The 55,005-nt window shown below is 56.6% G+C and carries 50 protein-coding genes (1 of these 50 only partly in view); 43 read left to right on the forward strand and 7 right to left on the reverse strand.

The genetic code is table 11. The annotated features are described in order from the left end of the window. The 11 genes from AC13CN_RS09140 to lpxC form a co-directional block, all read left to right on the forward strand. A protein-coding gene (locus tag AC13CN_RS09140; RefSeq protein WP_273681945.1) for a UDP-N-acetylmuramoyl-tripeptide--D-alanyl-D-alanine ligase crosses the window boundary here: on the forward strand, nucleotides 1-1,319 show its 3' portion. Its footprint begins 37 nt before the window's first position; 1,319 of the gene's 1,356 nt are visible here — the last part of the coding sequence; its start codon lies beyond the left edge, outside the window; the stop codon is at nucleotides 1,317-1,319. 9 nt (nucleotides 1,320-1,328) lie between these two features. Next, a complete protein-coding gene (mraY, locus tag AC13CN_RS09145; protein ID WP_044629186.1) occupies nucleotides 1,329-2,411 on the forward strand; it encodes a phospho-N-acetylmuramoyl-pentapeptide-transferase in 1,083 nt (360 codons plus the stop codon). Between the two features lie 57 nt (nucleotides 2,412-2,468). After that, a complete protein-coding gene (gene murD, locus AC13CN_RS09150) occupies nucleotides 2,469-3,848 on the forward strand; it encodes a UDP-N-acetylmuramoyl-L-alanine--D-glutamate ligase (RefSeq protein ID WP_062360036.1) in 1,380 nt (459 codons plus the stop codon). Continuing rightward, entirely contained in the window at nucleotides 3,845-5,041 is a 1,197-nt protein-coding gene (ftsW, locus tag AC13CN_RS09155) for a putative lipid II flippase FtsW (RefSeq protein WP_058577882.1), read from the forward strand. Before murD ends, ftsW begins: the two co-directional genes overlap by 4 nt. Before the next feature lie 18 nt (nucleotides 5,042-5,059). Further along, nucleotides 5,060-6,157, forward strand: coding sequence for an undecaprenyldiphospho-muramoylpentapeptide beta-N-acetylglucosaminyltransferase (gene murG / locus AC13CN_RS09160; protein WP_084354551.1), 1,098 nt, complete (start codon nucleotides 5,060-5,062; stop codon nucleotides 6,155-6,157). A 17-nt stretch (nucleotides 6,158-6,174) separates the two neighbouring features. Further along, the gene (murC, locus tag AC13CN_RS09165; RefSeq protein WP_153016728.1) at nucleotides 6,175-7,623 is read left to right on the forward strand and encodes a UDP-N-acetylmuramate--L-alanine ligase; all 1,449 of its coding nucleotides are present in this window, start codon (nucleotides 6,175-6,177) and stop codon (nucleotides 7,621-7,623) included. Beyond that, on the forward strand, nucleotides 7,620-8,555 hold the full coding sequence (locus AC13CN_RS09170) for a D-alanine--D-alanine ligase (RefSeq protein WP_062360040.1): 936 nt from the start codon (nucleotides 7,620-7,622) through the stop codon (nucleotides 8,553-8,555). Before murC ends, AC13CN_RS09170 begins: the two co-directional genes overlap by 4 nt. Nucleotides 8,556-8,580: 25 nt before the next feature. After that, nucleotides 8,581-9,309, forward strand: coding sequence for a cell division protein FtsQ/DivIB (locus AC13CN_RS09175; protein ID WP_062360042.1), 729 nt, complete (start codon nucleotides 8,581-8,583; stop codon nucleotides 9,307-9,309). 310 nt (nucleotides 9,310-9,619) lie between these two features. Beyond that, nucleotides 9,620-10,909, forward strand: coding sequence for a cell division protein FtsA (gene ftsA / locus AC13CN_RS09180; RefSeq protein WP_062360043.1), 1,290 nt, complete (start codon nucleotides 9,620-9,622; stop codon nucleotides 10,907-10,909). Between the two features lie 34 nt (nucleotides 10,910-10,943). Beyond that, entirely contained in the window at nucleotides 10,944-12,125 is a 1,182-nt protein-coding gene (ftsZ, locus tag AC13CN_RS09185; RefSeq protein WP_044629193.1) for a cell division protein FtsZ, read from the forward strand. Nucleotides 12,126-12,283: 158 nt separating this feature from the next. Continuing rightward, a complete protein-coding gene (gene lpxC, locus AC13CN_RS09190; RefSeq protein ID WP_054641053.1) occupies nucleotides 12,284-13,195 on the forward strand; it encodes a UDP-3-O-acyl-N-acetylglucosamine deacetylase in 912 nt (303 codons plus the stop codon). 109 nt (nucleotides 13,196-13,304) lie between these two features. Here the strand turns inward: lpxC and AC13CN_RS09195 are convergent, their stop codons facing one another. Beyond that, nucleotides 13,305-13,775 carry a DUF721 domain-containing protein gene (locus AC13CN_RS09195; protein WP_062360045.1) on the reverse strand — a complete coding sequence of 157 codons (471 nt, stop codon included), beginning with the start codon at nucleotides 13,773-13,775 and terminating at the stop codon, nucleotides 13,305-13,307. A 288-nt stretch (nucleotides 13,776-14,063) separates the two neighbouring features. Here AC13CN_RS09195 and AC13CN_RS09200 point away from each other — a divergent pair, with 288 nt between their 5' ends. The 4 genes from AC13CN_RS09200 (at nucleotide 14,064) to AC13CN_RS09215 (ending at nucleotide 19,346) form a co-directional block, all read left to right on the forward strand. Further along, a complete protein-coding gene (locus AC13CN_RS09200; protein WP_232068247.1) occupies nucleotides 14,064-14,255 on the forward strand; it encodes a hypothetical protein in 192 nt (63 codons plus the stop codon). Between the two features lie 67 nt (nucleotides 14,256-14,322). Beyond that, nucleotides 14,323-17,046, forward strand: coding sequence for a preprotein translocase subunit SecA (gene secA, locus AC13CN_RS09205; protein WP_058577885.1), 2,724 nt, complete (start codon nucleotides 14,323-14,325; stop codon nucleotides 17,044-17,046). Nucleotides 17,047-17,082: 36 nt separating this feature from the next. Beyond that, entirely contained in the window at nucleotides 17,083-18,312 is a 1,230-nt protein-coding gene (gene argJ / locus AC13CN_RS09210; RefSeq protein WP_062360046.1) for a bifunctional glutamate N-acetyltransferase/amino-acid acetyltransferase ArgJ, read from the forward strand. A 77-nt stretch (nucleotides 18,313-18,389) separates the two neighbouring features. After that, nucleotides 18,390-19,346: a Nudix family hydrolase gene (locus AC13CN_RS09215; protein ID WP_174524459.1), complete on the forward strand. Its 957-nt coding sequence runs from the start codon at nucleotides 18,390-18,392 to the stop codon at nucleotides 19,344-19,346. Nucleotides 19,347-19,457: 111 nt separating this feature from the next. On the opposite strand, the gene AC13CN_RS09220 is transcribed toward AC13CN_RS09215, so the two are convergent. Together AC13CN_RS09220 and AC13CN_RS09225 are read right to left on the reverse strand one after the other, a co-directional pair. After that, nucleotides 19,458-20,360 (reverse strand): carbon-nitrogen hydrolase, encoded by a 903-nt coding sequence (locus tag AC13CN_RS09220; RefSeq protein WP_044629199.1) that lies wholly within the window; start codon nucleotides 20,358-20,360, stop codon nucleotides 19,458-19,460. Nucleotides 20,361-20,370: 10 nt separating this feature from the next. Beyond that, nucleotides 20,371-21,435 carry an agmatine deiminase family protein gene (locus AC13CN_RS09225; RefSeq protein ID WP_153016727.1) on the reverse strand — a complete coding sequence of 355 codons (1,065 nt, stop codon included), beginning with the start codon at nucleotides 21,433-21,435 and terminating at the stop codon, nucleotides 20,371-20,373. Nucleotides 21,436-21,639: 204 nt separating this feature from the next. Between AC13CN_RS09225 and AC13CN_RS09230 the strand changes: the two genes are divergently transcribed. Continuing rightward, nucleotides 21,640-22,881 (forward strand): lipoprotein-releasing ABC transporter permease subunit, encoded by a 1,242-nt coding sequence (locus AC13CN_RS09230; RefSeq protein ID WP_062360052.1) that lies wholly within the window; start codon nucleotides 21,640-21,642, stop codon nucleotides 22,879-22,881. Nucleotides 22,882-22,891: 10 nt separating this feature from the next. Continuing rightward, the gene (locus AC13CN_RS09235) at nucleotides 22,892-23,590 is read left to right on the forward strand and encodes an ABC transporter ATP-binding protein (RefSeq protein WP_044629202.1); all 699 of its coding nucleotides are present in this window, start codon (nucleotides 22,892-22,894) and stop codon (nucleotides 23,588-23,590) included. A gap of 12 nt (nucleotides 23,591-23,602) precedes the next feature. Here the strand turns inward: AC13CN_RS09235 and AC13CN_RS09240 are convergent, their stop codons facing one another. Next, nucleotides 23,603-24,154 (reverse strand): DUF2062 domain-containing protein, encoded by a 552-nt coding sequence (locus tag AC13CN_RS09240; RefSeq protein WP_058577888.1) that lies wholly within the window; start codon nucleotides 24,152-24,154, stop codon nucleotides 23,603-23,605. A gap of 97 nt (nucleotides 24,155-24,251) precedes the next feature. Here AC13CN_RS09240 and AC13CN_RS09245 point away from each other — a divergent pair, with 97 nt between their 5' ends. The 7 genes from AC13CN_RS09245 to murB are packed head-to-tail and all read left to right on the forward strand — an operon-like array spanning nucleotide 24,252 to nucleotide 31,794. After that, nucleotides 24,252-26,522 (forward strand): DNA internalization-related competence protein ComEC/Rec2, encoded by a 2,271-nt coding sequence (locus tag AC13CN_RS09245; RefSeq protein WP_253557287.1) that lies wholly within the window; start codon nucleotides 24,252-24,254, stop codon nucleotides 26,520-26,522. A gap of 56 nt (nucleotides 26,523-26,578) precedes the next feature. Then, on the forward strand, nucleotides 26,579-28,315 hold the full coding sequence (gene msbA / locus AC13CN_RS09250; protein ID WP_089674964.1) for a lipid A export permease/ATP-binding protein MsbA: 1,737 nt from the start codon (nucleotides 26,579-26,581) through the stop codon (nucleotides 28,313-28,315). Next, nucleotides 28,312-29,328, forward strand: a complete 1,017-nt coding sequence (lpxK, locus tag AC13CN_RS09255; RefSeq protein WP_253557285.1) for a tetraacyldisaccharide 4'-kinase — start codon at nucleotides 28,312-28,314, stop codon at nucleotides 29,326-29,328. The genes msbA and lpxK overlap by 4 nt, the downstream gene beginning before the upstream one ends. Further along, nucleotides 29,321-29,530, forward strand: coding sequence for a Trm112 family protein (locus AC13CN_RS09260; protein ID WP_044629207.1), 210 nt, complete (start codon nucleotides 29,321-29,323; stop codon nucleotides 29,528-29,530). The genes lpxK and AC13CN_RS09260 overlap by 8 nt, the downstream gene beginning before the upstream one ends. After that, complete coding sequence (gene kdsB / locus AC13CN_RS09265; RefSeq protein ID WP_044629208.1) at nucleotides 29,530-30,321, forward strand: 3-deoxy-manno-octulosonate cytidylyltransferase; 792 nt, start codon at nucleotides 29,530-29,532, stop codon at nucleotides 30,319-30,321. The genes AC13CN_RS09260 and kdsB overlap by 1 nt, the downstream gene beginning before the upstream one ends. Continuing rightward, the gene (locus AC13CN_RS09270) at nucleotides 30,318-30,785 is read left to right on the forward strand and encodes a low molecular weight protein-tyrosine-phosphatase (RefSeq protein WP_044629209.1); all 468 of its coding nucleotides are present in this window, start codon (nucleotides 30,318-30,320) and stop codon (nucleotides 30,783-30,785) included. The genes kdsB and AC13CN_RS09270 overlap by 4 nt, the downstream gene beginning before the upstream one ends. Before the next feature lie 25 nt (nucleotides 30,786-30,810). Beyond that, the gene (murB, locus tag AC13CN_RS09275; protein WP_228219230.1) at nucleotides 30,811-31,794 is read left to right on the forward strand and encodes a UDP-N-acetylmuramate dehydrogenase; all 984 of its coding nucleotides are present in this window, start codon (nucleotides 30,811-30,813) and stop codon (nucleotides 31,792-31,794) included. A gap of 63 nt (nucleotides 31,795-31,857) precedes the next feature. Here the strand turns inward: murB and rne are convergent, their stop codons facing one another. Continuing rightward, the gene (gene rne, locus AC13CN_RS09280; protein ID WP_253557284.1) at nucleotides 31,858-35,109 is read right to left on the reverse strand and encodes a ribonuclease E; all 3,252 of its coding nucleotides are present in this window, start codon (nucleotides 35,107-35,109) and stop codon (nucleotides 31,858-31,860) included. A gap of 690 nt (nucleotides 35,110-35,799) precedes the next feature. Here rne and AC13CN_RS09285 point away from each other — a divergent pair. Genes AC13CN_RS09285 through sppA form a run of 3 tightly spaced genes read left to right on the forward strand, consistent with a single transcriptional unit; the run spans nucleotide 35,800 to nucleotide 38,555 of the window. Continuing rightward, nucleotides 35,800-36,741, forward strand: a complete 942-nt coding sequence (locus AC13CN_RS09285; protein WP_044629211.1) for an RluA family pseudouridine synthase — start codon at nucleotides 35,800-35,802, stop codon at nucleotides 36,739-36,741. 12 nt (nucleotides 36,742-36,753) lie between these two features. Further along, nucleotides 36,754-37,407 (forward strand): HAD family hydrolase, encoded by a 654-nt coding sequence (locus tag AC13CN_RS09290; protein ID WP_044629212.1) that lies wholly within the window; start codon nucleotides 36,754-36,756, stop codon nucleotides 37,405-37,407. Between the two features lie 32 nt (nucleotides 37,408-37,439). After that, the gene (sppA, locus tag AC13CN_RS09295; protein WP_044629213.1) at nucleotides 37,440-38,555 is read left to right on the forward strand and encodes a signal peptide peptidase SppA; all 1,116 of its coding nucleotides are present in this window, start codon (nucleotides 37,440-37,442) and stop codon (nucleotides 38,553-38,555) included. Nucleotides 38,556-38,557: 2 nt separating this feature from the next. On the opposite strand, the gene AC13CN_RS09300 is transcribed toward sppA, so the two are convergent. Further along, entirely contained in the window at nucleotides 38,558-39,160 is a 603-nt protein-coding gene (locus AC13CN_RS09300; RefSeq protein ID WP_074210477.1) for a Maf family protein, read from the reverse strand. A gap of 159 nt (nucleotides 39,161-39,319) precedes the next feature. Between AC13CN_RS09300 and AC13CN_RS09305 the strand changes: the two genes are divergently transcribed. The 15 genes from AC13CN_RS09305 (at nucleotide 39,320) to AC13CN_RS09375 (ending at nucleotide 52,389) form a co-directional block, all read left to right on the forward strand. Beyond that, on the forward strand, nucleotides 39,320-39,868 hold the full coding sequence (locus AC13CN_RS09305; protein WP_044629215.1) for a YceD family protein: 549 nt from the start codon (nucleotides 39,320-39,322) through the stop codon (nucleotides 39,866-39,868). Nucleotides 39,869-39,904: 36 nt separating this feature from the next. Next, nucleotides 39,905-40,075: a 50S ribosomal protein L32 gene (gene rpmF / locus AC13CN_RS09310; RefSeq protein ID WP_009099300.1), complete on the forward strand. Its 171-nt coding sequence runs from the start codon at nucleotides 39,905-39,907 to the stop codon at nucleotides 40,073-40,075. 40 nt (nucleotides 40,076-40,115) lie between these two features. Continuing rightward, nucleotides 40,116-41,129 carry a phosphate acyltransferase PlsX gene (gene plsX, locus AC13CN_RS09315; protein ID WP_172515675.1) on the forward strand — a complete coding sequence of 338 codons (1,014 nt, stop codon included), beginning with the start codon at nucleotides 40,116-40,118 and terminating at the stop codon, nucleotides 41,127-41,129. A 156-nt stretch (nucleotides 41,130-41,285) separates the two neighbouring features. Next, nucleotides 41,286-42,245 (forward strand): ACP S-malonyltransferase, encoded by a 960-nt coding sequence (gene fabD / locus AC13CN_RS09320; RefSeq protein ID WP_044629216.1) that lies wholly within the window; start codon nucleotides 41,286-41,288, stop codon nucleotides 42,243-42,245. Nucleotides 42,246-42,297: 52 nt separating this feature from the next. Continuing rightward, a complete protein-coding gene (gene fabG / locus AC13CN_RS09325; protein ID WP_058577892.1) occupies nucleotides 42,298-43,041 on the forward strand; it encodes a 3-oxoacyl-ACP reductase FabG in 744 nt (247 codons plus the stop codon). 124 nt (nucleotides 43,042-43,165) lie between these two features. Next, entirely contained in the window at nucleotides 43,166-43,399 is a 234-nt protein-coding gene (acpP, locus tag AC13CN_RS09330) for an acyl carrier protein (RefSeq protein WP_008956801.1), read from the forward strand. A gap of 194 nt (nucleotides 43,400-43,593) precedes the next feature. Next, a complete protein-coding gene (gene fabF, locus AC13CN_RS09335) occupies nucleotides 43,594-44,832 on the forward strand; it encodes a beta-ketoacyl-ACP synthase II (RefSeq protein ID WP_044629218.1) in 1,239 nt (412 codons plus the stop codon). A gap of 6 nt (nucleotides 44,833-44,838) precedes the next feature. Then, complete coding sequence (gene pabC / locus AC13CN_RS09340) at nucleotides 44,839-45,663, forward strand: aminodeoxychorismate lyase (RefSeq protein WP_062360069.1); 825 nt, start codon at nucleotides 44,839-44,841, stop codon at nucleotides 45,661-45,663. An 18-nt stretch (nucleotides 45,664-45,681) separates the two neighbouring features. Further along, entirely contained in the window at nucleotides 45,682-46,686 is a 1,005-nt protein-coding gene (gene mltG, locus AC13CN_RS09345) for an endolytic transglycosylase MltG (protein WP_062360071.1), read from the forward strand. Between the two features lie 52 nt (nucleotides 46,687-46,738). Next, nucleotides 46,739-47,392 (forward strand): dTMP kinase, encoded by a 654-nt coding sequence (tmk, locus tag AC13CN_RS09350; RefSeq protein ID WP_044629221.1) that lies wholly within the window; start codon nucleotides 46,739-46,741, stop codon nucleotides 47,390-47,392. Then, nucleotides 47,383-48,366: a DNA polymerase III subunit delta' gene (locus AC13CN_RS09355; RefSeq protein ID WP_044629222.1), complete on the forward strand. Its 984-nt coding sequence runs from the start codon at nucleotides 47,383-47,385 to the stop codon at nucleotides 48,364-48,366. Before tmk ends, AC13CN_RS09355 begins: the two co-directional genes overlap by 10 nt. A gap of 23 nt (nucleotides 48,367-48,389) precedes the next feature. Beyond that, complete coding sequence (locus AC13CN_RS09360) at nucleotides 48,390-48,725, forward strand: PilZ domain-containing protein (RefSeq protein ID WP_054645063.1); 336 nt, start codon at nucleotides 48,390-48,392, stop codon at nucleotides 48,723-48,725. A gap of 36 nt (nucleotides 48,726-48,761) precedes the next feature. Next, nucleotides 48,762-49,595, forward strand: a complete 834-nt coding sequence (locus AC13CN_RS09365; RefSeq protein ID WP_475312070.1) for a TatD family hydrolase — start codon at nucleotides 48,762-48,764, stop codon at nucleotides 49,593-49,595. A 29-nt stretch (nucleotides 49,596-49,624) separates the two neighbouring features. Further along, the gene (locus AC13CN_RS09370; protein ID WP_044629225.1) at nucleotides 49,625-50,185 is read left to right on the forward strand and encodes a DUF1285 domain-containing protein; all 561 of its coding nucleotides are present in this window, start codon (nucleotides 49,625-49,627) and stop codon (nucleotides 50,183-50,185) included. Then, nucleotides 50,182-52,389, forward strand: coding sequence for an ATP-dependent helicase (locus tag AC13CN_RS09375; protein ID WP_062360075.1), 2,208 nt, complete (start codon nucleotides 50,182-50,184; stop codon nucleotides 52,387-52,389). Before AC13CN_RS09370 ends, AC13CN_RS09375 begins: the two co-directional genes overlap by 4 nt. A 40-nt stretch (nucleotides 52,390-52,429) precedes the next feature. Here AC13CN_RS09375 and AC13CN_RS09380 read toward each other — a convergent pair whose 3' ends face one another. Beyond that, nucleotides 52,430-54,094 (reverse strand): electron transfer flavoprotein-ubiquinone oxidoreductase, encoded by a 1,665-nt coding sequence (locus tag AC13CN_RS09380; protein WP_044629227.1) that lies wholly within the window; start codon nucleotides 54,092-54,094, stop codon nucleotides 52,430-52,432. Nucleotides 54,095-54,468: 374 nt separating this feature from the next. On the opposite strand from AC13CN_RS09380, the gene AC13CN_RS09385 reads away from it, so the two are divergent. Further along, the coding region (locus AC13CN_RS09385) for an electron transfer flavoprotein subunit beta/FixA family protein (protein ID WP_483052665.1) at nucleotides 54,469-55,005 on the forward strand (537 nt) is incomplete at its 3' end.

Raw genomic sequence — 55,005 nt, forward strand, 5'->3', positions numbered from 1 at the left:
GCGATATCTCGGCTGAGAGCGCCAACTTGCCCATTTCAGCGGTAGTGACTGACACGCGTAAAATTGTGCCGGGCTGTCTATTTATCGCGCTAAAAGGGCCGCGCTTTGATGGCCATGAGTTTGTAGAGCATGCCAAAGAGCAAGGGGCCGCAGCAGCCCTGGTAGAGCGTGAGGTGGATAGCGCTCTACCTCAGTTGGTGTGCGCCGATACGCGGTTAGGACTTGGGCTGGTCGCGCGGGCTTGGCGTCAGCGCTTTATCCTGCCGCTGGTGGCGGTGACGGGTAATAGCGGTAAAACCACGGTAAAAGAGATGACTGCTGCGCTGTTAGCACCGCTAGGTTGCGTGCTGGCGACAGCAGGCAACTTGAATAACGATATTGGTGCGCCGTTAACCCTGCTGCGCTTATCGAGCGAACATCAAGCGGGCGTTATTGAGCTAGGCGCTAATCATTTAGGCGAGATCGCCTGGACTAGCCAGCTCACTGCACCGCAGGTCGCTATTATCACTAACGTGACTGGCGCTCATGTGGGCGAGTTTGGCGGCATGGGCCAAATTGCTCAGGCGAAGAGTGAAATTTTCTCGGGTCTTAGCGGTCATGGTACTGCCGTCATTAATAGGGATGACCGCTACTACGCTTTATGGGCAGCCTGTGCTGCCCCTCGGCAAATTGTAAGTTATGGCTTACATGACGATGCGGACGTTCACGCGAGGGCACTTTCCTGCGACCCCCAGGGGCGGTATGCTTTCACGCTTGTTGCGCACGGCCAAATCATGGGTGAAGTGCAGTTGCCGCTTATCGGCAAACATAATGTCAGTAATGCCCTGGCCGCATCGGCAGCAGCGCTAGCGCTAGGAGTAACGCCAGAGCACGTCGTGACAGGATTAAGCTGTTTAACCTCGCTTTCGGGGCGGCTAAGCGTAGTGCCGGGGTTACGCAATGCAACGTTGTTGGATGACACTTACAATGCAAATCCAGGGGCGGTTAAAGCTGCCTTGGACGCGCTCGCTAGCTTCCCTGCGCCACGCTGGTGTGCACTCGGGGCAATGGGTGAGTTGGGTAGCGAGTCCCAAGCTTTACATGCAGAGATTGGCCGCTACGCCGCGTCGTTAGGTATCGATACGTTATTAACGTTTGGCGAGGCGGCGCGCGCGGCTTCAAGTGCCTTTGGTCGCGGGCAACACTTTGACGATCACGAGACGCTTGTGCGTCATGTTATTAATACTCTTCCGCCTAACACCACTCTGCTGGTGAAAGGGTCACGTAGTGCAGGCATGGAAACGGTCATTGCTGCGCTGCGTGCGGATGAAACAAGGTAAGCGCCGTTCATGTTACTTCACTTGGCGAATTTTTTAGCTCAATTCCAAACTGCGTTTCAGGTGTTCAATTATTTGACGCTGCGCGTCATTCTCGCCGCGCTCACCGCGCTGATGCTGTGCCTTTGGCTGGGGCCCTGGGTGATACGTCGCCTGGTCGAAGGGCAGATTGGCCAGGCCGTTCGCGACGACGGCCCACAGTCGCATCTTTCCAAAGCAGGTACGCCGACCATGGGCGGCGCCATGATCCTGCTGGCGATTGCGATCAGCACCTTGCTGTGGGGTGACCTGACCAACTATTACGTCTGGATCGTGCTGCTGGTGACGCTGGGCTTTGGCGCCATCGGGTGGGTCGACGATTATCGTAAAGTGGTTGAAAAGAACCCACGAGGCCTGCCTGCACGTTGGAAATATTTCTGGCAGTCGGTGGTCGGCCTGGGAGCCGCCATCATTCTGTACGCCACGGCCACCACGCCCGCCGAAACCAGTCTGCTCATTCCGCTGTTCAAGGACGTTGCGCTGTCGTTGGGCTTGTTCTACATCGTATTGAGCTACTTCGTCATCGTCGGCAGCTCCAACGCCGTCAACCTTACCGACGGTTTGGATGGCTTGGCGATTATGCCCACTGTGCTGGTGGCGATGGGGCTCTCTGTATTTGCTTATGCCAGCGGTAATGCGGTGTTTGCCAACTACCTGCATATCCCTTTTATCCACGGCACCGGCGAGTTAGCAGTATTTTGTGCCACCATCGCGGGTGCCGGTCTTGGCTTTTTATGGTTTAACACCTATCCCGCCCAGGTATTTATGGGCGACGTAGGTGCCCTTGCCCTAGGGGCTGCGTTAGGGGTAGTCGCGGTCATTGTCCGTCAAGAGATCGTGCTCTTTATCATGGGCGGTATTTTTGTACTGGAAACCGTCTCGGTGATCCTCCAGGTAGGCTCCTACAAACTAACTGGACGCCGCATCTTCCGCATGGCACCGCTACATCACCACTACGAGCTGAAAGGGTGGCCAGAGCCGCGGGTTATCGTGCGCTTCTGGATTATTACCGTGGTACTTGTGCTGCTAGGCTTGGCCACGCTCAAAGTTCGTTAATCAAAGAAACAGTAGGCGGCGCACAGGCCGCCTTTGGCGTATGGCAGAAGGAGCCACATGGTGCAGGTACCAAACGGATTTACGGTAGTCGTTGGGCTAGGGCTCTCTGGTCAGGCGATTTGCCGCCACCTTACCCAGCTGGGTAGGCCGTTTATGGTGGCTGACACCCGTGAAGCGCCGCCAGGGGTGGAGGCTTTTCGCCAAACGTACCCGGATGTTCAGGTGCATTGTGGCTCTCTGGCTGCTGTAGATTTTTGTCAGGCCTACGAGGTCGTGATTAGCCCAGGTGTAGATCCTCGCACGGCTGGTTTGGAGGGGCTGCTTGAGCGCCATAACCCTGCCACTGGCGAGCCCATGCTGGTAGGCGAAATCGCGCTGTTCAAACGTGCCGTGAAAGCACCCATTGCGGCCATTACGGGCTCCAATGCTAAGTCCACAGTGACGACGCTACTTGGCGAGATGGCTGCCGCATCTGGCATTAATGCCGCCGTGGGCGGCAATCTAGGTACACCCGCGCTTGATCTTCTGGCGCAACAGCCAGACGCCGACCTATACATCCTAGAGCTATCCAGCTTTCAGTTGGAAACCACGCCCTCTTTAGGCGCGGCCTCGGCGGCCTTCTTAAATCTCTGCGATGACCATCTAGATCGCCACGGCGATCTAGAGGGCTACCGACAGGCCAAGCAGCGTATTTTTATCGGCGCAGAGCACGCCGTGGTGAATGCTGACGATCCGCAAACATGGCCGGATCAGCCGCTAGAGCATATCGAGCACTTTGGGGTGCATACTCCCCGTGATGCTGCGTGGGGACTGGTCGAGCAACAGGGCCATTGGTGGCTAATGCAGGGCAAAACGCCATGGCTGTTAGCCGATGAGCTGCGTATAACTGGGCAGCATAATTACGCCAATGCGTTAGCGGCGCTGGCGATGGGGCGCGCATTAGGCTTTGATAAAGCCAGTATGTGCGGTGCCCTAAAAGCGTTTGTAGGCTTGCCGCACCGCAGTGAAACCATTGCCGAGCTAAACGGCGTTCGCTGGGTCAATGATTCCAAAGGAACCAATGTGGGCGCGACGCTGGCTGCCATCAACGGGATTGGCGCCACCCTGCAAGGAAAGCTGCTTCTTTTGGCAGGCGGCGTTGGCAAGGGGGCGGATTTTTCTCCGTTGGCTGCGCCGCTAGCGAATAGCGCTCGCACTGCTATTGTGTTTGGGGCCGATGCGCCGCGCCTTGCCGACGCGCTTAATGAGGCGATTCCGGTTGAGCGTGTAGAACACTTAACGCAAGCCATGGAGGTTGCTTTCGCCATGGCCAAACCCGGTGATTGCGTGCTGCTGTCACCCGCTTGTGCCAGTTTGGATCAATTCGCCAACTATCAGGCACGAGGTGACGCTTTTCGTCACTGGGTTGAGCACAAACGCAGCGAGTTGACGCCATGAGCGATGAATCTCTCAGTAGAGTACAGCGCCTGCGCGCTGCCTTAACGACCCAGCACCTGCCTTGTGATATCTGGCTGATTGTTGCGGTGGTGGCGTTGGCGGGGCTTGGCTGGATTATGGTCAGCTCTGCGTCGGTGGGGCTGCTGGAAAACAGCTACCACTACTCCCGTCAGCACGGCATCTTTCTATTATTAGCTATTGTTGCCTGCCTCTTTATGTTATGCGTGCCTTTGGAGCTGTGGCGGCAGAACGCAGCGCTTATTCTACTCGTCAGCATTTTTATGCTGGTGGTGGTGCTAGTTATTGGCCAAGAGGTGAACGGCAGTAAGCGTTGGATTTCACTGCCTGGGCCGCTGCCGAGTTTGCAGGTGTCGGAACTGGCGAAAGTGGGCCTTATTTTTTACATGGCGGCATTTATGTCGCGCTTTACCTACGAGCTGCGGCAGCGGGCGTTTACCATGTGGCGGCCATTGGCCGTGCTTGCCGTGCCCGCGAGCCTGCTGTTCTTAGCTCCAGATTTCGGTGGCATGGTGGTTTACGCCGTGTGTGTCATTGGCATGTTAATGATGAGTGGCGCCTCGCTGACCTTACTGCTCGGCAGTGGAAGCGTGCTGGGGGTTGGGGCGGTGATGATGGTAGTAATGGAGCCCTACCGCTTGGCCCGCTGGACAAGCTTTCTTGACCCCTGGGCCGATCAATTTGCCACCGGCTATCAGTTAACCCAGGCGTTGATTGCGTTTGGTCGTGGGCATGTAACAGGTACCGGTCTTGGCAATAGCGTTCAAAAGCTTCACTACCTGCCGGAAGCCCACACCGACTTTATTTTTGCCGTAGTGGCCGAAGAGCTAGGGATGATTGGTGCCATTTTAGTGGTGCTACTGTTTACTCTATTTATTGTACGCGCCATGTGGGTCGGCCGCCGCGCGGAGCTGGCAGGGCATCTGTTTGGCGCCTACGTTAGCTACGGCATTGGGTTTATTGTGGCGGCTCAGGCGTTCATTAACATGGCCGTAAGCTCTGGGTTGCTGCCCACAAAAGGGCTTACTCTGCCGCTAATCAGCTATGGCGGCTCAAGTCTGTTGGTGACGGGCATGATGATTGGGCTACTGCTGCGTGTGGATGCTGAGACTCGGCACCGCCCCAGGCGTACGCCCACCCCCTACCGAGCACGCCGAGAACCGCGTTTATCGTAATTATTCAAGGAGTCGTTTGTGGCGACGAACTCGCGTCGACGGATATTGATTATGGCCGGGGGAACCGGTGGGCACGTTATTCCTGCGCTCTCTTTGGCGCATGCTTTACAGGCCAAGGGTGTCGACGTTGAATGGCTGGGAAGCTCGCGTGGTATCGAAAATCGGCTAGTGCCTAATGCTGGTATTATGCTACACACGATTGCCATTGAAGGGCTGAGGGGCAAAGGGCTGGCAGGCTGGTGCAAAGCGCCCATCAATCTTTCCCGAGCGGTGATGCAGGCGCGACGCATCATTAAATGCTTTAAACCTGATGTTGTGGTCGGCCTGGGGGGCTTTGCCAGTGGCCCGGGTGGGCTGGCGGCGCGGCTATCGGGTGTGCCGCTGGTCATTCATGAACAGAATGCCGTCGCAGGCCTCACTAATAAAGTGCTTTCGCGCTTGGCGACGCGTACTTACGCCGCCTTTGAGGATGCGTTTGGCAGTCGTGCAGTAGTTATTGGTAACCCCGTGCGTGAAGAGATTGCGGCGCTAGGCGAGAGCCCTAAGCAGGTGGCTGAGATGTCTAATAGGCCGCTTAGGCTGCTGGTTGTGGGTGGCTCGCTCGGTGCTGTAGCACTAAATGAGCGCCTGCCGCCAGCGCTTGCCGCGCTACCACCAGAGCGGCGCCCGGATGTGCGCCATCAAGCCGGTAAAGAGCGCGACGTAGCCACCGCCCAGGCATATACAGAACTTGGCATTGTGGCCGATGTTAGCCCCTTTATCGATGATATGGCGGCCGCCTACTCATGGGCGGATCTTGTGGTTTGCCGCGCTGGTGCGTTAACGGTTGCCGAGTTGGCTGCAGCGGCAAAGCCTGCGCTGTTAGTGCCATTTCCATATGCAGTAGATGACCATCAGCGAGTCAATGCTGATGTGCTGGTGAAGGCGGGAGCGGCTCAGTGTGTCATCCAATCAGCCCTCACGCCTGAGCGCTTAACTCAATTATTAGACGAATTACTTCATCCCGACAGGCTGGCGGAAATGGCGTCTAAAGCGCGCAAAGTCGCTTATTTAGATGCCACCGAGCGTCTTGCAGCAGACTGTTTGGGATTAGTGAAGCAAGGAGAAACTGCGTGACCGATTCAGTGACTAACATGTCGCCGCAGGGGGCTCGCCCAACTGGCCCCGGTATGCGTCGTATTAAGCGGCTGCATTTTGTAGGTATCGGTGGTGCAGGCATGTGCGGTATTGCCGAAGTATTAGCCAACCAGGGCTACCAAGTTAGCGGTAGCGACATGAAAGCCTCCGCCGTGGTTGAGCGGCTGCGCCAGTTCGGAGTAAGCGTGGCCATTGGTCATGCTGAAGAGCATGTGCAGGGGGCCGATGTGGTTGTTGTCTCCAGCGCAATCGATGAAACCAACCCTGAAATACGCTGGGCACATGAGCACCGCGTGCCGGTAGTGCGCCGTGCCGAAATGCTGGCAGAACTGATGCGCTTCCGTCACGGTATTGCCGTCGCGGGGACTCACGGTAAAACAACCACTACTAGCTTGACAGCAACACTATTGGCCGAGGGTGGCCTGGACCCTACTTTTGTGATTGGCGGAAAACTGACGAGCGCAGGCGCCAATGCTCGTTTAGGTGAAGGTGATTACTTAGTCGCTGAAGCTGATGAATCCGATGCCTCGTTCCTTCACCTTCAGCCCATGGTATCGATTGTTACCAATATCGATGCTGACCACATGGCGACTTATGGCGGCGATTTTGAGCGCCTGAAAAGCACTTTCATCGAATTTTTGCACAATCTACCGTTTTATGGTCTTGCGGTGCTGTGTATTGACGATCCTCATGTGCGTGGGCTGTGTGACCAAGTTAAACGCCAGTTTGTCACTTACGGCTTTGATGAAGATGCCGACTACCGCATCGTTGATTTTTCTCAACAGGCGGGAGAAGTCTCGTTTACCGCTCTGCGCCCTGGTGATGCGGCACCGCTGGCCATTCGGCTCGCTATGCCGGGCCGCCATAATGCCCTCAATGCGATGGCAGCTATCGTTGTGGCCACTGACGCAGGCGTAAGTGATGATGCGATCCAGCGCGGGCTAACTGGGTTCGCCGGGGTAGGGCGACGCTTTCAAGTGCATGGACACTTTCCAGCACCTTCCGGCGGTGGCGATATCATGCTAGTGGATGACTACGGTCACCATCCTCGTGAAGTCGATATGGTAATCCAGGCGGTGCGAGCAGGTTGGCCTGATCGACGCCTTGTGATGCTTTACCAACCCCACCGTTATAGCCGTACGCGGGATCTTTTTGAGGATTTTGTGCGTGTGCTTTCTCAGGTGGATACCCTGGTGCTACTGGATGTATACAGCGCAGGTGAGGCCGTGCTGCCGGGAGCCGAAGGGAAAACGCTGGCGGGCTCTATTCGACAGCGTGGTGAAGTCGATCCGCTGTTTGTCGAGCACAAGCAGGAGCTGCCTGCCTTGTTGAATAATGTGCTACGGCCTGGAGATATTTTGATTACTCAAGGGGCCGGGGACGTTGGTGGTATTTCGCTGCGCCTTGCTCAGGCAAAACTTGAGATGGATGAGGTGGCGCTATGAACAGCGGGCAAACCGGTTCTCTAGACCGCGTCGTAGTGGTTTACGGTGGCACATCGGCTGAGCGGGATGTTTCCCTGAAAAGCGGCGCCGCTATTCTTGCCGCTTTAAAACGTCAAGGTGTGGATGCGCTCGGCTACGACCCTAAAGAGGGTGGTCTAGCAGGGCTTGAGCGTCTGGCGCCTAGCGCCGTGTTTGTGGCGCTACATGGGCGTGGTGGAGAAGACGGCACGTTTCAGGGCGCGTTAGAGCTGCTCGGCGTGCCCTATACCGGCAGCGGCGTACTGGCATCTGCATTGGGCATGGATAAACAGCGCACTAAACAGGTGTGGCAGGCCGTTGGCTTGCCTACCCCTGAAAGCATCATGCTAAGTGAAAACGCTGATTGGGCGGCCGTAGTAAACCAGCTTGGGCTGCCTATGGTGGTCAAGCCAGTCCATGAAGGCTCCACCTTGGGCATCAGTATTGTCAAAAGCCGGGATGAATTAAAAGCCGCCTACACGGCTGCCGCAAAGTTTGATGCGCGGGTAATGGCTGAGCGGTTTATTATCGGGGATGAATACACGGTCGCGCTCCTGGGTGATGACGTGCTGCCCGCTATTCGCGTTGAAGTGCCGGGTGGATTCTATGACTACGAAGCCAAGTACATTGCTAACACCACGCAGTACCATCTGCCCTGTGGTTTGTCTGAGCAGGATGAGCAAGCGCTGGCAGCACTATGTAAAGAGGCCTTTTTAGCGGTAGGTGGCGAAGGGTGGGGGCGTATTGATGTAATGCGTGACGCAGCTGGTAAGTGTTGGCTGATAGAGGTTAACACCGTGCCCGGCATGACTGACCACAGCCTAGTGCCGCAGGCAGCCGCCTACGCCGGGATCGACTTTGATCAGTTGGTCATGCTTATTTTACAGACCGCCGTTCAGCCGAGCATGCCGTAATGAGTAGCTGGGCAATAGGAGCGTTATGAAAAAACGCAACGCATGGCTGGGCGTTGTGCTGCTGGCGCTGCTACTAGGTGCGGGCGGCCGTGCACTGTGGCTATGGCTTGATCGTCCCATTGAGCGCGTGTCGATTCGTGGCGAATGGGAGTACGTTAGTGCTGATTACCTGCGTACGCAGTTAGCGCCGCTTGTGCAGGATGCAACGTGGCTATCGGCAGATCTAGGCGAGCTACGCCAGCGTGCGCTACGTATTGGCTGGCTGAATGAAGTGCGAATTTCCCGCGAGTGGCCTAACGCTTTGGTGTTTGAGCTAGTGGAGCAGGTGCCTGTAGCGCGTTGGAACGATGATTTCCTGCTTAATCCTGAAGGAGAGCCGTTTGCATTTGCGCCGTTAGATGCACCTGAAGGGTTGCCCGACCTCTCAGGGCCAGCGGGCAACAGTGAAGAGGTGTTGGCGTATTATCAGCGGTTGACTCCCCATTTTGCCAGTTTGTCGCTATCGCTTTCTCAGCTACGCTTAGAGCCTCGCGGTGCTTGGCGCTTACAGCTGGGAGACGGGGCCTGGGTCATGCTAGGTAGACGTCAGCATGGAGAGCGTTTGGCAAGGTTATCTGCTTCTTGGCAGCGCGAGCTTGCAAGCTTTAGTGAGCATATCCGCTATATTGATTTACGCTATCCTAATGGTGTTGCGGTGGCTTGGCATGGTGAAACGGATTTTCAAGAGCGTGAACAGCAAGAGGTCAATGAGTAACCGCTCGTGGCAATGTGCAAAAAGTAGGTAAATGTGAGTGGTTGCCAACGCCGAAAAACCTATGAATGGGGTTTAAATTGCTATCCAGTCCAATTATCGTGGGTGTGCGCTAGTCGTATTACGACTATTGTTTCTATACTATGTCCCCAGCGGTGATGTGGATGAGTTTTATTATCCTGTCAGCGGTTAGCTTGGTTAGATAGTGTTCTAGTTAAAGTTATTAAACGCAAATTGGTTATTGCGTTGGTGTTTTAATGCCAATTGGCAATACCTACCCTATTAAAATGACGGCAAGGAGATTTACCGACTCATGGCAGGCTCACCCAACGCATCCAATATGGTTGTCGGGCTGGACATCGGAACGTCCAAGGTCGTCGCGATAGTCGGTCAACCCACCGATGATGGGGGGATTGAGATTGCCGGTATCGGTTCCCACCCCTCGCGCGGTATGAAGCGCGGCGTTGTGATTAATATTGAGTCAACGGTTCTGTCCATTCAGCGTGCGGTGGAAGAAGCCGAACTGATGGCAGGATGCGACATCCACTCGGTTTATGTGGGCGTGGCGGGCAGCCATATTAGCTCCATGAATTCCGACGGCGTTGTCGCGATTAAGGAGCGTGAAGTAACACCTTCAGACATTGAACGGGTGATCGACTCGGCCCGCGCACGAGCGATTTCAGAAGGCCAGCGAGTGTTACATGTATTACCTCAAGAGTTTTCCATTGATACCCAAGGCGGCATCCGTGAGCCGCTGGGGATGTCAGGGGTAAGACTTGAAGCACAAGTGCACTTAGTAACGGCGGCCCAGAATGCTGTGCAAAACATTGAAAAGTGTGTACGGCGCTGCGGTTTAGATGTGGATGCCATTATTTTGGAACAGTTGGCCTCTAGTATGGCTGTGCTGACTGAAGATGAGCGTGAGCTCGGGGTATGTATGGTGGATATCGGTGGTGGTACCACCGATATGGCGATTTTCACAGAAGGTGCCATTCGCCATACAGCGGTGATCCCCATTGCAGGTGACCAAGTCACCAATGACATCGCGATGGCACTGCGAACGCCGACCCAGCACGCTGAAGAAATCAAGGTGAAATACGCTTGCGCATTAACCCAGCTTGCTGCAAGCGATGAGATGATTAAAGTGCCTAGCGTGGGTGATCGCCCAGCCAGAGATCTATCGCGTCAGGCGCTAGCGGAAGTGGTCGAACCTCGTTACGAGGAACTCTTTACGTTAGTAAGAGACGAATTACGTCGCAGTGGCTATGAAGATATGGTGGCTGCGGGTGTGGTGCTCACCGGCGGCACCTCGCGCATGGAAGGTGTAAGCGAACTGGCGGAAGAAATTTTCCATATGCCGGTTCGTATTGCCTGCCCGCAAAATGTCAGAGGCTTGGCAGATGTGGTTCGCAACCCTATCTATGCGACCGGCGTTGGTTTACTGCATTATGCACTGCAGGAAACTCGTCATGGGCAAGGCCTAGAAAGCCACGGGGGAGTCGTTGCGGCCCATAAAGGACGTAATGAGTTAGCCCGGCGTGATATCAAGGATGGCCATTCGGCGCTGGCAAGAATCAAAGGCTGGTTCAAAGGAAATTTCTGATAGGGCCGCAAGCGCGGTTCAGGAGACGGGGCTTATGTTCGAATTGGTAGATAACGCACCCTCGAGCAGTGCGGTCATCAAAGTAGTCGGTGTTGGCGGCGGCGGCGGTAATGCTGTCAACCACATGGTCGAGAGCAATATCGAAGGCGTTGAATTTATCTGCGCCAATACGGATGCTCAGGCACTTAAACGTGTATCCGCAAAAACGGTGCTGCAGCTAGGTGGCGAAATCACCAAGGGTCTTGGTGCTGGCGCTAACCCAGAGGTGGGTCGTCAAGCCGCGCTGGAAGATCGCGAGCGCATTGCTGAGCTGTTAAACGGCGCCGATATGGTCTTTATTACTGCCGGTATGGGTGGTGGTACAGGCACGGGCGGCGCCCCGGTGGTAGCTCAGGTGGCTAAGGAGTTGGGTATTCTGACTGTTGCGGTCGTTACGCGTCCGTTCCCGTTTGAAGGGCCCAAGCGTATGCGCGCTGCGGAAGAGGGCATGAAAGAGCTCTCTGAGCACGTTGATTCCTTGATCACTATTCCCAATGAAAAGCTGCTATCGGTGCTGGGCAAGAATGCTACGCTATTGACGGCTTTTAGCGCAGCTAACGATGTGCTTCTAGGCGCGGTACAGGGCATCGCAGAGCTGATCACCAGCCCAGGTATCATCAACGTCGACTTTGCTGACGTACGCACCGTGATGTCCGAAATGGGCATGGCGATGATGGGTACAGGCGGCGCGACGGGTGAGAACCGTGCCCGTGAGGCGGCAGAAAAAGCCATCCGCAGCCCGCTGCTGGAAGATATCGATCTACATGGCGCTCGCGGTATCCTGGTCAATATCACGGCTGGGCCGGATCTCTCCATTGGTGAATTCAACGATGTGGGGGCGACGGTACAAGAGTTCGCCTCTCAAGAAGCGACGATTGTGGTCGGTACTTCAATCGATATGGAAATGTCCGACGAGCTGCGTGTGACGGTAGTGGCAGCAGGGCTAGATGGCAGCAAGTCAAAAGCAGCGGCTCGCGAACCTGCGCGTCGCTCTGCGGCAGATACCTCCTCTTCCGACTACCGCAAGCTGCAGCAGCCGACGGTCATGCGTCAGCAGGCCGCTGCACGCGCAGAAGCGCCGGAAGCAGCGCCAAAGCCGCGTCCAGAAAAACGTCGTTCAGCGGATGCTGATGACTATCTCGATATCCCCGCATTTTTGCGCCGCCAGGCGGATTAAACCGCGCTATCAGGCTCATTGAGGCAGCAAACGAGAGTTTTATTGGTTAAAACGCTCGTTTGCTGTTAAAGTGAACACTGTTTGATAACTTTCTTTCCCCCTGCGGACTCTGTAGCGTTAGGCTACGAGCCGCCGTCATCAGAGCTTGACCACTACCCATGATCAGACAACGCACATTACAAAACGTCATCCGCGCCACTGGAGTGGGTCTGCACTCTGGCAAAAAAGTCCACATGGCTTTGCGCCCGGCGCCGGCCAACACCGGCATTGTGTTTGTCAGAACCGATCTGGACCCAGTGGTACACGTGCCTGCCCGTGCCGAATTGGTGGAAGACACCATGCTATGCACAGCGCTCTGCCATGAAGGCGTCAAAGTCGCGACCGTTGAGCACTTGATGTCAGCCTTTGCCGGCTTGGGGATTGATAACGCCTACGTCGATATCAGTGCGCCCGAAGTGCCAATTATGGACGGCAGTGCCAGCCCCTTTGTGTTTCTGATTCAGTCAGCGGGCATTTTAGAGCAGGAGGCAGCGAAGAAATTTATCCGCATTAAGCGTCGGGTTAGCGTTACCGATGGTGATAAAGAGGCTACCTTTTTGCCTCACCAAGGCTTCAAGGTGTCATTTGCTATCGACTTCGACCACCCGGTCTTTGAACAGCAGAAGCAAACGGCGCTGATCGATTTCTCAACCACATCGTTCGTGAAAGAAGTCTCTCGTGCACGAACCTTCGGTTTTATGCGCGATTTAGAGTACCTTCGCTCGAACAATCTGGCGCTGGGCGGTAGCTTAGAAAACGCCATTGTGGTGGATGACTACCGTATTGTGAACGAAGGCGGCCTGCGCTACGAAGACGAATTCGTCAAACATAAAGTGCTAGACGCCATTGGTGACCTTTATCAGCTTGGTTACAGCCTGATTGGCGAGTTCCGAGGTGTTAAATCCGGCCATGCGCTGAATAACCAGCTTTGCCGGGAGCTGATGGCGCAGCCCGATTCGTATGAAATCGTTACGTTTGAAGAAGAGAAAGCAGTGGCGCCTATTTCCTATGCCGCTCCTGTCATGGCGTAATGAGGCATAAGGCAAAATGTTGGGGGAGTTGAGTTGACATAACGAAACGGCCCCCCACTTTATAAAGCATCGCTAAGGCGGTGCTTTATGCGTTTAAGGGGTCGCGTTGCTAAGGTTTTGGTTCTATAGAGCGCGCGTGAGAAGCAAGCCGCTCCAGGGCGTTTTTTAACGCGGGGTTGTCGGTGTCTTTGGCGCATTCGGCCAGGGTTTTGCCCGCATCATCTGACAGTGTGCGCGTGTAACGCTTAGGTGACTCGATCGGGCGCACTGGACGAACTTTGAGCGTAAACCCTGTCACGCCTTCAAAGCCCGGTAATTGGTGAAGCAGTGACAGTAGCTGCGACTGCTCGTAGCGTAGCCACGTTAACCAGCTGGCTTGTCCGCTGATCAGCGTAAGGCGTCCGTTGCTGAAGCCGCCGACGAAAATGTACTCGCGCATCTCTTCAGGCAAATGGGCGCGAAGGTGGCGTTGCGCTTGATCAATTAAGCGTGATTGGCGCATTAGCTGTCCAACGCCGCCAGACTTGGTCAGCAGTTGGGCAATGGGCTGTGCGCGAGAACGCTTAACCTTTATACTCATCAACTTAATTCCTAGGGTGTTGCTAGTGACGTCGTACTGGCGAATACAAACAGCGCCTGTGATTGACCGCCAATGAAAAGAGCCTAACACGCTCGGGAGCCAGTCCACAGCATGTCATCAACGTCAGAGATAGTATCTGCTTCGCCAAGGCGTCAACGACGCTATGGCTTAGCGCGTTGGTGGCTGGCTGGCCTGTTGGTGAGCTGCTTATTGCCCGCTAGTTTACACCCTTCAGATGCATTGAGAAGCAGTGGCCGCCATGTCTGCATCTGCTTTTGGATGCCTGCGATGCTACGGGCTCAATCGCACTGGATTGCCAAGAAGCGCCGTGCGCTTCGTCGCTGGGCTAGTCGCCAAACGCGCCGATTGCCCAGCGTTTGCAGCCGTCCTCTATTACTACCGCTGATCACGCTTCGACTTGTTGCTGCCAGCGATGTAGTGACCCCTCGTGGCCCGCCCGCCGAACAACGCATTGGTTAACATTACGCCTATTTGCCTTATATAAGGGCGCACCTGGATGGGTCGCTCACGATGATCTGGAAATTTCATGATTAATAACTTGTTACGTAAAGTGGTCGGCTCTAAAAACGACCGTGAAGTAAAGCGCATGTATAAAAGCGTGCAGAGCGTTAATGCGTTAGAAGAGACCCTGGCGGGCCTAAGCGATGCGGAACTTCAAGCGAAAACCACTGAGCTGCGTCAGCGGTTAGACGATGGGGCGACGCTGGATAGCCTGCTTCCAGAAGCCTTTGCTGTCGTTCGTGAGTCCAGTAAGCGAGTAATGGGCATGCGCCACTTTGATGTGCAGATGATCGGTGGTATGACCCTGCACCGTGGCCGTATCGCGGAAATGAAAACCGGTGAAGGTAAAACCCTAGTCGCCACGCTGTCAGTCTACTTGAACGCATTGACCCGTAAAGGCGTTCACGTGGTAACGGTGAATGACTACCTCGCCCGCCGTGATGCGGAATGGATGCGCCCGCTTTATGAATTCTTAGGGCTAACGGTAGGCGTTATCTTTGCAGGGCAAACCGGCGAAGAGAAGCGCTATGCTTATCAGTGCGACATTACCTACGGCACCAACAACGAGTTTGGCTTTGACTATCTTCGCGACAACATGGCGTTTTCGCTGGAAGATAAAGTCCAACGCGGCCTGCACTACGCGATTGTGGACGAAGTCGACTCCATCCTAATTGATGAAGCACGTACGCCGTTGATTATCTCCGGTGCGGTAGACGAGAACACCGACCTCTACGGCATCGTGAACCGCCTCGCCCAACAGCTCGAGCAGGGTGAAGTCTCCGAAGATGACGAAGCACCGGTGAGCGGCGATTTCGTGCTCGACGAAAAGCAGAAGCAGGTGGAGCTGACCGAACAGGGTCACAATAAAGTCGAAGAGCTCATGCGGGCCGAAGGGCTGCTGGGTGAGGGCGAATCGCTCTACGCAGCGCAAAACCTCAACCTGCTACAGCATATGCACTCGGCGCTGCGCGCTCTCCATCTCTATCATCCGGACGTTGATTACATCGTTGCCGAAGGGCAGGTGGTGATTGTCGACGAGCACACCGGCCGTACCATGCCGGGGCGCCGTTGGTCTGAAGGTCTGCACCAGGCCGTGGAAGCTAAAGAGGGCGTTACGGTTCAGCGTGAAAGCCAAACGCTGGCGTCTACTACCTTCCAGAACTACTTCCGCCTGTATGAAAAGCTATCGGGCATGACGGGCACGGCGGATACCGAAGCCTTCGAATTCCGTCAGATTTACGGTCTTGATGTGATCGTCATTCCCACCAACCGCCCGCTGGCGCGTAAAGATCTCAACGACCTTGTGTACCTGAGCGCGGAAGAGAAGTACGAAGCCATCATCAAAGACGTGAAAACAGAGACCGAAGCGGGCCGCCCAGTGCTAGTGGGTACCGCCTCTATCGAAACGTCTGAGTATCTGGCGCGCCTAATGCGTGAGGCAGGGCTTAAATTCAACGTTCTAAACGCCAAGCAGCACCAAAGTGAGGCAGAAATTATTGCTCAAGCTGGCCGGCCCGGTGCGATTACCATCGCTACCAACATGGCGGGTCGCGGTACTGACATTATGTTGGGCGGTAACTGGGAAGCCGAAGCCGCGAAGCTGCAAAACCCTAGCCAAGCACAAATTGATGCGCTAAAAGCCGAATGGCAAAAGCGCCACGACGCGGTGCTGGAAGCTGGTGGCTTGCACGTGGTGGGCTCTGAGCGCCACGAATCCCGCCGCATCGATAACCAGCTTCGTGGCCGTGCAGGCCGCCAGGGCGATCCGGGTTCCACACGCTTCTTCCTCTCTTTGGAAGATAGCCTGATGCGCTTATTTGGCTCCGATCGAGTGAAGCGCTTAATGCAGGCGCTGGGCCTTGAGCGTGGTGAAGCCATTGAACACAAAATGGTTTCTAATGCGGTAGAGCGCGCTCAGAAGAAAGTGGAAGGGCGTAACTTCGATATTCGCAAGCAGCTGCTTGAGTACGACGACGTGGCCAACGACCAGCGCCGCGTGATTTACGAGCAGCGTAACGAAATTCTAGCGTCTGACGATGTCTCCGCCGCGGTGGTGGGTATTCGTGAAGAGGTGATGGAAGACGCGATTAGCGAGTACGTGCCGCCCCAGAGCCTGGCTGAGCAGTGGGACCTGCCCGGCTTGGAAGCCCACTTGAAAACCGAGTTCAATCTCGACGCGCCAGTGACGCAGTGGGCCGAGGAAGACGAGCGCTTTAGCGAAGAGAAGCTGCGTGAACGTCTGCAAACCATGCACCGCGAGGCCTATGAGGCTAAAATCGAGTCCGCAGGTGCGGCATTGATTCGCCGCTTCGAGAAGCAGGTGATGCTCCAAGTGCTGGATACCCGCTGGAAAGAGCACCTGCAGTCCATGGACCACTTGCGTCGCGGTATCCACCTGCGTGGTTATGCACAGAAGAACCCCAAGCAGGAGTACAAGCGCGAATCCTTCGAGCTGTTCCAACATCTGCTGACCAATATCAAAGCTGATGTCACGCGTATTCTCAGCCACGTTCAGGTGCGTCAGCCAGAAGAAGTGGATGCCCTAGAGCAGAAACGCCGTGAAGAGCTTGCTCGTGAAAAAGCGACAGCCGCCAGCCGCCACGATGCGCCTGATGCCGGTACTAGCGAGACAGCGCCCGGGGTTGATGGCCGTCCGCTGCGCCGGGAAAACCCGAAAGTTGGCCGCAACGACCCCTGTGTGTGTGGTTCGGGTAAAAAATATAAGCAGTGCTGCGGCAAATTAAGCTAATCACGTATGGCGTAAGCGAACGTAGAGGAGAGAAACATGGCGGTGGGAAACCTTCCCTTTCCGGAATTGCCACCCCTCAGTGGGGTGCGCCTGGGCACTGCAATGGCGGGCATTAAGAAGCCGGATCGCCGTGATATGGTGGTGATTGAGCTACCTGAGACTGCCACTGTGGCGGGTGTTTTCACCCGCAATGCGTTCTGTGCTGCTCCGGTAGTGGTTGCCAAGCAGCATCTTGAGCAGTGCGCCAGTAGCGGCCTTGCGCCTCGTTATTGGTTAATTAATACCGGTAATGCCAATGCGGGGACGGGTGAGGCTGGCTTGCAAGATGCTTATGCCAGCTGTGCTGCTGTCGCTGAGCAGGCAGGTGTTGAGCAGGCTCAGGTGCTGCCGTTCTCAACGGGGGTGATAGGTGAGCCGCTGCCCATGGAACGCCTGCTGGCAGGCTTGCCGGGTGCGTTTGATACGCTGGCCGACTCAAGCCAAGCATGGCAGCAGGCAGGTGAAGGTATTCTAACCACCGACACCCGCGCAAAGGGAGCCACGGTGACCGTTGATATTGGCGACCATCAGGTCACCATCAACGGGATTACCAAAGGCTCGGGCATGATTAAACCCAACATGGCCACCATGTTGGGGTTTGTGGTCACCGATGCGGCGATTGAGCAGCCCTTGCTCGCCACGCTACTGCGAGAAACGGTGGATCGCTCGTTCAACTGCATCACTGTGGATAGCGATACCTCTACTAACGATGCCTGCATGTTAGCGGCGACCGGCACGGGCGCGCGTATCGAAAGCGACGAGCACATTACCGTTTTCCGTAACGCTCTGCAGCGGGTGATGACCGAACTCGCCCAGGCGATTATTCGCGATGGCGAAGGGGCGACCAAATTCGTCACACTACAGGTGAATGAGGCCAGCACTCGCCAAGAGGCGCTGGATGTGGCGTTTACCGTAGCTCACTCGCCTCTAGTAAAAACCGCGCTCTACGCCTCGGATGCCAACTGGGGGCGTATTTTGGCGGCGGTGGGTCGAGCGCCGGTTGAGGCGTTTGATGTTAGCCGGGTCGTGATTGACTTAGGCGATGTGCGCCTAGTGGAGAACGGTGGCCGCGCCGGTAGCTATACCGAAGCGGCTGGCAGTGCCGTCATGGCCGAGGAAGAGATCACAATTCGCATTAATTTGGGGCGTGGTGACGAGGCCGCTACCGTGTGGACCTCGGATCTCTCCCATGACTATGTGTCCATCAACGCGGATTACCGCAGCTAAGGCTGCGGCAACGTGCTAACGCAGCGAGATAGCGCCGTGCAATATAAAGGCGGCGCGCACAAAGTGGATAAGACGTAATGAGTGTAATGGTAAAACGACGGGTTCATGTCGCGGCAGCTGCGATGATCAGCGCCGATCAAAAGCACGTGCTGATCGCGCGCCGGCCTTCCAACGTCGATCACGGCGGTCTTTGGGAGTTTCCCGGTGGCAAGCTAGCCCCTTATGAAACTGGGCTGGAAGGCCTTAAACGTGAGTTGCATGAAGAGTTAGGCGTTGAGATTGTTCGTGCCCAACCGCTCATTCGCGTTCACCATGAGTATCCTGATAAGCACATTCTGCTCGATGTGTGGCAGGTGCATGAGTTTGCTGGCGAACCGTTTGGTCGTGAAGGCCAGGCGGTGCGCTGGGTGCCGATGAATGAGTTGGTGAACTACCCGTTCCCAGCGGCGAACCTGCCCATTCTGCGTGCGGTGATGCTACCCACCGAGTACTTGATTACCGGTGAAGAGCCTGACGATGAGCGCTTCGCGTCGCTGCTGGAGCGCGCTCTGCGCGAAGACAGTATTCGCCTTGTGCAACTGCGTGCCAAAAGCTTAGATGACGCGGCCTATGTTGCCCGTGCTGAGCGAGCGCTCAAGCTTTGCCGTGAATACGGTGCGAAGTTGCTGCTCAACGGTGAGCCAACGCTGCTGGATCGGGTCGATGCGGATGGTATTCATCTGACCAGTGCGCGCTTAATGCAGCTGGACCGACGCCCGATTGCGGAAAACAAGTGGCTGTCCGCCTCCACGCATGATCAAAAGCAGCTCTCCCAAGCGGCAGTGCTGGGCTGTGATTTTGTCACGCTTTCTCCGCTGCGCACCACGCCATCACACCCGGAAGTGGCTCCGATGGGCTGGCACGACTTCCAACAGCTGGTGGAACGTGCCGGTATGCCGGTATTCGCGCTGGGCGGTATGACCCGCTTTGACGCCAACCACGCTCGCGCGGTGGGTGCTCAGGGTATTGCGTCGATTCGCGACTTCTGGAAATAAATTTCTGGATATAAGCGATGTCGGCTTGGTACTTATAGAAAAGCGCTGATAGCAAAACGCCTGCTCTGGTAACAGAGCAGGCGTTTTTGATTTTCAGATGCTCGAATAAGCTTAATCGCGGTAGCGGCGGGTTAGGTCGCCATAAGCGTCGACACGGCGATCGCGCAGGTAGGGCCAAATACGGCGGGTGTTTTCGCTACGCGCCATATCCAGGCTCACGACCAACTGCTCAGTCTCTTCACCGGCATGGGCTAGTAGCTCACCTTGTGGGCCGCAAATAAAGCTACCGCCCCAAAACGCGATACCATCACCCACGCCGGAGTGGTCGGCCTCAAAGCCTACGCGGTTTGCCACCAAGACGGGCAGGCCATTCGCGACGCCGTGGGCGCGCTGAATCAGCGTCCAGGCATCTTTCTGGCGGGTTTTTTCCGCGTCGTCGTCATTAGGATCCCAGCCAATAGCGGTGGGGTAGAGCAGTAGCTCAGCACCCGCCAGCGCCATTAAGCGGGCGGCTTCCGGGTACCACTGGTCCCAGCACACAAGAATGCCTAACCGACCCACTGAGGTGTCAATCGGCGTAAAGCCCTCTTTGCGTGCGTCGTCGGCGTCGCCAGGGGTGAAGTAAAACTTCTCATAGAACCCTGGGTCATCTGGAATATGCATCTTGCGGTACTGGCCAACCCGCCCTTTGGCGCGGTCGTACACCACGGCGGTGTTGTGGTAGAGCCCCGCCGCGCGCTTTTCAAACAGCGAGCCCACCAGCACGATATCCAGCTCTTTTGCCAGTGCCGCCAATCGCTGTCCCGTCGGGCCATCCAGCGGTTCGGCGAGATCAAACAGTGCCGGGTCTTCATATTGACAGAAGTAGTGGGTGGCGTGCAGCTCTTGTAATAGTACGAGCTGTGCCCCTTGGCTGGCTGCTCTGCGAATGCCCGCCTCGCTTTCGGCCAGGCTGAGCGCTTTATCGGGCCATGCGGCTTGTTGAATCACCGCCACGTTAAGTGTCTGGGACATGCTGCCCTCCTTAAGAGTGAGTGGTCGCAGGCACAAGCGTACCTTTGGGTAGCTGCATGGTTAAACAGTGCAGGCTGCCGTGCTGACGAATCACGCTGATGCACTCAATGGGGATCAGCGTATGTTCTGGAAAAGCGACGGCCAGCGCCTGCAGTGCGGTAACATCCGCTGGGTCGCCATAGGTAGGCACCAGCACCGCATCGTTGATAATCAAAAAGTTCGCATAGGTGGCCGGTAGGCGATGCCCATCTTCCGGGTCAAAACAGGCCTGGGGCCAGGGTAGCGGAATAAGCTGGTAGGGCTCTCCGTTACGCTGACGGAAGGCTTTTAACTCCTGCTCCATTGCCTGCAGGGCCGTGTAGTGCGGGTCAGTGGGGTCGTCACAACGCACATAGGCAATGGTCGAGGGGTTACAAAAGCGTGCCAACGTATCCACATGGCTGTCCGTGTCGTCGCCTTCTAAATGTCCATTGGCTAGCCACAGCACGCGGTCTACGCCAAAGTCATCTGCCAAAAGCGCTTCAACGTCTTCTCGAGAGAGCGACGGATTGCGGTTTGGGTTGAGCAGGCACGCTTCCGTGGTGAGCAGCGTGCCTTCGCCGTCAGTCTCGATAGCCCCGCCTTCTAACACCATCTCCCGAGAAGAGACTGGGCAGGCCCATACGCCCGCATCGGCTAGCCACTGGGTTAGCTGATTGTCCCGCTCAGCAGGGAATTTACCGCCCCAGCCGGTAAAGGTGTAATCCAGCAGCAGCGGCTGGTTATCTTCGTCCAATACCGTGATCGGCCCATGATCTCGCGCCCAGGTATCGTCGGTGGGTGCGACAATCAGCAGCAGCTGATGTTTGGGGATGCCGTAGGCATCGAACGTGGCGGTCAGGCGCTGATGGGTCGCCTCGTCTGGCACGCTGATGATCACGCGCTGATAGCGCGCCGTGGCAAGCACAATGCGCTCAAGCGTTGCTTCGATACGCGACAGCATATAAGCCCAGTCTCCGTCTGGACGGGGCCAGGTGAGCTGTAGGCCATCTTGAGGGTGCCATTCGGGCAATAAGCGGTGAGTCTTGGTAGCCAACGTAAAAGGTGCTCTCACTAGTCAGAATAAGCTTGCCCGGCGGGCAAGAGGGTCGGGCGCAATTTAGGGGGTTGCTCCTCAACTTGCAAGCGATACCGTTATAAAGGGAACGGCCTTGGAGAGGGCGACTCTAAGGCTGCGTTTGCACATGCAGCCATGTTAAAAAAACCGTACCATGGACGCCCATTATTAAGGAATGTAGCCATGCTTGATCGTTTGCCTTTTCTGGTGGGGCTGCGCTATGTGCGCGCTAAACGCCGGAACCACTTTATTTCGTTTATCTCCTTAACGTCGATGCTGGGGCTGATGCTAGGGGTGGCGGTACTGATTCTTGTACTGTCGGTTATGAACGGATTTGATCACGAGCTGCGCACGCGCATTTTAGGCATGGTGCCCCACACCAAAATTGAGTCCCAGGAAGGACTGGTAGAGTGGGAGGCGTTGGCAGAGCAATTAGTACAGCGCGATCGAGTGATTGGTGTGGCCCCTTACGTTGAGCAGCAGGGTATGTTCTCCGCTGGCGGCCGCAACCAAGGCGCGATGGTCAACGGCATTCATCCGGATTGGGAAGACCAGGTCTCTATTATTGGCGAGCACATGCGCCAGGGTGAGTTGGCCGACCTTGTGCCCGGTGAGTGGAATGTTGTGCTGGGTTCGATGCTCGCCCGCAGGCTAGGCGTTGGCGTGGGTGACCGCGTGACGCTGCTGGTGCCCGAGGCATCGATTACTCCGGCAGGCGTTTTCCCCCGACTGAAGCGGTTTACCGTCAGCGGTATTTTCAGCGTAGGTGCCGATCTAGACGCCAATTTGGCCTACGCCAATATTGAAGATATGCAAACGCTGGCACGTATGGGCGATGCGGTTGGTGGTTTGCGCCTAGAGCTAGACGACCTGTTTATCGCCGGTAGCGAAACTCAGGCCATTGTGAACGAGTTGGGCCCAGGCTACAGCGGCTCCGACTGGACGTTCACCCATGGCAATCTCTTCCAAGCTATTCAGATGGAAAAACGCATGATCGCGCTGCTGTTGACCGTGATTATTGCCGTTGCCGCGTTCAATATTGTGTCGACGCTAGTGATGGTGGTGACGGATAAGCGTGCGGACATTGCCATTTTACGCACCATTGGTGCCACGCCAGGCTCCATTATGGGTATTTTCATTGTGCAGGGACTAGCGATTGGCCTGATCGGCATTGCGGTAGGGGTTACCGTGGGCATTCTGCTGGCGCTCACCATTTCCGATTTGATTGGCTGGTTTGAAACGGCGTTTGGTATTCAATTCCTGGATGCGGGGGTTTACTTCATCAGCGACCTGCCGTCGCGTCTGGAATGGAGCGATGTGCGTGACATCGTGCTGGCCGCGTTTGGCCTGACGTTCCTCTCCACGCTCTATCCCGCCTGGCGAGCTGCTCGCGTTCAGCCTGCTGATGTACTGCGCTATGAATAAGGATGCCCCGATGACGTCAACACCCTCTAACGCCGTCATGCTGGAGTGCCGTGGGCTCACCCGCATTTACAGCGAAGGCCCTCAGGATCTCACCGTACTGGATCAGCTTGAACTGACCGTCCGTGCCGGTGAACGCGTTGCGATTGTAGGAAGTTCGGGTTCAGGCAAGACCACGCTGTTAAACCTGTTGGGCGGCCTAGACCGCCCGAGCAATGGCAGCGTCGTGATTGGCGGTGAGGCACTTTCGGGCCTGAATGAAGCCGCGCTGGGCCGCTTCCGCAATCAATATATTGGTTTTGTTTATCAGTTCCACCATTTGCTGGCGGAATTTACGGCGGTGGAGAATGCTGCGCTGCCGCTGATTATTCGCGGCCAGTCTAAAAAAGTGGCTGAACAGCGCGCTATGCAGATCCTAGAGCGGGTGGGGATGAAAGCGCGTGCCGACCATAAGCCGGGTGAGCTATCGGGCGGTGAGCGCCAGCGAGTGGCGATTGCCCGGGCGCTAGTGACCGACCCCAGCCTCGTATTAATGGATGAGCCGACCGGAAACCTGGATCAAACTACCGCAGCGTCTATTCTGGCGCTGATGGATGAGCTGGCCAAAGAGAGCGCCTGTGCATTTGTGATTGTGACTCACGATGTGGGCTTGGCTGCCCATCAAGACCGTGTCATGAAGCTGGATGGGGGGCGCTTGGTCGCTCAGGCATAGCGATGCGCTAGTTTAGTCGTCAAACTCTGATTCGATGCGAGCCCTGCGCCGCCGTCTTTTAAGGCGGCGGCGCTTCCAGTTATGGGAGACGTGCCAGCGCCAGATAAGGCGAATGCCAATGTTAGCGACGACCGCAAGCACAATCGCAGTAATCAGAGAGCCCAGTAGCAGCGGTGGCAAGATGTCGTGCATCTGCTCAGCTATCCAGCGGGTTGAGATGCGGGAAGGGGCCTCCCGCGCGGGCGCCCCAAGCAAAAAAGTGCCTATTCGATAATTCACATAAAAAATCAGCGGCATGGTAAGTGGGTTGGTGACCCACACAAGCCCCACCGAGAGCGCCAAGTTGCAACGGCTGAGACGCGCACCGAGCGCCGCCACCACCATCTGAAAGGGGATGGGTAGCATCGCGCAAAACAGCCCGACGCTAAACGCGTTCGCAACGCTGCGTCGAGTTAGTAGCCATAAGCCCGGATCCGCAATCAGCGGTGCCATAAAGCGCAACGAACGCTGGCGCCTTAGCGTATCGGGTTTTGGCATGTAGCGCTGCAGGAAACGGCGCGGCATGTCAGGTACTCTTACTTTAGATCGTTTCTATTATCCATATAGCGTAGGGCTTCGGCTACGGCGTGCGCAGTAATGGTTGAGCACCAGGGAGGGGCGGATGGGGCAGGGCATTGCAATGCCCGCGGCATTAGCAGCGCTTGGCGGTAGCCTGTTGGCTTGGTGGGCCGGTGGGCAGGGCGGTACATGGCTGCTGCCACTGGTCCTCATGATGGCGGGGCTAAGCGTTGGCGTATGGCGGCCACGGGCCCTAGTATGGTTGCTCTTAGGCGGGTCCGTTGCCTTTAGTATTCAGCAGGAGTGGGTGCGTCGGCTGCCCGTTGGGCTGAGCGGGCAGGATATAGCGGTGCATGCCAAAGTGACCGCTGTACAGCAGCAGTCAGGGGTTCAGCGGTTGCGATTGAGTATCGAGCGCTGCACAGCCCCTGCCCATCTTCCCCGTTGTGATCAATTAAACAGCGTTCGGGTGAGCGCTTACGACCATGAGCATGAGTATGTGGTTGGCGAGCGCTGGCAAATGACGCTGCGCTTACGGCCGCCCTATGGCTTTATCAACCCCAATACTTTTGATTATGAGCAGTGGTTATGGCGTGAAGGCATCCACGCTACTGGATATATTCGCCCCGATCCTGCGCCGCAGCGGCTTACGCACGCTTCTCCTCGGCTGCGCCAATTGGCATCCGACTTTCTAGCACAGCTGCCTTTAGAGGCACGTACCCAACGCTGGCTGGCCGCATTGACGCTTGGCGATAGCGAACAGCTTAACCAAGATGACTGGGCGCTGTTAAACGCTACGGGTACCACGCACCTCGTGGTGATCTCGGGCCTGCATGTGGGGCTGGTGGCGTCATTCGTGCTGCTGCTAGGGCGTTATGCTGCGCGTGTCGTTTCGCCTACCAACTGGCGGCTGCGCACTTGGCCCTGGTGGCTTGCTGGCGCGGCCGCCGTTGGCTACGCCGTGTTGGCCGGGTTGGCGCCACCGGCAATGCGCGCGATGATTATGACGTTGCTGGGGTTGTGGGTTCTAAGTGGCCGCCATGCACCGGGGCCCTGGCAAGCTTGGTGGCTTGCACTGGCACTGGTGCTGATAGTTGACCCGCTAGCACTTTGGCGGCCTGGGTTGTGGCTCTCGTTTATGGCGGTAGGGTGGCTGATTATTATCTGGCAGGGTCGGTCCAGGCCGCGCGGTGTAAAAGGCTGGTGCTGGGCACTGCTGCGTTCTCAACTGTTATTGGCCCCTTTAATGGCCGCAGCGGTGTTGTTTGCCTTTGGGCGTGTAGCCCCTACGGCCCCTTTGATCAACTTAGTGGCGGTGCCATGGGTCAGCTCGGTCATGGTGCCTACCGCGCTACTCGGCTGGCTGCTGTCACCCCTTCCGTTTGTTGGTCTAGTGCCCTGGTGGGTGTTTGAGCAAGCCTTAGCGGTATTTCATCAGCTGTTGGTTGTCGCTGTGGAAGCCGCACCGCTCTGGCAGCCTCCCGCGCATTTGGCCTATCCATTGGCGGGGAGCTTGGTGCTGCTGTCGCTGTGCTGGGGCTTGCCCGCCGTGCCGCGTTGGTTACGCGTGGGTGCGGCGGTACTCTTGGTGACAATTCCCTGGTGGCCGAGAGAGCAGGCGATTCCGCCGGGGCAGCTTCACGTGACGGTTTACGATGTGGGCCAAGGGCAGTTAATAGAGCTGCGCAGTGCCAATTTTCGGCTGCTCTATGATACGGGGCCACGTTTTCGCAGTGGCTTTATGCCCCTGCAAAGCCTATGGCCCCCAGGTCAAGATTTTGACCAAGTAATGGTCAGTCACGCGGATACTGACCACGCCGGAGGCGTAGATGCGCTACTAGCGGATCACCAAGTAGCGCAGTGGTGGGCGCCAGCAGGGGAGTCGCTATCTATCCCAAGCCAGCGCTGCGAGCAGGGGCAACGCTGGCAGCGTGACGGTATTACGTATCGAATACTCTGGCCACCGAGCGGTGAGAACACTCTATCCTCTAATGATCGCTCTTGTGTGTTAGCAGTGTATGCGGGTGAGCATAGCCTGCTGATCACCGGTGACGTAGGGCGCCAAGTGGAGCGACAGCTTCTACCGCAGCTGAATGGCAACGTGAGTGTATTGGTGGCGGGCCACCACGGCAGCGGCACCAGCTCGGGTGTTCAGTTTGTGCGCGAGACGCAGCCACATCACGTGGTTTTCAGCGCTGGGCGAGACAATGCGTTCCGCCACCCAGCCGACGACGTTGTGCGGCGCTTTCGGCAGCAGCATAGCTGCCTATGGAGCACCGCCCAGGACGGCGCGCTTAAATTTACGCTGATACCGCAGCAGCCAGTCACCTTTCAGCCGCTGCGGGCCTTGGCAGGTGGCCATAAGCGGTGTTGAAGCGCGCCACCATCAGGTAGAATCGCCCACACTGCACACTACTGCTGGGAGCGCGTGTGACTGATTCAGGTTGGATGCTATATAAACGGTTATTGGGTTACGTTAAGCCACACTGGCGTGCGTTTGCGCTGGCGGTGGTGGGTTTTGTGATTTACGCAGCTTCAAGTACCGCGCTGGCGGAAATGATGAAGCGGCTGATTGATGGGATTCAAAACCCAGACGCCGATTTTCGGTTTTTCCTGCCGCTGTTTGTAGTGCTCATGTTTGCCTCTCGCGGGCTGGGCACTTTTCTGAGCACCTACTTTATGGCCTACGTGGGGCGCTATGTGATTCATACGCTGCGCTGCGATGTGTTTGCCCACTTGCTTCACCTGCCGGGTCGTTTTTTCGATCAGCACTCCAGCGGCCACTTGGTATCAAGGGTCACTTACCACGTTGAGCAGGTAGCGGGTGCAGCGACCAATGCGGTGACGATCATCCTGCGTGAGGGGTTGTTTGTCGTGGGGCTGGTAGGCTATCTATTCTGGACCAACTGGATGCTAACGCTGCTGTTTTTGGGTGTTACTCCGATTATTGCCGGTGTGGTGAGCTATGTGAGCAAGCGCTTTCGGCGTATCTCCAAGCGTATTCAACACTCCATGGGCGATGTGACTCATGTGGCTTCTGAGGCGCTTTCGGGCTATCGCGTGGTACGTACCCACGGCGCAGAAGCGTACGAGAAACAGCGTTTTGAGCGCGTGAGTGAAGAGAATCGTCGCCAGAGTATGAAAGAGGCCATGACCCGAGCGGTCAGTTCGCCTGTCGTGCTGATGCTGGTGGCGATCTCTATGGCGCTGCTAGTGTGGCTGGCCATGGCGCCCTCGCTGATGGAAAACATGACGCCGGGGGAGTTTGTCGCCTTTATCACCGCCGCTGCCCTGATGATTAAGCCGGTGCGCCAGCTCACCGAGATTAACAGCGAGATTCAGAAGGGCATCGCAGCGGCCTCTGAGCTGTTTGGCCTGTTAGACCTCACCCCTGAACAGGATGAAGGCTCTCTCATTCCCAGCAAGCTAACGGGCAATGTGGTGATTGAGAACGTCAGCTTCCGCTATGGTGACGACCAGCCCAGCGTACTGCACAACGTGAATCTTAACGTTGCTCCCGGCGAGCTGGTGGCTATTGTGGGCCGCTCGGGCAGCGGTAAATCAACGCTCGTCAGCCTGCTGCCGCGTTTCTATCGCCCCAGTGAAGGGCAGATTTTGATTGATGGCGTGAATGCCGATGAGTACGCCTTAGGGCCGCTGCGCCAGAATATTGCCCTGGTGTCCCAGCAGGTCACCCTGTTTAACGCCTCCATTGCTGACAATATTGCTTACGGCGTGGCTGACCCAGACCCGGCCGCCATTAAGGCGGCTGCCGAGGCAGCCTACGCCAGCGAGTTTATTGAAAAGCTGCCAGAAAGTTACGCCACGGTCGTCGGCGAGAATGGGGTGATGCTCTCGGGTGGGCAGCGCCAGCGGCTCGCCATCGCCCGGGCCATTTTTAAAGATGCGCCCATTCTGATTCTGGATGAAGCGACCTCCGCACTGGATACCGAGTCAGAGCGCTATATCCAAAAAGCGTTGGAGCACGTGTGTGAAGGGCGCACCACCCTGGTCATTGCTCACCGACTCTCCACCATTGAGCGTGCCGACCGCATTCTAGTGATGGATCAAGGGCGGATTATTGAGCAGGGTACCCATCAGGCGCTGCTTGAAAAAGGTGGGGCCTACGCCGCGCTGCACCAGCTTCAGTTTCAGGAGAGTGAATGAGTCTTGCTCAGCGCTGGATAAAGGCTGCCTATGGCGGCAGTAACTGGTTAGTACCGCTCTATCCGTTGGGTAGTTTATACCGTTATCTTATGGAGCGGCGAGCACAGTGCTACCGCGAGGGAAATAAACCAGTTTGGCAAGCACCGGTGCCGGTGATCGTGGTGGGCAATATTACGTTAGGCGGTACGGGTAAGTCACCGCTTGTGGCCTGGCTTAGCCGTTGGCTGGTACAGCAGGGATTTTCACCCGGTATCGTCACCCGCGGCTATGGCGGTAAAGCGCCGCACTATCCTCTGTTAGTAACGCCTTCTACAGACCCAGCGCATAGCGGTGATGAACCACTGATGCTGGCACAGCAAACCGGAGTGCCGGTGGTGGCGGACCCGCAGCGAGCGCGGGGTGCTGAAAGGTTGGTGCAACAGGGCTGCGATGTACTGATTAGCGATGACGGCTTGCAGCACTTGGCCTTAGGGCGCGATATTGAGCTGGTGGTTATCGATGGTGCTCGCGGGCTAGGCAATCAGCGCTGCCTGCCCGCTGGGCCTTTAAGAGAAGCGCCCGGGCGACTTGCAAGTGTGGACGCTGTGATTGTCAACGGAGCGCTACAACGCCCGCTGGAAATATCTAGTGTGGCTATGCAGCTGGTACCTCAGCGCTGGCGCCAGCTGCCTACTGGGCAGCACTATCCGTTGCAGCCGCTGCCATTTGCGCTGCCGGTGCATGGGCTGGCAGGTATTGGCAACCCTCAGCGTTTTTTCAATACGCTGCGGGAGTTAGGCGTGGAAGGGGAGATGCATCCCCTGGCAGATCACCAGCCATTTGATGAACACACGTTTCAATTTATGCCGCCACGACCAATCATTATGACGGCGAAAGACGCCGTAAAGTGTCAGGCGTTTGCACCGTCTGATAGCTGGGTATTAGAGGTGGAGGCACAGCTTCCACAAGCATTTGAGGACTGGCTGGCAAACAAGCTGTCCGTACTGACACAAAGGGGATGCACCGATGGATAAGGAACTATTGGCAATGCTGGTTTGCCCGCTCTGCAACGGCAAACTGAAGTATGATCGTGACGCCCAAGAGCTTTGCTGCCACTACGACGGTTTAGCCTATCCCATACAGGATGGCATTCCTGTCATGCTGCCTGAAGAGGCACGGCAAATGGATGCTGATGAAAAGTTACCTACCTCGCCTGGCCGCACCGGAGAGGCGTGATGTCTGATGTTACGCCGCAATTTATTGCCGTTGTACCCGCTCGTTTTGGCTCCTCTCGCTTGCCGGGCAAACCGCTATTAGAGATCGCCGGTGAGCCCATGGTGGCCCATGTGTGGCGGCGAGCCTGTCAAAGCCAGGCCAACCGCGTAGTGGTGGCGACAGACGATACGCGGATTCGCGATGCCATGCTGCCCTATGGGGCTGACGTAGTGATGACTCGCGATGACCACCCCTCGGGCACTGACCGGCTCGCCGAGGTCTCCGACCATCTAGGCCTAAGTGATGACACGCTGGTCGTGAATGTGCAGGGGGATGAGCCGCTGATTCCTCCGGCACTTATTGATCAGGTCGCACTGCGCCTGGCGGATGACCCCGAGGCGGCGATTGCCACCCTAGCCGAGCCGATTGCGGATGTTGATACGCTGTTTAACCCTAACGTGGTGAAGGTCGTGCGGTCGCTACAGGGGCGGGCGCTCTACTTCTCGCGAGCGCCGATTCCCTGGGACCGCGAGCACTTTAAAGCGCAGCCAAGCCTACTAGAAACCGATGCTTGGCTGCGCCATATTGGGATCTACGCCTACCGAGCGAGTTTCTTAGCCGCCTATCGGGATCTAGCGCCCTCCAGCCTGGAGCAGTTGGAGCAGTTGGAGCAGCTTCGGGCACTACAGCATGGCTACGCTATTCAAGTGGCGCTGGCGAGCGCGATAAACCCCGCCGGAGTCGATACGGAAGAGGATTTGGCGCGGGTAAGGTCGCTGTTGTCTGCCGAGCGTGAAGGAGGCATTTCATGACGCGTGTTCTCTTTGTTTGCCTGGGCAATATTTGCCGTTCACCAACCGCGGAGGGCGTTTTTCAGCAGGCGCTCGACCGTGCAGGGTTAAGCAAACGCGTGGAAATCGACTCCTGCGGTGTTGGCAGTTGGCATGTTGGCAAAGCGCCCGATCCCCGTGCCCAGGCAGCTGCGCTGCGTCGTGGTATCGATATTAGCCATCTGCGCGCCCGTCAGTTAAAAGCGAGTGACTTCCTGGAATTCGACTACGTGCTGGGCATGGACAGCGATAACCTGGCGGCGATGCAGGCGCTAAAACCGGCCGACAGCCAGGCTAAGGTAGGGCTGTTGTTGGAGTATGCAGGACTCGCGAATACCGATGTTCCTGATCCTTATTACGGCGGAGAAGCGGGCTTTGAGCAGGTATTGGATATGATTGAGCAAGCCAGTACCGGACTGATTGCAGAGCTGACCTGTGGGCGCTGATAGCTTGGATGGGGCATCCGTCTGGGTGGACCTCACTACAGCCAATACGCTTCGCCTACCTTGCCAAGCGGCGCGCTACATTGCACCGACAACGCTCTCTAGCCTGCAGGCTGCCTTGTATAGCGCGCGTATTCATCAGTGGCCAATTACCCTGCTAGGCGGTGGCAGTAATGTGCTGCTGCCACCAACGCTTCACGGTATGGCGCTTCGCCCGGCACTTCGCCATTGGTGGCTGGAGCGCAGTGGTGATGACGTCACCGCCTATGTGGGTGCCGGTGTGAGCTGGCATGCCTTGGTAATGGCATTGGCGACGCATGGCTTGTGGGGGGTTGAAAATTTAGCGTTGATCCCTGGCGATTGCGGCGCTGCACCGGTACAAAATATTGGCGCTTATGGTGTCGAGCTCAGCGATGTGTTGAAAGCAGTCCAGGTTGCCGAGTTGGCCACTGGCGAGATGTACTGGTTGAACGCTGATGCGTGCCAGTTTGGCTATCGCGACAGTATTTTCAAGCGAGCACTAGCGGGTAAGGTAGTGATCACCCAACTTGCGCTGCGGCTGTCCGCCACGCCGAGGCCCGTGCTGGGTTATGGCGATTTGGCGGCTCGCGTGTCGGAGTCACCGACCCCTTTGTCCGTGGCTCAAGCGGTCTGTGCGATTCGCCAGGAAAAATTGCCTGACCCAGCTGTGCTAGCGAATGCGGGCAGTTTCTTCAAGAATCCGCTAGTGAGCAATGAGCATACGCATCGGCTGTTGAAGGAGTATCCAGACATGCCGTATTTTCCTCAGCCCAATAACCAAACTAAGCTGGCAGCAGGCTGGCTGATTGACCAGTGCGGCTTAAAGGGGCAGCGCCTGGGAGCATTTGGCGTCCATGAGCGCCAAGCGTTAGTGCTGGTGCACTTTGGGGGAGGAGATCGCCCAGGACTGCTGAGTTTTGCAGACACTATTGCTCAGACCGTGTTTGATCGGTTTGGTGTATTGCTAGAGCTAGAACCGCGGGTGATCTAACGTCTGCTTATCTTTACCACCCATAAAAAACCCCGCCGAAGCGGGGTTTTTTGTTGCGAGCACTTACTCTTGCGAGTTTTGCTGTGCCTGCTGCTTGCGTAGTTCGCGCGGGTCGTTATGGGCACGACGGCGACGACGCGGTTTTGGCGCCTCCTCATCAGCTGTCGGGGCCTCGCTAACGGGATTTGCCGCTGGCGCATTGTCGGCGGGTTGCGCTGACACGTTCTCTTGCTCTTCTGGAGCAGGGGCCGCTTCCATCTTGGTAGCCGTCTCGTCGTGAGCTTCAGCAGCTGGCTGCTCGCTCGCTTCTGTTGAAGGCTCTTGATCCGCCGCCGGTGAAGGCGCTTTCGCCGTTGAGGGCTCTTCACTGACTGTTGTGGCTGAAGCTTCTTCATCCGTAGAAGCCGCTGCTTCGGCGTTGGCAACCGGAGTGTCTTTAACGCTATCCTGCTCAGCAGACTCAGCAGACTCATTCGCTACTGTCTGAGTCTGAGGCTCTTCCGTGGGCACTGTGCTTTCAGCAGCAGCTTCTGCCGCACTTGCTTCTGCAGCTGCGTCATTCGCTTTCGGCTCGCTCTCTGCGACGTGCTCGGCAGCGGTTTGCGGCGCTTCCGTGGCGTCTTGGGCTGCGGTTTCTTGAGCCACCGGCGGCTGTTCCGCTTTGAGGTCGTCAGTTTGAGCATCGGCGGCCTTGGTCTCGTCAGCGTTTGGCGCGCTCAAGGCTGCTGCATCGCTGCTGTCAGCCGCTGGTGTGCTGGTGGCTTCGTGCTGCACTGACTCAGGCTGAGCCTGACGGCGCTGGCGCGTCGACTTGCGTGCTTTGTCGGCGCTGTTGGCCGGGCGCTCAGCAGTTGTGCTGTCGTCCGCTGCCGCTTGAGCCTGCTCAGCGCTATCGTCTTTTTCGCTGCTTACTTGCTCAGTTGCTGGCTTGTCAGCCGGTGTTGGCGATGCTTCCGTGTTGTTGTCAGGCGCGCTAGCGGCTTCAGATGTCGCTGTGGCTGCCGGGGCTTCTTGGGGCTGAGGTGCCTGCTCCGCTTCTGCCTGCAGTTTCAGCTGTTCTGCTTCCGCTTGAGGGTTTAGCGCCTGCTTGCGCGAACGATGACGCGGGTTGTTACGCGTACGCTTCGGCTTGCCGTCTTCTTGCTTGCTGTCGTCAGCCTGGGCCGTAGGCGTGCGTTCATCGCTTTTGGGCTTGGCATCACGTGGCTTGTCACGACGGTTATCCGGCTGGACGGCAGGCTTGGCTGCCTCCTCTTTAGGAGCGTCCTTGTTTACGGGCTCTTTCTGATGCGTGTTTTTCGCGCTCTCTTGGGCCTTGGCATCGTCCTGCTGCGGATGACGACGACGGTTGCGGGTGCGGCTGGGGCCGCTGCGCTTATCGCTTGCATCGTCATTGCGAGGAGTGGCATTACCGGATGGCGTGCTGCTGCGCTGCTCGTTTTTGGCCCTGGTGTCGCTGCGCTCCTGAACAGGTTTGGAGCGGCGTTCACTGCGTTGCGGGCGGCTACTCTTCGGCTGTTCAGTCTGCTTACTTGGTGCCTGGGCTTCCTGAGCTGGCTGCTGGCTGCCGTCATCGCCGCCTAGCAGTTTAGCAAAGCCGCGGATAAAGCGGCCAAGCACGCTGGGCTGTTCAGCAGCAGCGGCGGGTGCAGGGGTGGCTGCAGCCGCTTTAGCAGGCGTTTCTTCTGTTTGTAGCGATGCCGGTGCTGGGGCGTTGTGTACTACGCTCTTAACGGCCGCTTCGGTCCGCTGTGCAGGCGGTGCAAAGCTAGGGTCAGGTTCTTTGCCAACATCGGTGTCGGTAGACAGCTCGAAGCTGGAGAGCGTATGGCTCTCGTCTTCGTCCAAATGGTCATCCCGCAGGCGTTGAACATCGTAGTGCGGAGTATCCATTTCTGGGCTGGGTAGCAGCACCACGCGAACGCCTTGGCGAGACTCGATATCTGCCAGTACGCTGCGCTTTTCATTTAGCAGGTAAGTGGCCACCGGTACCGGCAAGATGGCGCGAATCTGCGCGCTGCGCTCTTTCATTGCCTCTTCTTCAATCAGGCGCATGATCGAGAGCGATAGTGAACGCACGTCGCGGATGGTGCCTTGGCCGTTACAGCGTGGGCACACTACGCCGCTTGTTTCGCCCAGGGAGGGGCGTAGGCGCTGGCGCGACATTTCCATTAAGCCAAAGCGTGAAATGCGCCCAATTTGTACCCGAGCACGATCTAGCTTCAGAGCATCGCGCATGCGGTTTTCGACTTCACGCTGGTTGCGCGCAGGGCCCATGTCGATGAAGTCGATCACGACCAAGCCGCCAATATCTCGCAAGCGAAGCTGACGGGCAATTTCGTCGGCCGCTTCGGAATTGGTTTGCAGCGCTGTTTCTTCGATATCGCTGCCCCGCGTAGCACGCGCGGAGTTGATGTCGATGGACACCAGAGCTTCAGTGTGGTCGATTACAATCGAGCCACCAGAGGGCAGTTTTACTTCCCGCTGGTAAGCGGTTTCAATTTGCGACTCAATCTGGAAGCGAGAGAAGAGGGGGACCTCATCTGCGTACAGCTTAATTTTCTGCTGGTAAGAGGGCATCACCTGGCGGATAAATGCCAGCGCCTCGGCGTGAATCTCGGGGCTGTCGATCAGCACCTCGCCGATATCCTGACGAAGGTAGTCGCGCATGGCGCGAATGATGACGTTGGATTCACGGTAGATTAAGAACGGTGCAGAACGCTTACCGGCTTCTGTGGTGATGGACTCCCATACCTGAACGAGATAATCCAAGTCCCACTGAAGCTCTTCTGGGCTACGGCCAATGCCTGCGGTGCGAACAATGAGGCCCATTTTGTCGGGCACAGTAAGTTGGCCCATGGCGTCTTTTAACTGGCTGCGATCATCCCCTTCAATACGGCGCGAAATACCGCCCGCACGAGGATTGTTGGGCATCAAGACGAGGAAGCGACCTGCCAAGCTAATAAAGGTGGTCAGCGCTGCCCCTTTGTTGCCGCGCTCCTCTTTATCGACCTGAACAATGACTTCTTGGCCTTCTTTGAGCACTTCTTTAATGCTCGGACGGCCAGAGACATCTTTGACAAAATATTCGCGGGAGATTTCTTTCAGCGGAAGGAAGCCGTGGCGCTCAGCGCCAAAGTCAACAAAAGCAGCTTCGAGCGAGGGTTCTACACGGGTGATTTTACCCCGATAAATATTGGCTTTTTTCTGTTCCCGAGCGCCAGATTCAATATCTAAATCATACAGGCGCTGTCCATCTACCAGTGCGACCCGCAGCTCTTCCGGCTGGGTCGCGTTAATTAGCATCCGTTTCATGTTGTCTCACGTAGCATGGCGTGCCGAAGCGCTTTTAAAGGCTAGCGTCGGCGAATCGCTGGGTGCTGCGTGCTTGTGCTCGGCGCATGGTTATGCTGACGCATTAAGCCGGGAAGGCAGTTCTGCCGACCCGGCCGAAAGGGCGTTGAGTACGTGGCGGCGGCAGAACATGTTTCGGTGGCTGTCACGTCCATCCGGCTCTGCTGACACCGCCCACACCTGGCATTCATCGATTCACCAACGCCGGTATCGGCACAGCGTTGATCTTTGCGCCCCAGAATTGGCAGTGCCTTGTGACGAAAAGGGGCTGCCACTCTGAAGCGTAACGTTTATTTAGTGACGGGCCTGCCGTTGCTGGCATGACCTGACGCTCTCTGTCGTTACCCATTTACTTAACGGCAGAGTTACTACATTTCAATACGTGATAAGCAGGTAGTGCGTACACTGATCCATGCTTTTTCGCTCTGACCTGCGTGTTTGTCGGGCAGGTGCGAAGGCAAAACGTGGGCAATCATTCGCCATACAAGGATTATATAAGCGGGCCACGTTCGGCCCGGCCACGTTGGCCGATGAGCGCTTTGGAATATAACAGTAAAGACAACCACCAGCAATTGACGCAATGCCGGTGGGTCTACGTTAGAATGCCGTTTTTAGCCTGACGTTAAAGAATGTCACCAGGAGTGCGCGGCAATGTCCGAAGGGCGTGAAGTACAGTGGGTGGATATCGCCCCGGAACAAGCGGGTCAGCGAATCGATAATTTTTTAATGACCCGGCTAAAAGGTGCACCTCGTGCATTGATCTACCGCATCGTGCGTAAGGGTGAGGTTCGGGTCAATAAGAAACGGGTAAAAGTGGATTATCGCCTGCAAACGGGCGATTTAGTACGTGTTCCGCCACTGCGCCTAGCGCCTAAAGAGGCGGTGAAAGAGGTGAGCGATAATCTGCGCGACCTGCTTGTCGGCAGCGTCATTATGGAAGGGCCCGACTGGATGGTGCTGAATAAGCCGTCAGGCTTAGCAGTCCATGGTGGCAGTGGCGTTAAGATTGGTCTCATCGAGGCGTTGCGCCAAGTGCGGGACGACCTAACGTTCCTGGAGTTAGTGCACCGCCTGGATCGTGATACCTCAGGTTGTTTGCTGCTCGCCAAGTCTCGCGATGCGCTGGTAACCCTTAATGAGGCGTTGAAAAAGCACGGCATGGATAAGCGCTACTTGGCGCTGGTGGCCGGGCGCTGGCCGGCCCGTAAAACTTATGAAAGTGCTCGGTTGGACCGTTTTGATGCAGGTAACGGCGAACGGCGCGTGCGGGTAGATCCCAACGGTAAAGTGTCGCGCACCCACTTCTCTGTAGTGGAAACCTTTGAAAAGGTCACGTTAATTGAGGCTGAGCCCGTTACGGGGCGCACACACCAGATTCGTGTGCACGCAGCCCATGCTGGCCATGCGCTGCTGGGGGATGATAAGTACGCTACTCGTGAGAGCGGCTTGTTAACCAAGCAGCTGGGGTTGGGGCGACTTTTCCTCCATGCACGCTCGTTAACATTCCCCGAGCCTGGCAATGGCAGGCCGGTGACGGTAAAAGCGCCGCTTCCGGAGGCGCTTGAAGAGACGCTCAAGCGCGCACGTCAATAAAAGAGAACTGTTATGCGCTATGAGCTAATTATTTTCGATTGGGACGGCACACTCATGGATTCTGTGCCGAAGATTGTTTCCTGTATGCAAGCAGCAGCGGCAGACGCTGAATGGGGTGAGCTTGAAGTCAGCGCCATTGAAGACATTATTGGGCTGGGTCTTCCTGAGGCGATTGCCAAACTCTGCCCAGGCATTGAGCCAGAGCAGGCGGAGCGCTTGCGCCAGCGCTATTCCCATCACTTTGTTCATGGTGACACTACGCCTATGCCCTTTTTTGATGGGGTTGAAGCGCAGTTGGCAAAGCTGAGAGAGCGGCCCCAGCAGCGGCTTGCGGTGGCGACGGGTAAAAGCCGTCGTGGGCTTGATCGGGTTTTTAATGAAACAGGTAGCGGGGGGCTGTTCCACACTAGCCGGACTGCTGACGAAACGCGCTCTAAGCCCCACCCGCAAATGCTGCTAGAGATTTTGGCTGAGCTTCAGGTTCCAGCAGAGCGAGCGGTAATGGTGGGCGATACTGAGTATGATCTTGAAATGGCGCGTGCTATCGGTATGGATCGGGTGGGCGTAACTTACGGAGTGCATACTCCCGCTCGGCTAGCCGCTAGCCAGCCGGTGTGGGTCGCTGAAGACGTGCCGTCGCTATTTGACTGGCTGCGTCATGCATAAGGGCGTCCTTAAACGAAGAGTAGGAGCTGACGATGAGTGATGAGCAGCAGCGCGGTGGTGACAGTGAAGAGGCTTCTCAAGGTGAAGATCAGCGTGGTGTTCATGATCGCTGGACCCAGGGGCCGGATGTCTCCACCAAGGCACAAGAGTCACCGTTGCCAGGTGGGCAGGATGACGATGCGGAAATACTCAGAGAGCGTCAGCGCCTAGCGCAGCTTGAAATGATGGATCGCTGGATTGGTGGCGTCTTGACCGAGCAGCGTAGAACACGCCGTTGGAAGCTGTTTTTTCGGCTGATGCTGCTGGCGCTAGTGCTGGTATCACTCACGGTTACGTTATATCGCGTGTTTTTAGCCGAGCCGTCAGCCGCGGTGCCTGCGCAGCAACATCTTGCATTGGTGGAAGTGCATGGCGTGATCGCCAACGATTCGCCCGCTAATGCTGAGCGTATTATTCAAGGGTTAAACCGGGCTTGGGAGAGTCAAAGCGCGTCGGCAGTGGTGCTGCATATTGATAGCCCTGGTGGAAGCCCAGTGCAGTCGCAGCGTATTTACTCGGAGGTTATGCGGCTGCGTGAGCAGGGAGATAAGCCGATTATTGCCGTGATCGAGGATATCGGTGCCAGCGGGGCGTACTATATTGCCGCCGCGGCGGATGAGATAGTGGCATCTCCCGCCAGCTTGGTGGGCTCTATTGGGGTGATCTATGCCGGTTTTGGCTTTCAAGAAGCTATTGATGAGCTGGGCGTCGAGCGGCGGGTGATGACTGCAGGCGAGAACAAGGCGTTTTTAGATCCGTTCCAGCCCTTGGATGAGGAGGTGGCTCGTTTCTGGCAGAGCGTGCTCGCTCAAACTCATGAGCAGTTCATCAATGATGTACAGGCTGGGCGTGGTGATCGTTTGAGTGATAGCCCGGAGATCTTTTCCGGGCTGATCTGGAGCGGTGAGCAGGCGCTTGGCTTGGGGCTGGTCGATGAGTTGGCAAGCCTTGAACAGGTGGCGCGTGCTCAGGTGGGTGAGGCATCATGGGAGAACTATACGCCCCGCCTGGATCCCTTTGAGCGCCTAACGCGGCGTTTTACCCAGGCCGCAGCGGAAGTGCTTGGCTTGCACAGTAGTCATGCGCCTATAAAGTTTCAGGCGCAGTAGCATTAGGCATCGCCAAGCGGGTTCATGCCTGCTTGGCGAAGCATGTCGCACAAGGCAATCAGCGGCAGACCGATCAGCGCATTGGGGTCACGCCCCTCTAAGCGCTCAAACAGAGCAATGCCTAAGCCTTCCATGCGAAAACTGCCGGCGCTATCCAGTGGCTGCTCTATTGCTACGTAGCGCTCAATCTCCCGCTCGCTCAGCGTGCGGAACACCACGTCAAACGGTTCGATATGGACCTGATGGCGCTGGTGGCGCGTGTCTAATAAGGCCAGGCCAGTTAAAAAAGTGACTCGTTGGCCTGAGAAGCGGGCTAAGTGAGCGCAGGCCCGCTCCGTAGTATGGGGTTTGCCGAGAATATCCCCTTCAAACAGAGCAATCTGATCAGAACCAATAATGCAGTGATTGGGGAAACGTTCCGCGACGGCATTAGCCTTGCTCAATGCTAGGCGGTGAACGAGTGCCTTTGGTGACTCGTCTGGAAGTGGCGTTTCGTCAATATCGGGCGAGTAGCATTGGTAGGGCAGGTGTAGCCTGTCCAGCAGCGCTTGGCGGAAGCGCGAGCTGGAGGCGAGCACAAGAGGGGCGTTTTGCGTTTGCGGCACTATCGTCTCCTTGTGGCCTGAATGGCGCAATATGTACTGGCAATGAGTGTAGCGAAAGCCCAGCGGCATGCCTATTGACGCTGTTTTCATCGATAAACCGATAAGAATTATGCCATGAGCTTTGACACCAGGAGGGCGAGTGCCTATCATTGCGCGCCTATGTTGACCTCACAACTCCCCAGCCGGGTTGAGCCTTATAAGCTTGCAGCCCGCCGCGAACGACTTGAAGGCTTAGTGGCGCTGAATAAGCTGCCCCGCCTCGCTGAAGAAGCGGGTGACCAAACCGGCGACTGTCACGTCGTGCTTGGGTTTGGTGTAGATGCCCAAGGCCGTCGCGAAATTCGTGGCCATTTGCAAGCGACCCTGGCGCTGCCTTGTCGCCGCTGTATGGTGCCGCTTAGCCAAGACGTTTCCAGTGACTTCCTGCTTGGAATGATTACCGACGAAGCCTTGGCGGCCGAGCTGCCTGCCAGTCATGAGCCGGTGCTGGTGGAAAATGAACAGCTGGACTTGCTGACGGTAGTTGAGGATGAATTAATCCTCAGCCTGCCGCAGGTGGTCTATCACGATGAGACCGAATGCCATGTCTCGGCGGAGCAGCTGGTCAGCAAGACCGAAGGCGCGGCGGATGAATCCGCTTCAGCCAAGAATCCTTTCGCGGTGCTCAATGCTTTGAAAAGCAGTGGCGCTTTGAAAGGCAAAAAGTAAGCATCACTTACCCTATATACCTTGGAGTAAACACCCATGGCAGTTCAACAGAACCGTAAAACTCGTTCCAAGCGCGGCATGCGTCGTAGCCACGATGCGTTGAGCGCACCGACTCTGTCCCAGGACAAAGAAACCGGTACCACTCACCTGCGTCACCACGTTTCTCCGGATGGTTTCTACCGTGGTCGTAAGGTAGTTGAGGTTTAATCCTTAACTCTCTAACGAGTGGCGAAACAGAGTGGGTGCATTGCGCCTAGCGATTGATGTCATGGGGGGTGACCAAGGCCCTCGTGTCATCATAGAGGGCTCTGCAAGGGCAGTGATTGAACGTCCTGACCTAGAGCTCGCTCTGTTTGGCCCGCGTCAGCGTGTTGTCGCTGAGCTTTCGCGCTTGCCGCAGCCCTTGGCTGCGGCAGCGTCACGTTTAGTCGTCTGCGATGCGCCTGATACTGTGTCACAAGATGCTTCTGCTGCCTGGGCGTTACGCTCTGGGGATAAGACCAGCATGGTGCATATGTTGCGTTATGTGGCACAAGGTTATGCTGCAGCGGGTGTTAGTGCAGGAAACACCGGTGCACTAGTCGCGCTTGCAAGGCGTGAGCTTGGTATGCTGCCAGGCTTTTCCAGACCTGCTATCAGTACGGCGATTCCTGCACGGGGTGGTCGTCGCTGTTATTTGCTGGATTTAGGCGCAAATGTGGACTCGCCCGCATCACGGCTAGTGGATTTTGCCATGATGGGTGCGGCAATGGCGCAATGTATGGATGGTATTAATTGCCCTCGAGTCGCGCTATTGAATGTTGGCGCGGAAGCGACCAAGGGCAGTGCGACGGTGCGAGAGGCTGACCGGCTGCTGCGTGAGCGCGCTACCACATTAAGTTTTGCTTATCAGGGGTATGCCGAAGGTGGTGACATCTTCCAGGGCGATATTGATGTCATGGTCTGCGATGGCTTTGTTGGTAACGTGGTGCTCAAGGCGAGCGAAGGTTTGACCCGTATGCTGGTGGAGCGTGTGCAGATGGCGTTTGAGTCACGCCTATGCGGGCGCTTAGCAAGTTTACTGGCCAAACCTGTGCTGAAGCGGCTAAAGCAGGAGCTTGACCCCGTTCGTTATAATGGCGCAAGCCTACTTGGGTTAAAACGTATTGTGGTGAAAAGCCATGGTGGCGCCCGTGCAGATGGGTTCTACTATGCTATTCAGCGAGCGCTGCAGGAAGTAGAACATGACTTGCCTACTCAGCTTGCCAAACACTGGGCTTAGCTCAGTGGGCAGATGAGTGGGTTACAGCAATGCGTTGCACGACTTTTGCGGGTTATCGGCGGCAGTAGGATGTGCCAACAGCCGTTTTATAACGGGGCCGATAGCCACGCCTATCGCTCAACTGAGCAAATGCCTACAAGAGCAAAGGTGAACGACATGTCTCAACCCCTTGCCCTCATTTTTCCCGGGCAAGGCTCTCAGCAGCTTGGAATGCTGCGAGAGCTAGCCGAGCGTTACAGTGTGGTGGGAACGACATTTGAGGAAGCGTCTGACGCGCTGGGCTACGATTTATGGAAAGTAGTCCAAGAAGGGCCGGAAGAAGCGTTGAATTCCACGGCTTGCACGCAGCCTGCGCTGCTGACATCAAGCGTTGCCATCTGGCGCGTCTGGCAGGAGCTGGAAGGCCCTCGCCCCAGCGTGATGGCGGGCCATAGCCTGGGTGAGTATAGCGCTATGGTCTGTGCGGGCGTGATGGGCTTTGCAGAGGGTGTCCAACTGGTGCGCCTGCGCGGAGAGGCAATGCAAGAAGCTGTACCTGCTGGTGAAGGCGGAATGGCCGCCATTCTTGGGCTTGATGACAGCGCGGTGGAAGCCGCTTGCACAAGCGCTGCCCAGGGCGATGTCGTTTCTGCAGTTAACTATAACTCCCCGGGTCAGGTCGTCATTGCTGGTAGCAAAGCAGCCGTTGAGCGTGCCATTGCTGCTTGCCAAGAAGCGGGCGCTAAGCGCGCACTTGCCCTCCCTGTGTCTGTTCCTTCTCACTGCGCGCTGATGCGACCTGCTGCTGAGCGTCTTGCCGAAGCGATGCAGGCGATTGAGCTACGTGCCCCTCGCTATACTGTTATTCAGAACGTCGATGCCCAGGCACATGCAGATGTTGATACGCTGCGCACTCGTTTAATTGAGCAGCTCTACCAGCCAGTACGTTGGTCCTCCTGCGTTGAAGCAATGTCTGAGCAAGGTGCTAATGTCTTCATTGAGTGTGGCCCAGGCAAAGTGCTGACAGGTCTTAATAAACGTATTGTGCGCGGTGCCAAGGGGCTAGCGGTGAATGACCCCGATAGCTTGGATGCAGCGCTTGAGCTTGCGCGAGAAACATTAGCAGGTAGTGCGTGATAAGCGGCTATTTTCAGCTACCCTTGCTTAGTTCAGTGGAAGGAAACGTGTTATGACGCAAGAAAAACGAGTTGCCTTGGTGACCGGTGCGAGCCGCGGCATTGGTCGCGCTATCGCCCATGAACTGGGCCGCCAAGGGCGTATTGTCATCGGCACAGCGACCAGCAAATCTGGCGCAGAAAAAATCGATGCCGACCTGAAAGCTAACGGGGTTGAAGGCGCTGGTATGTGCCTGAACGTGACGGACCAAGCGAGCATTGATGAGGTCCTGAAAACCATTGGCGAGCGTTTTGGCGCCCCGACTATTTTGGTTAACAATGCGGGTATCACTCGTGATAACCTCCTGATGCGGATGAAAGAGGAGGAGTGGGATTCCGTCATGGATACCAACCTCAAATCTGTATATCGCGTCAGCAAAGCGTGTCTTCGTGGCATGACCAAGGCGCGTTTCGGGCGGATTGTATCGATCAGCTCTGTAGTGGCAACCATGGGCAACCTGGGCCAAACTAACTACGCTGCTGCTAAGGCAGGTATGGAAGGCTTTAGCCGGGCGTTGGCGCGAGAGGTTGCTTCCCGTGCCATTACCGTAAACGCCGTTGCGCCTGGTTTTATCGCCACCGACATGACCGAAGCGCTGCCTGAAGCCCAGCATGAAATGCTGCTAAAGCAGATTCCGCTGGCACGCTTAGGTGGGCCGGAAGAGATCGCCGCAGCGGTTGGCTTTTTAACCAGCGATGCCGCAGGCTATATCACTGGTGAAACGCTGCACGTGAACGGCGGTATGAATATGCGTTGATGGCCTTAGGCTTGGCGGTTGCGTCAACTTAAGGGCGTCTATAAACTACCCCGCAGCTTTTGGCTTGCGGTTTCCAAATAGCTGGTTATCTCTAACAGCTAATGTGAACGACTGGAGTACGTTGATGAGTACTATTGAAGAGCGCGTTAAGAAAGTTGTGGCAGAGCGCCTGAACGTTAAAGAAGAAGACATCCAGAATAGCTCTTCTTTCACTGAAGACTTGGGTGCCGACTCTCTGGACACCGTTGAACTGGTGATGGCTTTGGAAGAGGAGTTCGATACTGAAATTCCTGACGAAGAAGCTGAAAAAATCACCACGGTTCAAGAAGCCATCGACTACGTAAACGCCCACCAGTAAGGGCGCGGTCGACGCTGTGAACCAGGGTGGGGTGCTCACCCATCCGTCTTAAAAAAGCCGTCCTGATATGGGGCGGCTTTTTTGCTTTACGCTCACAATGAATATAACGTTCAATCTCCGTTATACTAGTCACCAAATTTCTGCAGCAAATGACCCAGATGGGTCGTGTCACCATGGATGCCTGGAGGAAACTGATGGCGCGAAGAAGGGTAGTGGTAACTGGGTTAGGCCTGGTGACCCCAGTGGGCAATAGTGTCAATGAGTCGTGGGCGAACATTGTCGCCGGTAAAAGCGGCATAGCGCCTATTGAGCACTTTGATACCAGTGGCTTCAATACGCGGTTTGGCGGTTCGGTAAAGAATTTTGATATCAGCCCTTATCTGAACCCCAAAGACGCTCGCAAAATGGATCTGTTCATTCAGTATGGTATGGCTGCCGGTGCTCAGGCGGTACAGGATTCAGGGATAGAGTGCACAGAGGAGAATGCTGAGCGCATCGGCGTGGCGATTGGCTCTGGAATTGGTGGGCTGCCAATGATTGAGCATAACCATAATGCGCTCAATAAAGGCGGTGCACGTCGGGTATCACCGTTTTTTGTGCCTGGTTCTATTATCAATATGATTTCCGGCAACATGGCGATCCAGCATGGCTTTAAAGGGCCGAATATTGCGATTACCACGGCTTGCACCACCGGTACCCATAATATTGGCTACAGCGCGCGCACCATCGCCTACGGCGATGCGGATGTCATGATTTGTGGCGGCGCAGAAATGGCCACCACACCATTAGGTTTGGGTGGCTTCTCTGCCGCGCGCGCGCTCTCAACGCGCAACGATGACCCGCAAGCAGCGAGCCGTCCTTGGGATGCCGACCGCGATGGCTTTGTGCTGTCTGATGGTGCAGGGGTGCTGGTGCTAGAAGAGTACGAGCATGCGAAAGCCCGTGGCGCCACTATCTACGCGGAGCTGGCTGGCTTTGGTATGAGTGATGACGCCTACCATATGACCGCTCCGCCCGAGGATGGTCGCGGTGCCGCACTCTCCATGCGCAATGCGATTAAAGATGCCGCTATTGATCCGGCAGACGTGCAGTATATCAACGCCCATGGCACATCAACTGCTGCCGGCGATTTGGCTGAAAGTCGCGCTATTGAAAAAGTGTTGGGCAGTGCGGCCCAGCAGGTGGCCGTTAGCTCAACCAAGTCGATGATTGGCCACCTATTGGGTGCCGCCGGTGCGGTAGAGGCGGTATTCAGCATTCTAGCAATCCGTGACCAGGTCGCCCCGCCCACCATCAACCTGGATAACCCCCAGGAGGGCTGCAACCTCGACTACGTACCCCATACCGCGCGGGATATGCGTATTGATATCGCGCTCTCCAACTCGTTCGGGTTTGGTGGCACTAACGGCTCCCTGCTGTTCAAAAAGGTATAACTTTTTATGCCCATGCCCCAGGTGCCATTTGATGACCGCGGGCTAGCGTATGGCGACGGTGTATTTGAAACAGTGCTGCTGCGCGATGGGGTACCCGTACTTTGGGATTATCACCTCGCGCGCTTGGAACAGGGCTGTCGGCGCTTGAATATCCCGTTGCCTACCTCTCAACAGCTGGCGCAGGTGTGGCAGTCGCCCCCTGCGGCAGCGCTGGAAGTACTTAAATTAATATTGACACGCGGAAGCGGTGGCCGAGGCTACGCGCTGCCTGATCCTCCTGAGCCCAGGCTGATCTTTCGGCGAACGCCTTTTGTTACCAACGGGCAGCGGTGGCAACACGGTGTCTGCGTACGTTTGTGCCATCTTCGTTTAGGGCATCAACCGCTGCTTGCGGGCATCAAACACCTTAACCGTTTGGAGAATGTGCTAGCTCGCCAGGAGTGGCAAGAGAGCCATATTGCCGAAGGCCTGTTAGCGGACCAATCAGGCGAAATGGTGGAAGCAACCAGTATGAACCTCTTCTGGTCAACGGAAGGGCGTCTTTTGACCCCCCGGGTAAACCGCTGCGGCGTGGCAGGTACTCTGCGCGCTGCGCTATTGGCTAACGGCGTTATTGAGGAAGAGGGGCTGACAGTCTCGGAACTACCACAGGTTGAGCGCCTTTGGGTAGGTAATTCGGTACAGGGCGTGTGGCCTGTGTGTGAATTGCTTGATACGCAGGGCGGCCTGATCGCGACTTGGCCTGTGTTAGCAGGGCCAGACCCACTGCAGGGTGAGGCTCACCGCCTGCTGGGCTATCCCAGTATGTTTCCCGCATCAGAATCCAAATAAATAGATTGAGGTGTCAACGTGAAACGGTTACTTACCGTCTTTGGAATATTGGTTGTGCTGGCCGTTGCCGCTGCGCTCGGCGGTTATGCTTATTGGCAGCAGCGTCTAGCGGCGCCAATTGCGGTAGAGGAACCCACCCTATATCAAGTGCCTGCCGGAGCTGGTTTTAATCAAGTCATTCGCGATTTAGAGGCGCAAGGAGTGCTTGAGGATGCCTGGGCATTTAAGCTACTGGCGCGGATAGACCCAGAGCAGATGCCAAGTCTACGGGTTGGCGAGTACCGCCTCACACCGGGGATGAGTGGGCGAGAGGTGATGGCCCTGTTGGGCAGTAATAACGTGGTGACTTATTCGCTGACCGTGCCTGAAGGATGGACCTTTCGCCAAATGCGTGCGCTGCTAAATAGTGCGCCGAAGCTTGAACACCGTACGGCAGACATGAGTGACGAAGAAGTCATGACGCTGCTGGACCGTGAGGGCACCTTTCCTGAAGGTTGGTTCTTCCCCGATACCTACCGCTATCATCTGGGCATGAGCGATGTCGATATTTTGAGCCAAGCGTTAAATCGGATGGAGCGCATTTTGGAGCAAGTGTGGGCGGAACGGGATGACGATTTAACCATTGAAACGCCCTATGAAGCGCTAATTATGGCATCGCTGATTGAGCGGGAAACCGGGGCGCCTGAAGAGCGCAGAGAGATTGCTGGGGTATTTAAGCGCCGGATGGAGCGTGGCATGCGTCTGCAAACAGACCCCACGGTAATATACGGCATGGGCGAGCGCTATGATGGCCGCATCACACGGGCAGACCTACGTGAAGCCACCCCTTACAATACTTATGTGATTGACGGCATGCCGCCGACGCCGATTGCCATGCCAGGGCGAGCCTCATTGGAGGCGGCGGTGAAGCCGCTACCCGGCGAAACGCTCTATTTTGTGTCCCGAGGTGACGGCACGCATCACTTCTCGCGCACATTACGCGAGCATAACAATGCCGTGAATCGCTATATTCGAAACCGTTAAATAGCTAAACACTGAACATGTCGATGGCGTATCTATTGAGTAAGGGGCAGCAATGAGCAAGCGCGGACGCTTCATCACCCTAGAAGGCGGTGAGGGAGTCGGTAAGTCTACCAATATGGCGTTTGTCGAAGCATGGCTAACGGCCCAGGGAATGGAAGTGGTGCGAACCCGTGAGCCGGGCGGCACCCCCCGCGCAGAAGCAATTCGTGAGCTGCTGCTTGACCCTGCCCCCCAAGAGCCGCTGAGCGTTGATGCCGAGCTGTTACTGGTCTTTGCGGCCCGTGCACAGCATCTAGCGGAAAAAATCCTGCCAGCGTTGGCACGAGGTGCCTGGGTAGTATGTGACCGTTTTACCGATGCCACCTTTGCCTATCAAGGCGGCGGGCGCGGGATCAACCCCGCACGCATTGCGCAGTTAGAGCAATTTGTACAGCAAGGCCTTGCCCCTGATCTCACTCTGCTGCTGGATATGTCGCCCGAAGCTGCCAAAGAGCGGTTAGAGGGCCGCCTACGCGAGCTAAATACCCAGCGTGACCGGTTTGAGCAAGAGCAGACGGATTTCTTTATGGCGGTACGCCAAGCTTATTTGGATCGCGCGGCCGCTTCGCCTGAGCGCTTTGCGGTGATTGATGCAGCTCAGCCGCTAGAGGTGGTTCAAGCGGCGCTAAGCCACGTATTGGAAGAACGGGTTGCCCAATGGCAATAACTGGCGTATTGCCCTGGCATCAGGCCACTTGGCAGCAGCTGGTGCGCCTTGCCAACAGCGGGCGCATGCCCCATGCCTTGCTGATTAGCGGTGCCCACGGGGTTGGCAAGCAGCAGTTGGCAGAAGCGTTGATCGCTAGAACGCTATGTGCCCAGCCCGGCGAGCAGGCTTGCGGGCAGTGTCACAGCTGCGCCATGTTGGCCTCTGGCTATCACCCTGATCTACTGCGGGTGTCGCCAGAAGAGGGCAAGCGCCAAATCCGCATTGACCCCGTCCGCGAAGTGAATCGGTTTGTCTCGCAAACGGCGCAGCAGGGTGGCTACCGAGTGATTGTGATCTCACCTGCTGAAGCCATGAATATTGCCGCCGCCAACGCGCTGTTAAAAAGCCTGGAAGAACCCGGCGATAAAACGTTATTTATCCTACTTTCAGATGTGCCCTCCCGCACGCTGCCAACGATTCGTTCGCGCTGCCAGCAGTGGCCCCTAGCAAGCGTGCCCTTTGATGACTGTAAAGGGTGGCTGACCCAGCAGCTGGGTGGTGATGAAGCTCACTTCTGGTGGCAAGTATCAGGCGGCCTTCCCCTGTTAGCGGTTGAGCTGGCCGCTCCCGATGAACGGGCGCTGCGCCACCAGATTCACGACTGTTTCGAACAGTTAGTGCGCGGGGCAGAGCCTGTTTCAGAGGCGGCGAGGCTGGATCGCCAAGCGATTGATGCGATCTTATGGTACGGTATTGCTTGGCTTGAAGACTTGATTCGTCTGGGACTATCGGGCGAGCAGAGCGTGCTACACAATCCTGATTTAACGCCGCTTTATCGCCAGGCGGTGAAAAATGGCCGCGTACAGGACTGGTTCCGGCTATTAGATTACGCCAGAGAGCAGCGCCGCTTGCTGGCCGTTGGAGCAAACCCGAATCCACAGCTGGTGCTTGAAGCTTGGCTGGTGCGCTGGTCTGCGCTGCTGCGCTCCTGACAATCTAATGCAATGAGGTGGTGATGGCTGCTCAAAAAGCACTCTCTTTAACGATACCCGACGTGCCCACGCTGCTATCTGCCTATATGCCGTTTTTGGATCGAGGCGGTATTTTTGTGCCTACCAAAACATTGTATAGCCTCGGGCAACCCGTTGTACTGCTGCTAACGCTGCCAGGGGTGAGCGAGCGACTCTCCGTCACCGGTCAGGTGATTTGGATCTCACCAGAAGGTGTTAGTGGCCGAAGACTGCCAGGCATTGGCGTGCACTTTAGTCAGCAAGATTACTCTGTGCGTGACCGTATCGAGACCCTGTTAGCCGGGCAGCTTGATAAAGCGCCTCCCTCGTTTACGCTCTAAGCTAGCCACCTCCTATTTACTTCCAAAGAGCACTGCATGTTTGTCGATTCTCACTGTCATCTAGACCGTTTATCGGAGCATACACATGGCGGCGATGTGGCCGCCACGTTGGATGCTGCCCGTGCTGCCAACGTTAGCCAGTTTTTAGCCATCTCTACGACGTTAGAAGAGCTGCCGGGCTTGGCCGCCATTGCCAGAGCACATCACGATGTGGCTATTTCTGCGGGCCTTCACCCGCTCCACCAAGCGCCAAATGAGCCGACGGTGGACGATATCGTAGAGGCTGCTGAACAGTATGGAGTGGTAGCGATTGGTGAGACAGGGCTGGATTATCACTACCAGGAGAGCGTGCCTGTCAGCGTTCAGCATGAGCGATTCAAGCGGCATCTCATCGCTGCGAATGAGCTAGAGTTGCCGGTCATCATTCATACCCGCGAGGCCAAAGAGGATACGCTGGCGCTGCTGCGTGAATACAGCAATCCTCAGGTGGGCGGCGTCATCCACTGCTTTACTGAAGACCTGGACATGGCGCGGGAGGCGGTTCGGCTTGGATTCTATATTTCTCTTTCCGGCATTATTACGTTTCGTAATGCGGCATCGCTCAGAACACTGGCACGTCAGCTTCCGCTGGATCGGCTGTTAATTGAAACCGACAGCCCTTATTTGGCCCCTGTCCCTTATCGCGGTAAGCCCAATGAGCCTGCCTGGGTCGTTGAAGTCGCGGAGTGTATTGCGCGTGAACGAGGCATCAGCGTGGATGAAGTTGCCATGCAAACGACCGTTAATTTTTACCATCTGTTCCGCGCTGCGGCACCAGACGCGCCTGCCCATGTCAAAGAGGCCTTGGCACAGTCTGGGCTTGTGGTGTAACACGCGGTGACAACCACTGGAGGTCGGTGATGAATATTGATCGACTATTGCAGCAGTCAGAAGGCTCAGCATCTATTCCCCCTGTTGATACCTGGCAGCCCGCGCTATCAGGAGAAATGGATATCCTGATTCAGGAGGATGGCTCCTGGCTGCATGAAGGGCAGCCGTTTGCTCGTCCTGCGATTGCCAAGCTGCTCTCCAGCCTACTGCGTCTGGATGCCGATGGATACTGCCTGGTCACTCCCGTGGAGCGCTGGCGCATTGCCGTAGTGGACCGCCCCTTTGTCGTGGTCGAAGCGGATTTCCACGATGGTGCCTGGTGGCTAAAGACTCAATTTGACGATGTAGTACGTCTGGATGCCGAGCACCCCATGAGGTTGACTGCTTCTCCCAGCGGCGAGATGGCGCCCGAATGTGCTATCCGGTTCGGTTTAGCGGCTCGACTGCACCGCAACGTGTTCTATCGCTTGGTAGAGCAGGCGCGCGTGCAAGAGAATTCGTCAGGCCAGAGCGAGTGTCAGCTCTATAGTGCGGGAAGCTGGCACCTGCTTGGCCAGTGGAGCGATAGCGTGCCAAGTGAGGCGCCGTGAAGTTAACCGCCGAGCAGCAAGCTGTTGTTCACCATAGGGAAGGGCATGCGCGTGTAGCCGCCGTGGCGGGCGCAGGTAAAACCACGACCATGGCTGCCCGAGTGCTTCACCTGTTAGGCAGTGGCGTTTCTCCCAAGCGAATGCTGGTGCTGATGTTTAACCGCTCAGCGAAAGATGACTTCCAGCGTCGCCTAGCCAGCATGGCCTCAGCAGGCCAGCCGTTGCCCGACGTTCGTACTTTTCACTCCCTAGGCCACCGGCTGACCCAAAGCCTGTGCCGCTGGGGAGCGCTCGCCCCCAGGCGGCTACTCTCTGCTGAATGGCAAATGGAGCGCTTGCTTCGTCAAGCTAGCCTAAATGTGCTTGCCGGCCAGGTAGATCGTCGCGACGCTGCGCTGGAAGGTGATCGGCTAGAGGCGTTGGCGCATTTTTGTGGCCTAGTGAAGGCCGAAATGCTGCCTGCGGCGGCGCTTTATGAGCGCCTTAATTACGAGCCGGATACCGACTATTTTCCTACGGCCTTCGAAGAAGCTGAGCGTCTGCTGCACGCTGAAGGCGTCATGACCTATGCGGACCTGCTCTACCGCCCACTGCAGGCCCTGGAAGCGGACGCCACGCTCCGCAAGCGGGTCGAAGGTTTCTTGGATCATGTGATTGTTGATGAGTACCAGGATATCAATACGGTTCAGCAGCGGCTGCTGGCCGTGCTTGCTGGGCCGAGTGCGAATGTGATGGCTGTGGGCGATGCTAACCAGTGTATTTATGAGTGGCGCGGTGCTCGTCCAGACACGATGCTGGAGAACTTTACCGCCACCTTCGGCAAAGCCACCGACTATCCGCTCTCCATGACCTTTCGCCACGGGCATGCCTTGGCGCTGACGGCTAACCACGCCATCATGGCCAATCAGCGTCGGCCCGATCAGCTCTGCTTGGCCGAAGCAGGTAATCCCGATACTCGCATAACCGTAGGTCAAGGAAGCCGACTGTTACTGGATGCCTTGATGGACTGGCAGGCCCAGGGGAGGGCGCTCAGTGATGCTAGCCTGCTAGTGCGAAGCTGGGCGCTCTCGGTGCCTTTCCAGCTTGCCTTGCTGCAGGCGGGTATCCCCTTTCGTCTGCTGCGAGAAGATCGCTTCGTGTTCCGCTTGCCCCTGGTGCAGGCGTTGGCAGGTTATCTGAAACTCTCCAGGCGTCCAGAACTGCTTCACGACCCAGAGCAGTTGCTGCTGCTGTTATCTCAGCCAACCCCCTTTGTCGCCCGTGAACGCCTGCAGCGTCTGGCTTACCAGTTAGCGACAACCCAGCAGTGGCCGGAGCGGCACGAGCCCGTTCTGGCAGCGCTAAAACCGTTACAGCGGCGCACGCTAAAAAAACGCTGGGAGCTACTGTGTGAGCTGCCCAAACTTAACGCATGGCCCCCGGCCAAATTGCTCGGCCATGTGGTAGAGGCGATTGACGCTGAAAAAACGCTGAAACGTGCCGCCGCTAGACGCGATAAAGGAGAGGAGGACGTGCGTTTGCTCGACGTGCTGATTGAGCAGGCTGAGAGCGTACAAGATCCAGATGCCTTCATTGAGCTACTTGAACGTCCGGTGGAGAATCAGGCTGGCGGCGTGCTGGTCAGTACCGTGCACGGTGCCAAGGGCCTCGAGTGGCCGCTAGTGGCCGTTGCAGGCGTTAATGAAGAAGACTTTCCCCACTATAGCCGCGATAACCCGCTGAATGATGAGCGCTTAGAGGAGGAGCGGCGGCTGTTTTATGTGGCCATCACGCGTGCCAAGGAGCAGTTGCTGGTTCTTCACGACGGAGGTGCACATCGGCCAAGCCGTTTTATTGCCGAAAGTGCCTGGCAGGATGGTATGCGTGTCGCCGCTTGTTTAGCCAATCAGCAGGCGCCAGATACGCCGTTAGAAGTGCAATCCCCTAGCTTAGTGGCCCGTTACTTGGAAAGAGTAGGGCGCGCCGACATTGCCTTAGCCGCACCACAGGTGAAGGAGTCTTCAGCTGGTTACCAAGCGGGTAGCCACTACTACCCCGGTCAGCGCTTGCTGCACGCAGTGTTTGGAGAAGGCGAAGTGGCGGCAGTAGAGGGTAATCCGTCCGACCCGGTGATTGATGTGCGGTTTGTGCAAGCCGGGCGACGTCGTCTCATCGCCCGCCGTGCACCTATTGAGGTGATGGAGCCTCCGGTGCAGCCAGCGTAGCCAGCTGCACCATTGCTATCCCTGTTATATATTTGGCCTGTTACATATTTGGATAGTTCGGACCGCCACCGCCTTCAGGGGCTACCCAGGTAATATTCTGGGCGGGGTCTTTGATATCGCAGGTTTTGCAGTGCACGCAGTTCTGGAAGTTAATCTGGAAGCGTGGCTTGCCCTGATCATCCTCAACCACCTCATACACCCCTGCCGGGCAGTAGCGCTGAGCGGGTTCAGCATACTTGGGCAGGTTGTCACGAATCGGCAGCTCTGGGTCTGCGAGGCGCAGGTGGCAGGGCTGATCCTCTTCATGGTTCGTATTGGACAAGAACACCGAGGTGGATTTATCAAACGACAGTTTGCCATCTGGTTTCGGGTAGTTGATCTTCTCGAACTCAGCGGCTGGCCTTAACGCGCCGTGGTCGGTAGTGGTGTCATGAACGTTGGGGAGCTTATTGCCCAGCAACTGGTTCACAAAGTTATAGGCGCCACCGCCAACCGTGCCATATTTGTGAATGGCAGGGCCGAAGCTCGCGCTCTCTTTTAGCTCCTGATAGGCCCAGCTGGCTTCCCACTTGCTGGTAAAGTTGGCAAGCTCTTGCCCGCCTTCATCGCCGCCTTTGATCGCTTCAAATACACTTTCTGCCGCCACCATGCCTGATTTCATTGCCGTGTGCAGGCCTTTGATCTTGGCAAAGTTCAGGGTGCCCGCGTCACAGCCAATCAACAGACCGCCAGGGAAGGTCATTTTCGGCAGGCAGTTGAACCCGCCTTTGGCAATGGCCCGTGCGCCATAAGCCACGCGTTTGCCGCCTTCCAGGTACTGGCTCAGCACCGGGTGGTGCTTCATACGCTGGAACTCATCGAACGGGGAGAGCCACGGGTTCTGGTAGCCGAGATCCATAATCAGGCCAACGACGACCTGCTGGTTTTCCGCATGGTAGAGGAACCAACCGCCGTGGGTCTTGCTGTCTAGTGGCCAGCCGGAGCCATGTACCACCAAGCCGGGTTCGTGCTTATCGGCGGGTACGTCCCACAGCTCTTTCAAGCCGATACCGTAGTGCTGCGGGTCGCGTCCGGCATCCAGCGAGAAGTCATTGATCAGTCGCTTGCCTAAGTGCCCCCGTGCGCCCTCTGCAAATAGCGTGTACTTAGCGCGTAGCTCCATTCCCGGCATGTGGCCATCTTTAGGCGTACCGTCGGCACCTACGCCCATATCGCCAATCAGGATGCCGCGCACCACATTATCTTCAATGATGACTTCCTGAGCAGCAAAACCAGGAAATATTTCAACGCCCAGCGATTCCGCCTGCTCGGCCAGCCAGCGGCACAGGTTGCCTGCGCTAATCACGTAGCGAGTCAGTTCACCCCCGGTGTTGTGCATGCTCTTGGGTACCAGCGCATTGGGGATTTTCTGCGCCTTTTCGGCATCCTTCAGCAAATAGACATCGTCGCGCGTGGCGGGCGTATTCAGGGGAGCGCCGCGCTCTTCCCAGTCGGGAAACAGCTCCGCCAGGGCGCGGGGTTCGAATACCGCGCCAGACAGAATATGCGCTCCCACTTCAGATCCCTTCTCGACCACGCAAACGGTTAGCTCTTGCTCCGCCTCGTTGGCCTGCTGCATCAAACGGCAGGCGGCGGCCAAGCCAGAGGGGCCTGCGCCCACGATGACCACGTCAAAGTCCATTACATCGCGTTCAACGTTTTCCACCCGGTTTCTCCTTATTCTCATAAGCGCCATCTGTATCTGGCTAGCGAATGGGCACTAGCTTATGAAAAGATGGCCTTAATTTAAAACGGTCGTTTGCTTCTGGTTATCTCCCATGATAGGCATAATACCCGTGTCAGGTCACCCCTACGATGGCAAAAGCACACTTTATAAGTGTCGGTACGAATAGCGATACCGGCGGGCTACGACCAAGGCCGCACGAAGAGAAAGTTGTTGCTGGTGGGTAGGCTGTGGCAAATTGATAGGGTTTTTCATTTGCTAGCCTATCAAACGCTTGCATGAATTTTGAGCGCAGCCACTAGGTGGCGGCGCCTAGTCAGGTTAACGGCTTCTATCACGAGCCAAGCGAGGAACCTATGAAAGTACTCGTCGCGGTGAAACGCGTCATCGACTACAACGTCAAAATCCGCGTCAAAGCGGACCACTCTGATGTAGACCTTACCAACGTTAAAATGGCCATGAACCCCTTCTGCGAAATTGCCGTGGAAGAGGCGGTGAGCCTGAAAGAGAAGGGTGTGGCCACCGAGGTCGTGGCCGTGACCGTGGGCCCCAAGGCCGCCCAAGAGCAGCTGCGCACCGCGCTGGCGCTGGGGGCCGACCGCGCCATTCATATTGAAACCGACGAGCGCGCCGAATCGCTGGCGGTGGCCAAACTGCTTGCCAAAGTGGTGGACGAAGAGCAGCCCGGCCTCGTCATCCTCGGCAAACAGGCCATCGACACCGACAACAACCAGACCGGCCAGATGCTCGCCGCGCTGACCAATCTGCCGCAAGGCACCTTCGCCTCAGAAGTCGCGGTAGATGGTGACAAGGTCAACGTGACCCGTGAAATCGACGGCGGCCTGCAAACCGTCGCGCTGACACTCCCGGCCATCGTCACCACTGACCTGCGC

The sequence above is a fragment of the Vreelandella sp. L-25 genome (assembly GCF_056857535.1).

Coding starts and splice junctions, on each gene's coding strand:
- mraY (WP_044629186.1), top strand. CDS start 1,329: ATGTTACTTCACTTGGCGAATTTTTTAGCTCAATTCCAAACTGCGTTT.
- murD (WP_062360036.1), top strand. CDS start 2,469: ATGGTGCAGGTACCAAACGGATTTACGGTAGTCGTTGGGCTAGGGCTC.
- ftsW (WP_058577882.1), top strand. CDS start 3,845: ATGAGCGATGAATCTCTCAGTAGAGTACAGCGCCTGCGCGCTGCCTTA.
- murC (WP_153016728.1), top strand. CDS start 6,175: ATGTCGCCGCAGGGGGCTCGCCCAACTGGCCCCGGTATGCGTCGTATT.
- AC13CN_RS09170 (WP_062360040.1), top strand. CDS start 7,620: ATGAACAGCGGGCAAACCGGTTCTCTAGACCGCGTCGTAGTGGTTTAC.
- AC13CN_RS09175 (WP_062360042.1), top strand. CDS start 8,581: ATGAAAAAACGCAACGCATGGCTGGGCGTTGTGCTGCTGGCGCTGCTA.
- ftsA (WP_062360043.1), top strand. CDS start 9,620: ATGGCAGGCTCACCCAACGCATCCAATATGGTTGTCGGGCTGGACATC.
- ftsZ (WP_044629193.1), top strand. CDS start 10,944: ATGTTCGAATTGGTAGATAACGCACCCTCGAGCAGTGCGGTCATCAAA.
- lpxC (WP_054641053.1), top strand. CDS start 12,284: ATGATCAGACAACGCACATTACAAAACGTCATCCGCGCCACTGGAGTG.
- AC13CN_RS09195 (WP_062360045.1), bottom strand. CDS start 13,775: ATGAGTATAAAGGTTAAGCGTTCTCGCGCACAGCCCATTGCCCAACTG.
- AC13CN_RS09200 (WP_232068247.1), top strand. CDS start 14,064: ATGCTACGGGCTCAATCGCACTGGATTGCCAAGAAGCGCCGTGCGCTT.
- secA (WP_058577885.1), top strand. CDS start 14,323: ATGATTAATAACTTGTTACGTAAAGTGGTCGGCTCTAAAAACGACCGT.
- argJ (WP_062360046.1), top strand. CDS start 17,083: ATGGCGGTGGGAAACCTTCCCTTTCCGGAATTGCCACCCCTCAGTGGG.
- AC13CN_RS09215 (WP_174524459.1), top strand. CDS start 18,390: ATGAGTGTAATGGTAAAACGACGGGTTCATGTCGCGGCAGCTGCGATG.
- AC13CN_RS09220 (WP_044629199.1), bottom strand. CDS start 20,360: ATGTCCCAGACACTTAACGTGGCGGTGATTCAACAAGCCGCATGGCCC.
- AC13CN_RS09230 (WP_062360052.1), top strand. CDS start 21,640: ATGCTTGATCGTTTGCCTTTTCTGGTGGGGCTGCGCTATGTGCGCGCT.
- AC13CN_RS09235 (WP_044629202.1), top strand. CDS start 22,892: ATGACGTCAACACCCTCTAACGCCGTCATGCTGGAGTGCCGTGGGCTC.
- AC13CN_RS09240 (WP_058577888.1), bottom strand. CDS start 24,154: ATGCCGCGCCGTTTCCTGCAGCGCTACATGCCAAAACCCGATACGCTA.
- AC13CN_RS09245 (WP_253557287.1), top strand. CDS start 24,252: ATGGGGCAGGGCATTGCAATGCCCGCGGCATTAGCAGCGCTTGGCGGT.
- lpxK (WP_253557285.1), top strand. CDS start 28,312: ATGAGTCTTGCTCAGCGCTGGATAAAGGCTGCCTATGGCGGCAGTAAC.
- AC13CN_RS09260 (WP_044629207.1), top strand. CDS start 29,321: ATGGATAAGGAACTATTGGCAATGCTGGTTTGCCCGCTCTGCAACGGC.
- kdsB (WP_044629208.1), top strand. CDS start 29,530: ATGTCTGATGTTACGCCGCAATTTATTGCCGTTGTACCCGCTCGTTTT.
- AC13CN_RS09270 (WP_044629209.1), top strand. CDS start 30,318: ATGACGCGTGTTCTCTTTGTTTGCCTGGGCAATATTTGCCGTTCACCA.
- rne (WP_253557284.1), bottom strand. CDS start 35,109: ATGAAACGGATGCTAATTAACGCGACCCAGCCGGAAGAGCTGCGGGTC.
- AC13CN_RS09285 (WP_044629211.1), top strand. CDS start 35,800: ATGTCCGAAGGGCGTGAAGTACAGTGGGTGGATATCGCCCCGGAACAA.
- AC13CN_RS09290 (WP_044629212.1), top strand. CDS start 36,754: ATGCGCTATGAGCTAATTATTTTCGATTGGGACGGCACACTCATGGAT.
- sppA (WP_044629213.1), top strand. CDS start 37,440: ATGAGTGATGAGCAGCAGCGCGGTGGTGACAGTGAAGAGGCTTCTCAA.
- AC13CN_RS09305 (WP_044629215.1), top strand. CDS start 39,320: ATGTTGACCTCACAACTCCCCAGCCGGGTTGAGCCTTATAAGCTTGCA.
- rpmF (WP_009099300.1), top strand. CDS start 39,905: ATGGCAGTTCAACAGAACCGTAAAACTCGTTCCAAGCGCGGCATGCGT.
- fabD (WP_044629216.1), top strand. CDS start 41,286: ATGTCTCAACCCCTTGCCCTCATTTTTCCCGGGCAAGGCTCTCAGCAG.
- fabG (WP_058577892.1), top strand. CDS start 42,298: ATGACGCAAGAAAAACGAGTTGCCTTGGTGACCGGTGCGAGCCGCGGC.
- acpP (WP_008956801.1), top strand. CDS start 43,166: ATGAGTACTATTGAAGAGCGCGTTAAGAAAGTTGTGGCAGAGCGCCTG.
- fabF (WP_044629218.1), top strand. CDS start 43,594: ATGGCGCGAAGAAGGGTAGTGGTAACTGGGTTAGGCCTGGTGACCCCA.
- pabC (WP_062360069.1), top strand. CDS start 44,839: ATGCCCATGCCCCAGGTGCCATTTGATGACCGCGGGCTAGCGTATGGC.
- tmk (WP_044629221.1), top strand. CDS start 46,739: ATGAGCAAGCGCGGACGCTTCATCACCCTAGAAGGCGGTGAGGGAGTC.
- AC13CN_RS09355 (WP_044629222.1), top strand. CDS start 47,383: ATGGCAATAACTGGCGTATTGCCCTGGCATCAGGCCACTTGGCAGCAG.
- AC13CN_RS09360 (WP_054645063.1), top strand. CDS start 48,390: ATGGCTGCTCAAAAAGCACTCTCTTTAACGATACCCGACGTGCCCACG.
- AC13CN_RS09365 (WP_475312070.1), top strand. CDS start 48,762: ATGTTTGTCGATTCTCACTGTCATCTAGACCGTTTATCGGAGCATACA.
- AC13CN_RS09370 (WP_044629225.1), top strand. CDS start 49,625: ATGAATATTGATCGACTATTGCAGCAGTCAGAAGGCTCAGCATCTATT.